The sequence below is a fragment of the Lysinibacillus sp. NPDC095746 genome (genome assembly GCF_044763535.1).
GTDB lineage: Bacteria > Bacillota > Bacilli > Bacillales_A > Planococcaceae > Lysinibacillus.
This window is the reverse complement of record NZ_JBIWGL010000020.1, coordinates 57672-107295: the sequence shown is the minus strand read 5'-3', so window position 1 is coordinate 107295 and position 49624 is coordinate 57672. Positions and strand designations below refer to the sequence as shown.

The 49624-nt window shown below is 38.2% G+C and carries 46 protein-coding genes and 2 rRNA genes (1 of these 48 running past the window's edge); 31 read left to right on the top strand and 17 right to left on the bottom strand.

Annotation, left to right across the window (positions count from 1 at the left end; all coding sequences use genetic code 11):
• Both ACIQ7N_RS15905 and rrf read left to right on the top strand, forming a co-directional pair.
• Positions 1–93: ribosomal RNA gene (locus ACIQ7N_RS15905) — 23S ribosomal RNA — on the top strand; the annotation flags it as partial.
• 66 nt (positions 94–159) lie between these two features.
• Positions 160–275 (top strand): 5S ribosomal RNA (gene rrf, locus ACIQ7N_RS15900).
• A gap of 149 nt (positions 276–424) precedes the next feature.
• Here rrf and ACIQ7N_RS15895 read toward each other — a convergent pair.
• Complete coding sequence (locus ACIQ7N_RS15895) at positions 425–1096, bottom strand: LytTR family DNA-binding domain-containing protein (RefSeq protein WP_402933741.1); 672 nt, start codon at positions 1094–1096, stop codon at positions 425–427.
• Between the two features lie 214 nt (positions 1097–1310).
• Here ACIQ7N_RS15895 and aceA point away from each other — a divergent pair, with 214 nt between their 5' ends.
• The 6 genes from aceA (at position 1311) to ACIQ7N_RS15865 (ending at position 8399) form a co-directional block, all read left to right on the top strand.
• Positions 1311–2594: an isocitrate lyase gene (aceA, locus tag ACIQ7N_RS15890; RefSeq protein ID WP_132363653.1), complete on the top strand. Its 1284-nt coding sequence runs from the start codon at positions 1311–1313 to the stop codon at positions 2592–2594.
• 108 nt (positions 2595–2702) lie between these two features.
• Positions 2703–4301, top strand: coding sequence for a malate synthase A (aceB, locus tag ACIQ7N_RS15885; protein ID WP_402933738.1), 1599 nt, complete (start codon positions 2703–2705; stop codon positions 4299–4301).
• A gap of 430 nt (positions 4302–4731) precedes the next feature.
• On the top strand, positions 4732–5127 hold the full coding sequence (locus ACIQ7N_RS15880; RefSeq protein ID WP_402933735.1) for a GntR family transcriptional regulator: 396 nt from the start codon (positions 4732–4734) through the stop codon (positions 5125–5127).
• Positions 5128–5130: 3 nt separating this feature from the next.
• Complete coding sequence (locus tag ACIQ7N_RS15875; protein ID WP_402933732.1) at positions 5131–6228, top strand: DUF1648 domain-containing protein; 1098 nt, start codon at positions 5131–5133, stop codon at positions 6226–6228.
• A gap of 129 nt (positions 6229–6357) precedes the next feature.
• Positions 6358–7029: a response regulator transcription factor gene (locus ACIQ7N_RS15870; RefSeq protein WP_402933729.1), complete on the top strand. Its 672-nt coding sequence runs from the start codon at positions 6358–6360 to the stop codon at positions 7027–7029.
• Positions 7029–8399, top strand: a complete 1371-nt coding sequence (locus tag ACIQ7N_RS15865; protein ID WP_402933747.1) for a sensor histidine kinase — start codon at positions 7029–7031, stop codon at positions 8397–8399. Before ACIQ7N_RS15870 ends, ACIQ7N_RS15865 begins: the two co-directional genes overlap by 1 nt.
• Before the next feature lie 356 nt (positions 8400–8755).
• On the opposite strand, the gene ACIQ7N_RS15860 is transcribed toward ACIQ7N_RS15865, so the two are convergent.
• Positions 8756–10615: a tetratricopeptide repeat protein gene (locus tag ACIQ7N_RS15860; protein WP_402933744.1), complete on the bottom strand. Its 1860-nt coding sequence runs from the start codon at positions 10613–10615 to the stop codon at positions 8756–8758.
• Between the two features lie 424 nt (positions 10616–11039).
• Here ACIQ7N_RS15860 and ACIQ7N_RS15855 point away from each other — a divergent pair, with 424 nt between their 5' ends.
• The 4 genes from ACIQ7N_RS15855 (at position 11040) to ACIQ7N_RS15840 (ending at position 14898) form a co-directional block, all read left to right on the top strand.
• On the top strand, positions 11040–11759 hold the full coding sequence (locus ACIQ7N_RS15855) for a glycosyltransferase family 2 protein (RefSeq protein WP_402933726.1): 720 nt from the start codon (positions 11040–11042) through the stop codon (positions 11757–11759).
• A 66-nt stretch (positions 11760–11825) separates the two neighbouring features.
• Positions 11826–12086, top strand: a complete 261-nt coding sequence (locus tag ACIQ7N_RS15850; RefSeq protein WP_004233098.1) for a metal-sensitive transcriptional regulator — start codon at positions 11826–11828, stop codon at positions 12084–12086.
• Between the two features lie 247 nt (positions 12087–12333).
• Complete coding sequence (locus ACIQ7N_RS15845) at positions 12334–13491, top strand: transglutaminase domain-containing protein (protein WP_402933723.1); 1158 nt, start codon at positions 12334–12336, stop codon at positions 13489–13491.
• 114 nt (positions 13492–13605) lie between these two features.
• Positions 13606–14898, top strand: a complete 1293-nt coding sequence (locus tag ACIQ7N_RS15840; RefSeq protein ID WP_402933720.1) for a transglutaminase domain-containing protein — start codon at positions 13606–13608, stop codon at positions 14896–14898.
• Between the two features lie 340 nt (positions 14899–15238).
• On the opposite strand, the gene ACIQ7N_RS15835 is transcribed toward ACIQ7N_RS15840, so the two are convergent.
• The 7 genes from ACIQ7N_RS15835 to ACIQ7N_RS15805 all read right to left on the bottom strand — a co-directional run bounded on the left by ACIQ7N_RS15835 (position 15239) and on the right by ACIQ7N_RS15805 (position 23657).
• On the bottom strand, positions 15239–16186 hold the full coding sequence (locus ACIQ7N_RS15835; protein WP_402933718.1) for an N-acetylglucosamine kinase: 948 nt from the start codon (positions 16184–16186) through the stop codon (positions 15239–15241).
• The gene (gene argH, locus ACIQ7N_RS15830; protein WP_402933716.1) at positions 16183–17697 is read right to left on the bottom strand and encodes an argininosuccinate lyase; all 1515 of its coding nucleotides are present in this window, start codon (positions 17695–17697) and stop codon (positions 16183–16185) included. The genes ACIQ7N_RS15835 and argH overlap by 4 nt, the downstream gene beginning before the upstream one ends.
• A 27-nt stretch (positions 17698–17724) precedes the next feature.
• A complete protein-coding gene (locus tag ACIQ7N_RS15825; RefSeq protein WP_402933713.1) occupies positions 17725–19446 on the bottom strand; it encodes an ABC transporter permease in 1722 nt (573 codons plus the stop codon).
• A gap of 12 nt (positions 19447–19458) precedes the next feature.
• On the bottom strand, positions 19459–20529 hold the full coding sequence (locus ACIQ7N_RS15820) for an ABC transporter ATP-binding protein (protein WP_402933710.1): 1071 nt from the start codon (positions 20527–20529) through the stop codon (positions 19459–19461).
• 124 nt (positions 20530–20653) lie between these two features.
• Positions 20654–21745, bottom strand: coding sequence for an extracellular solute-binding protein (locus ACIQ7N_RS15815; protein ID WP_402933707.1), 1092 nt, complete (start codon positions 21743–21745; stop codon positions 20654–20656).
• Between the two features lie 414 nt (positions 21746–22159).
• Positions 22160–23077: an EamA family transporter gene (locus ACIQ7N_RS15810; RefSeq protein WP_402933705.1), complete on the bottom strand. Its 918-nt coding sequence runs from the start codon at positions 23075–23077 to the stop codon at positions 22160–22162.
• 16 nt (positions 23078–23093) lie between these two features.
• The gene (locus tag ACIQ7N_RS15805) at positions 23094–23657 is read right to left on the bottom strand and encodes a GNAT family N-acetyltransferase (protein WP_402933703.1); all 564 of its coding nucleotides are present in this window, start codon (positions 23655–23657) and stop codon (positions 23094–23096) included.
• A gap of 274 nt (positions 23658–23931) precedes the next feature.
• Between ACIQ7N_RS15805 and ACIQ7N_RS15800 the strand changes: the two genes are divergently transcribed.
• The 6 genes from ACIQ7N_RS15800 to ACIQ7N_RS15775 all read left to right on the top strand — a co-directional run bounded on the left by ACIQ7N_RS15800 (position 23932) and on the right by ACIQ7N_RS15775 (position 29292).
• Complete coding sequence (locus ACIQ7N_RS15800; protein WP_132363625.1) at positions 23932–24879, top strand: carbohydrate kinase family protein; 948 nt, start codon at positions 23932–23934, stop codon at positions 24877–24879.
• Positions 24880–24899: 20 nt separating this feature from the next.
• Positions 24900–25358 carry a protein-tyrosine phosphatase family protein gene (locus tag ACIQ7N_RS15795; RefSeq protein WP_402933701.1) on the top strand — a complete coding sequence of 153 codons (459 nt, stop codon included), beginning with the start codon at positions 24900–24902 and terminating at the stop codon, positions 25356–25358.
• Between the two features lie 130 nt (positions 25359–25488).
• Positions 25489–27171 carry a hypothetical protein gene (locus ACIQ7N_RS15790; RefSeq protein WP_402933700.1) on the top strand — a complete coding sequence of 561 codons (1683 nt, stop codon included), beginning with the start codon at positions 25489–25491 and terminating at the stop codon, positions 27169–27171.
• A gap of 248 nt (positions 27172–27419) precedes the next feature.
• On the top strand, positions 27420–27623 hold the full coding sequence (locus ACIQ7N_RS15785) for a PLD nuclease N-terminal domain-containing protein (RefSeq protein WP_132363619.1): 204 nt from the start codon (positions 27420–27422) through the stop codon (positions 27621–27623).
• Positions 27620–28513: an ABC transporter ATP-binding protein gene (locus ACIQ7N_RS15780; RefSeq protein ID WP_402933697.1), complete on the top strand. Its 894-nt coding sequence runs from the start codon at positions 27620–27622 to the stop codon at positions 28511–28513. The genes ACIQ7N_RS15785 and ACIQ7N_RS15780 overlap by 4 nt, the downstream gene beginning before the upstream one ends.
• Positions 28510–29292, top strand: a complete 783-nt coding sequence (locus tag ACIQ7N_RS15775) for an ABC transporter permease (RefSeq protein WP_402933695.1) — start codon at positions 28510–28512, stop codon at positions 29290–29292. Before ACIQ7N_RS15780 ends, ACIQ7N_RS15775 begins: the two co-directional genes overlap by 4 nt.
• Before the next feature lie 109 nt (positions 29293–29401).
• Here ACIQ7N_RS15775 and ACIQ7N_RS15770 read toward each other — a convergent pair whose 3' ends face one another.
• A complete protein-coding gene (locus tag ACIQ7N_RS15770) occupies positions 29402–30055 on the bottom strand; it encodes a GAP family protein (protein WP_402933693.1) in 654 nt (217 codons plus the stop codon).
• A gap of 628 nt (positions 30056–30683) precedes the next feature.
• Here ACIQ7N_RS15770 and ACIQ7N_RS15765 point away from each other — a divergent pair.
• Positions 30684–31388, top strand: a complete 705-nt coding sequence (locus ACIQ7N_RS15765; protein WP_402933691.1) for a CBS domain-containing protein — start codon at positions 30684–30686, stop codon at positions 31386–31388.
• An 18-nt stretch (positions 31389–31406) separates the two neighbouring features.
• Here ACIQ7N_RS15765 and ACIQ7N_RS15760 read toward each other — a convergent pair whose 3' ends face one another.
• Positions 31407–32132 carry a DUF421 domain-containing protein gene (locus ACIQ7N_RS15760; RefSeq protein WP_371873283.1) on the bottom strand — a complete coding sequence of 242 codons (726 nt, stop codon included), beginning with the start codon at positions 32130–32132 and terminating at the stop codon, positions 31407–31409.
• 118 nt (positions 32133–32250) lie between these two features.
• Between ACIQ7N_RS15760 and ACIQ7N_RS15755 the strand changes: the two genes are divergently transcribed.
• Positions 32251–33456 carry an MFS transporter gene (locus ACIQ7N_RS15755; RefSeq protein ID WP_402933688.1) on the top strand — a complete coding sequence of 402 codons (1206 nt, stop codon included), beginning with the start codon at positions 32251–32253 and terminating at the stop codon, positions 33454–33456.
• A 37-nt stretch (positions 33457–33493) separates the two neighbouring features.
• Here the strand turns inward: ACIQ7N_RS15755 and ACIQ7N_RS15750 are convergent, their stop codons facing one another.
• Positions 33494–34180 (bottom strand): adenine nucleotide alpha hydrolase family protein, encoded by a 687-nt coding sequence (locus ACIQ7N_RS15750; RefSeq protein WP_132363607.1) that lies wholly within the window; start codon positions 34178–34180, stop codon positions 33494–33496.
• Between the two features lie 761 nt (positions 34181–34941).
• Here ACIQ7N_RS15750 and ACIQ7N_RS15745 point away from each other — a divergent pair.
• The 11 genes from ACIQ7N_RS15745 to ACIQ7N_RS15695 all read left to right on the top strand — a co-directional run bounded on the left by ACIQ7N_RS15745 (position 34942) and on the right by ACIQ7N_RS15695 (position 44942).
• Positions 34942–37356, top strand: coding sequence for a Na+/H+ antiporter subunit A (locus ACIQ7N_RS15745; protein WP_402933685.1), 2415 nt, complete (start codon positions 34942–34944; stop codon positions 37354–37356).
• Positions 37343–37765, top strand: coding sequence for a Na(+)/H(+) antiporter subunit B (locus tag ACIQ7N_RS15740; protein WP_132363603.1), 423 nt, complete (start codon positions 37343–37345; stop codon positions 37763–37765). The genes ACIQ7N_RS15745 and ACIQ7N_RS15740 overlap by 14 nt, the downstream gene beginning before the upstream one ends.
• A gap of 3 nt (positions 37766–37768) precedes the next feature.
• Entirely contained in the window at positions 37769–38107 is a 339-nt protein-coding gene (locus ACIQ7N_RS15735) for a Na(+)/H(+) antiporter subunit C (protein WP_132363601.1), read from the top strand.
• Positions 38100–39605, top strand: a complete 1506-nt coding sequence (locus tag ACIQ7N_RS15730) for a Na+/H+ antiporter subunit D (protein WP_402933682.1) — start codon at positions 38100–38102, stop codon at positions 39603–39605. Before ACIQ7N_RS15735 ends, ACIQ7N_RS15730 begins: the two co-directional genes overlap by 8 nt.
• The gene (locus tag ACIQ7N_RS15725; protein WP_132363597.1) at positions 39605–40087 is read left to right on the top strand and encodes a Na+/H+ antiporter subunit E; all 483 of its coding nucleotides are present in this window, start codon (positions 39605–39607) and stop codon (positions 40085–40087) included. The genes ACIQ7N_RS15730 and ACIQ7N_RS15725 overlap by 1 nt, the downstream gene beginning before the upstream one ends.
• A complete protein-coding gene (locus ACIQ7N_RS15720; protein WP_049663615.1) occupies positions 40087–40371 on the top strand; it encodes a Na(+)/H(+) antiporter subunit F1 in 285 nt (94 codons plus the stop codon). The genes ACIQ7N_RS15725 and ACIQ7N_RS15720 overlap by 1 nt, the downstream gene beginning before the upstream one ends.
• On the top strand, positions 40349–40708 hold the full coding sequence (locus ACIQ7N_RS15715) for a Na+/H+ antiporter subunit G (RefSeq protein ID WP_248717651.1): 360 nt from the start codon (positions 40349–40351) through the stop codon (positions 40706–40708). Before ACIQ7N_RS15720 ends, ACIQ7N_RS15715 begins: the two co-directional genes overlap by 23 nt.
• 262 nt (positions 40709–40970) lie before the next feature.
• On the top strand, positions 40971–41768 hold the full coding sequence (locus ACIQ7N_RS15710; protein ID WP_402933680.1) for a transporter substrate-binding domain-containing protein: 798 nt from the start codon (positions 40971–40973) through the stop codon (positions 41766–41768).
• Between the two features lie 84 nt (positions 41769–41852).
• A complete protein-coding gene (locus tag ACIQ7N_RS15705) occupies positions 41853–42512 on the top strand; it encodes an amino acid ABC transporter permease (protein WP_132363591.1) in 660 nt (219 codons plus the stop codon).
• Positions 42505–43227: an amino acid ABC transporter ATP-binding protein gene (locus ACIQ7N_RS15700; RefSeq protein ID WP_402933678.1), complete on the top strand. Its 723-nt coding sequence runs from the start codon at positions 42505–42507 to the stop codon at positions 43225–43227. The genes ACIQ7N_RS15705 and ACIQ7N_RS15700 overlap by 8 nt, the downstream gene beginning before the upstream one ends.
• Before the next feature lie 899 nt (positions 43228–44126).
• Positions 44127–44942, top strand: coding sequence for a metallophosphoesterase (locus ACIQ7N_RS15695; RefSeq protein WP_402933676.1), 816 nt, complete (start codon positions 44127–44129; stop codon positions 44940–44942).
• A 14-nt stretch (positions 44943–44956) separates the two neighbouring features.
• On the opposite strand, the gene tatC is transcribed toward ACIQ7N_RS15695, so the two are convergent.
• The 5 genes from tatC to ACIQ7N_RS15670 all read right to left on the bottom strand — a co-directional run.
• Entirely contained in the window at positions 44957–45802 is an 846-nt protein-coding gene (gene tatC, locus ACIQ7N_RS15690; RefSeq protein ID WP_402933674.1) for a twin-arginine translocase subunit TatC, read from the bottom strand.
• Between the two features lie 11 nt (positions 45803–45813).
• On the bottom strand, positions 45814–46017 hold the full coding sequence (gene tatA / locus ACIQ7N_RS15685) for a twin-arginine translocase TatA/TatE family subunit (RefSeq protein ID WP_402933671.1): 204 nt from the start codon (positions 46015–46017) through the stop codon (positions 45814–45816).
• A gap of 434 nt (positions 46018–46451) precedes the next feature.
• The gene (locus tag ACIQ7N_RS15680; protein WP_402933668.1) at positions 46452–48164 is read right to left on the bottom strand and encodes a GMC family oxidoreductase; all 1713 of its coding nucleotides are present in this window, start codon (positions 48162–48164) and stop codon (positions 46452–46454) included.
• Positions 48165–48178: 14 nt separating this feature from the next.
• The gene (locus tag ACIQ7N_RS15675) at positions 48179–48925 is read right to left on the bottom strand and encodes a gluconate 2-dehydrogenase subunit 3 family protein (RefSeq protein ID WP_248717655.1); all 747 of its coding nucleotides are present in this window, start codon (positions 48923–48925) and stop codon (positions 48179–48181) included.
• A 330-nt stretch (positions 48926–49255) separates the two neighbouring features.
• On the bottom strand, positions 49256–49624 hold the end of the coding sequence (locus ACIQ7N_RS15670; protein WP_402933665.1) for an alanyl-tRNA editing protein. 816 nt of this gene lie beyond the right edge of the window; 369 of the gene's 1185 nt are visible here — the last part of the coding sequence; its start codon lies beyond the right edge, outside the window; its stop codon occupies positions 49256–49258.

Genomic DNA, 49624 nt, shown 5'->3' with positions numbered 1-49624 from the left:
GATCCCTCAAAGACGATGAGGTAGATAGGTTCGAGGTGGAAGTGTGGTGACACATGGAGCTGACGAATACTAATCGATCGAGGACTTAACCAAAAACGTTTGAAACAATCAATGCACCGTTTATCCAGTTTTGAAAGAATAATCTTTCAATTAAATAAGTCTAGTGATGATGGCAAAGAGGTCACACCCGTTCCCATACCGAACACGGAAGTTAAGCTCTTTAGCGCCGATGGTAGTTGGGGGCTTCCCCCTGTGAGAGTAGGTCGTCGCTAGGCAATGTAAAGTCTGAGATTTTTTTCTCAGGCTTTTTTATTTTTTAGGCTGTCTTATACAATAAATGTATAGGACAGCCTTTTTTCTTCAATCAGCAATGTTCTCTGTGCGAAAGCGAAGCGACAGCAACAACAATTACGCAAGGCAAAATCTAAAATTCAAGGGCGTTTCGAAGATTATTTAAATAAGATTGGCTAACGGGTAGTTCACTGCCATCCTTTAGAGTGACAACAAAATTAGAAGTAAGATCACGAGCTATTTTTTTTATGAAATGAATATTAACAATATAAGACCTGTGAATGCGAATAAAAGATGACGGTAGACGCATTTGAAGTTCTTTAAGAGTAATACTTGTTTTAAATTGTTCCCCCTCTACATAAAACCACGTTTTTTTCTGCAGGCTTTCAATATGAGAGATTTTTTCTATTGCAACAGGATTCCATTCCTCTTCTTGCTTTCCAGTTAAAAATTGAAAGGGCTCCAATTTCTTTTCGGTAAAGGTTGAAGGTAAAACTACAACAAGTGCAGCAGGCACATCTAATATGTTTATAGGATAACCTATTCCATAATAGGGTGTTTCGAATAAGGAATTATCTAAAACGGCATCTGTTCGTTTCCTTGTGCGTAGTACTTGCTCGGCAATGCTACCAGATTGTACTTGTTGACCTATTTCCAAGTTAATGTTTTGATGTCCAGAATGAAAATAGATATAGGAGTTTTCAGCAGCAATTGCAATGGATGAATTGGCTGGTACCCAGTCTTTTAACATTGAAATAAACTGTTGCGATATATCTTTTGACAAAGAATTAAACTCATTTTTCATTGTGAATATCCCCCTTGTTTGTAAACAGTTTACCAAATTTCGTCGCCCAAAAAAGCGGTTTTATCATTAAAATTTGGTATTTTATCTAAAAATAATGAAAATTCAGATGTACTGTTATATATTAATTTATAACAAATAAACCTGTTATGGAACAGCTGATTAAAAGTTTTTTAACAGAGTATATTGTATACAAAGGGGAAGGTGGAATTTCAATATGTCAACACGTCAAGAAAAAATCCAAGCATTAGAAAAACAATGGGCAGAGAACCCTCGTTGGGCTGGTATTGAACGCACATATTCAGCTGAAGAGGTTATTAAGCTACAGGGCTCTGTAGTACTTGAACAAACTTTAGCAACTAAAGGTGCGGCTCGACTTTGGAAGTCTTTACAAGAAGAACCGTTCATTAATGCATTAGGTGCATTGACTGGTAATCAAGCTGTACAGCAAGTAAAAGCAGGATTAAAAGCAATCTACTTATCGGGCTGGCAAGTCGCTGCTGATGCTAACCTTTCTGGTCAAATGTACCCTGATCAATCCTTATATCCAGCAAACTCTGTTCCAGCAGTAGTGAAGCGTATTAATCAAGCTTTACAACGTGCAGACCAAATTGATCATGCTGAAGGACGTGTAGATCAATTTGATTGGTTCGCTCCGATCGTAGCAGATGCTGAAGCTGGCTTCGGTGGTCCTCTAAACGTATTTGAGCTTGTAAAAGGAATGATTGAAGCTGGAGCCGCTGGTGTTCACTTAGAAGACCAATTAGCTTCTGAGAAAAAGTGCGGTCACTTAGGTGGTAAAGTGTTACTTCCAACACAAAATGCTGTTCGTAACTTAATCGCTGCTCGTCTTGCAACAGACGTAATGGGTGTTGATACGATTTTAATCGCTCGTACAGATGCTGATGCTGCTGATATGGTAACATCTGATATTGATCCGCGTGATGCTGAGTTTATTACGGGTGAACGTACTCCAGAAGGCTTCTTCCGTACAAAACCAGGCATTAAACAAGCGATTGCTCGTGGTTTAGCTTACGCGCCATATGCAGACTTGATTTGGTGTGAAACGTCTAAACCATCTCTTGAGGAAGCTCGTGAATTTGCGGCAGCTATTCATGCTGAATTCCCAGGTAAATTACTAGCATACAACTGCTCACCTTCTTTCAACTGGAAAGCAAATTTATCAGAAGAAGAAATTGCAGAATATCAACGCGAGCTAGGCAAATTGGGTTATAAATTCCAATTCGTAACATTAGCTGGTTTCCATGCATTAAACCACTCTATGTTTGAGCTTGCACATGATTATAAGGATAATGGTATGGCTGCATACTCTAAGCTACAACAAGCTGAGTTTGCATCAGAATCAAAAGGCTATACAGCTACACGTCACCAACGTGAAGTAGGTACTGGTTACTTTGATGATGTATCTCAAGTTATCTCTGGCGGTACTTCTTCTACGACGGCAATGGCGGGTTCTACAGAGACAGAACAATTCGTTTAAGTCACAAAGTACGCGTATTCCTAAATTCATAATCATAGATTAGTCTCCTCCGCTCCTCCTAAAGCGGGGGATGACTACTTAAATTCGCAAAGGTGGGGGAAATAACTGATGGAACAAGCAACAACAGGTAAGCTTAAAATTGTTGGGGAACAAAACGAGCAGACAAAAGAAATTTTAACACCAGAAGCCATTGAGTTTGTTCTTGCCCTGCACGAAAAATTTGATGCTCGTCGAAAAGAGCTGTTAGAGGCTCGTCAAGAACGTCAAAAGCGTCTTGATGCAGGTGAGAAACTCGACTTCTTACCAGAAACAAAGAAGATCCGTGAGGGAGATTGGACAATTGCACCACTTCCAGCAGATTTGCAAGACCGTCGTGTAGAAATTACAGGTCCTGTTGACCGTAAGATGGTTATTAATGCATTAAACTCTGGTGCAAGAATGTTTATGGCTTGCTTCGAGGATGCATCTGCACCGACATGGGAAAACATGATTGGCGGTCAAATTAATATGCGTGATGCTATTAATAAGACAATTGAATTTACACAAGCATCTAATGGTAAAACGTATAAATTAAACGAAAACACAGCTGTGTTATTAGTTCGTCCACGTGGTCTTCATTTACTTGAAAAGCATGTACTAGTAGATGGTGAACCGATCTCTGGTAGCTTCTTTGATTTCGGTCTGTATTTATTCCATAATGCTAAAAATGCATTGGCACTAGGTACAGGACCTTATTTCTACTTGCCTAAGCTTGAAAGCCATTTGGAGGCTCGCTTATGGAATGATGTCTTTGTGTTTGCACAAGACTATATCGGAATTCCACAAGGGACAATTAAGGCTACTGTATTAATTGAAACAATTTTAGCAGCATTTGAAATGGATGAAATTTTATATGAATTACGCGAACATTCAGCTGGTCTGAATTGTGGGCGTTGGGATTACATTTTCAGTTATATCAAACGTCTGCGCAATCAGCCTGATGTAATTTTACCGGACCGTGGGCAAGTGACAATGACTGTACCATTCATGAAGGCCTATACGTCATTATGTATTCAAACATGTCATAAACGTAATGCTCCTGCGATGGGCGGTATGGCAGCGCAAATCCCTGTTAAAGGAGATGACGACGCGAATGCTGTAGCGTTTGCAAAGGTTGCAGAAGATAAACGTCGTGAGGCAACAGATGGCCATGATGGAACTTGGGTAGCGCATCCGGGTATGGTTGCAACAGCAATGGAACAGTTTGATGCGATTATGACGACACCAAACCAAATCCATAAAAAGCGTGAGGATGTAAATGTTACAGCGGAAGATTTAGTAGCTGTGCCAGAAGGTACAATTACACTTGAAGGTCTTCGTATTAACTGTAGTGTAGGGGTTCAGTACATTGCTTCTTGGCTACGAGGCAACGGAGCTGCACCGATTAACAACTTAATGGAGGATGCTGCAACTGCAGAAATTTCTCGTACACAAGTATGGCAATGGATTCGTCATCCAAAAGGTGTTTTAGATGATGGCCGTGGTATTACATTGGCCTTTGTACTAGATATCTTGGAGGAAGAGCTTGTGAAAATTAAAGAGGCTGTTGGGGAACAAGCCTATAACAGCGGACGCTATGAAGAAGCTGCTGAGCTGTTTAAATCTTTAATTGAACAAGACGAATTTGTGGAATTCTTGACGCTTCCAGGCTACGAAAAATTAGCTTAACTTGCTTTTAGCATATTTGATTTGAGATACGAATCTACGAAACGAACATATCCAAACTTTCCTAAATTGTTGTGGACTAAACTCGAATGTAGTTCACCTTATTCCACTAGTGTAACGGACGGGGTCTGTCCCCTCGTTCCTTACTAAAAAATGAACACGGTTACAAAAAAAGGGGTCTATTATAAAAAGAGATTTAAATGGGTGAAGGATGTCTTACGAGCTTAGATGGGGAGCTTGTAAGGCATTTTTTGTTGATGAAATTTATGATGCATTAGCAATCGTTGAAAGGGGATGTCCCGAATTAATCATGGGACATCTCCTTTTTTTCGATCGTTCATATTAACTATAAAATCCAACTGGTCTCACTTTTTATGCACAAAAAATGATTATTTGTTATATTAGCTATATAACAACTTTGGAGATGATATGAATGTTTATTCAAATAGAGCCACAATCTGATGTACCAATCTATGAACAGGTAACACGGCAAATTATTGAAGGTATTGCAAGAGGGGAAATGAAGCCCGGAGATACCCTACCATCTGTACGTAGTTTAGCGGCTGATCTGGGCGTCAATATGCACACAGTTAATAAAAGCTATCATGAGCTGGAGGAAAAGGGGATCATTACTATAAGAGCCAAATCAGGTGCTATTATTCGTTCAACAGAGGAGCGAGCATTAACTGCTGAACAATTTCAACAAATTGAAAAAAGCCTAAAGCCTGTTGTAGTAGAAGGGATGGTGCTCGGCGCAACAGCTGAACAAATCGAGCACATGATAAAAAAGGTATTTTCTGATTTGCAAATACCTGCAGAAGGGGTGTAGCACATGCTACTTTTCGTTTTCTTAACCGTCTACCTCTTTACATTAGCTCTACAAGTATTTGTTCCATATATAGTACGAGAGACAATCATTTTTGGCGTTACTGTACCTGAACAAAACGTAAAGCATCCCGCTTTATGTAATATGAAAAAGCATTATGCTCAAATCGTTGGAATTTCTGGTGTTCTATTATTAATGATAATGATTTTTAGCTATTATTACTTTGCACAATTTGAGGCTATGCAAAGTATGTTACTGCTTGGCTGCTTATTTGCAATGCTTGCAGTCAGTATGACATTATATTGGATAAACCATCAAAAAATTTTAAAACTTAAAAAGGAAGGGCAATGGGGCTTAACTATAAAACAAGTTCGTGCTGTTGACTTAACGGCACGTAGTCGTGATGAAATGCTTCCGTGGCCATTTTATGTAATCCCTTTTGGCGTTACAGCGCTTCTAATTATCTTTACATTCCGCTATTATGATCAAATACCAGATCACATTGCTGTACACTGGGGACCTAGCGGTGAAGCGGATTCTTGGAGAAGCAAAACATATTTTACTGCTATTTCACTGCCACTTGTTATGTTGATGATGCAATGTATGATGTGGGGAATTGTAGATTCTATAAAGCGTTCAGCAATCAAGTTGGCTGTTAATCGTAAGGAAGAATCATTGGAAGAGCAGTTAAAAAGCCGAAAGTATATGAGTTGGAGCATTATGTTATTAAGCTATGCCTTTACAATATTATTTACAGTATTACAGCTAAGCAACATCTACCCTTCAATGGCTACAGCAAAAAGTCTACTACCGGTATTTATTTTGTTCTTATTGCTTGTTCTTGGCTTAGTCCTCGTTTATGTCTGGAAGAAACGCAAGCTGAGGGTGAGCTATGGAGACAATGTCGTTTCAGAAGTAATGGATGTTGATGAGGATCGCTATTGGAAGGGTGGATTAATTTATGCGAATCGTCAAGATCCTTCCGTTTTTGTAGAGAAACGCTTTGGTGTCGGTTGGACGATGAATTTTGCAAATCCACGTGGCTATATCGTAATTGGTTTGCCATTACTTATATTGCTGTTTATTTCTTTCTTTTCGTTATAATATGAAAAATGAAGTTATCAATTATGCCTCTGCATAATTTTGTGACATCCGCCGGAGACTTTAACTTTTTTCGGCGGATTTTTTGTTAAAATAGTGTACCTGAAACAAGTTGGATGGAGGTTGACCTGAATGAAAATTCTTGTTGTAGATGATGATGGACATATTTTACAGCTAGTAAATATTTATCTAACAAGAGAGGGCTATCAGGTGATACAGGCGGAAAACGGACACCAGGCTCTTAAACTACTTGAAGGAAAATTGCCTGATTTGGCAGTTGTAGATGTTATGATGCCAGGAATGGATGGTTTTACATTAACCGAGACATTGAGCCAGGAGTACGATATCCCCGTATTGTTATTAACAGCAAAAGGCGAGCTTGAGGACAAAGAGCGAGGGTTTTTGGCAGGCTCAGACGACTATGTTGTAAAGCCTTTTGAACCTAAAGAATTGCTGTTTCGCATAGCCGCGATATTGCGTAGATTCGATAAGAAAAATCAGGTGACCATTCAGGTGGGTAGACTCGTTATTGATCGTCGAAGCTTTGAGGTTGTCATTGGGGAAGATACACTTGTTCTACCTTTAAAGGAATTTGAACTATTGGCATTACTAGCATCTCGCCCGAATCAGGTGTTTACACGTAGCTTTATAATGGAGCAGGTGTGGGGCTATGATTACGATGGAGATGAGCAGACTTTAAATACACATGTGAAGCGGATTCGTGAACGTCTTCATCGTTATAAATCAGATGTTGAAATTACAACAGTGCGTGGTGTTGGCTATAAGCTTGAGGTTAGTACATGATAAAAACGTTATATAGTAGATTTGTTGTCACGACGATGCTCGTTATGATTGGCAGCTTATGTATCGGCTTTTTAGCGACAAATACGTATTATCATCAAGTTGTGAAGGAAAAAAACGATGCTAAAAATGTGAAAATCGCGCAGGATATTGCAAAATACATTGAGTCTTCAAAGCCTAATGATTTAGATAATTATTTAACGACTCTTGGTGAAATAGGCTATCAAATTTATGTAACAACTGATGGCGAAGGGCATTTCTTCGGCGGTGAGTATCGTGATAAAACATTACCATCAAATACAGTCAAGCGTGTTTTAAACGGGGAAATTTATCATGGTATGCGCGATTTTCCAAAAGAGACTTTTGTGACAGGCTTTTTTGCGAATGAGTTAATTAATACGATAGGTGTGCCGTTTAGTTATGAAAATAAGCAGTATGCACTGTTCATTAGACCTGATATTCGCTTGTTGTTCTCTGAAGTGCATACGATACTTGGTGGACTTATGCTTACGATGACAGTACTTAGTCTATTGGCAATGCTACTTTTTGCGAAGGCTCTAATTCGCCCTATTACAAAACTAACAGAGGCAACACATCAGCTTGCACATGAAAAATTCGATACGCTACTAGATATAGATCGAGCAGATGAGATTGGACAATTAGCGGTTAGCTTTAATGTTATGACAGAAAAATTACAGGAAAATGATCGAATACGTAAAGAGTTTATCAGTAATGTATCACATGATTTTCAGTCACCATTGTTGAATATTCAAGGCTATGTAGATTTACTAAAGAATCCCTTGCTGACCGACAAGGAGAGGCAGGAATATACAACGATTATTGAGCTAGAAACGAAGCGTATGTCGACATTAACGAAGCAATTACTATTACTAACATCACTCGATCAATCTACAAGGCTGTTAAAGTGTGAGCCTTATCGTTTAGATGAGCAATTAAAGGAAACCGTAAGAAAATATCGCTGGCAGCTTGAAGACGCTAATGTACAATTATCGTATCAGCTTGAACCAGTAACATATGATGGCGATGCGGGGTTATTACAAAATGTGTGGGATAATTTATTGACAAATGCCATTAAATACAATGTCGAAGGTGGAGAAATTCATATTCACATACAACAATCTTCAACCTCAGTTGAAGTGCTTATTGAGGATAGCGGCATAGGAATGACTGCCGAGCAGCTACAAAAGGTATTTGATCGCTTTTATCGAGTAGATGCGTCCAGAACAAAGCAAGGTACTGGGCTTGGACTAGCCATCGTGAAGCAAATTGCTGAGCTACATGGAGGAACGGTTCATATGGACAGTGTTATAAATTCCGGTACGAAGGTGCGTGTCCACTTACCTAAACTGTAATGAGTAGTTCCTGTAAAGTTTATGTTTACAAGATAAACTGCTAAATAAGTTGAACAGCTTAGGGTATCGTTTGGATCAAAAATGGAGTATACGCCTTATTCGTCTTGCTGCAATTTTTGCCTTAACGCTAGGCATGTGGTTCTAAATTTACAATGATTTTCTTTATCGTAGGTGGGACAACTGCTTTGCTTTATTCAACGTTGTAACATTTATGGTAGATTAAAAAGAAGAAAAGAAGAACTAAATAATATACCGCGTCATCATCTTTAATAAGAGTGACACGGTATTTTTTATGAAGAACAGCTTTGTTTGGCTCGTTATACGGAAATTAACCCTACGTTAAGCTAATGAGTCCTTTATTTAATATTTTCAAGGGACTTCTTAAGCCATTTTGTTGCCTCCGTATAATCCTGTGCAACACCGTGTCCTTTTTTGTAAAGCATACCAAGCTGGAATTGTGCTTTTTGATGCCCTTGATTGGCAGCGAGTCGATACAGCTGGGCGGCCTTCGCAAAATCCTTTGGTACCCCTTGCCCATGACTGTGCATTTGAGCCAATTGATATTGTGCTTTGGCATGTCCCTTAGCGGCAGCTTGTTCAACCCATTTCGCAGCCTCAGTATAATCCTGTTCGACACCTTTACCCTTATCAAATAAATTACCGAGCTGATATTGAGCACCGGCATGTCCTTGGGTTGCAGCGAGTCGATAGCAGCGTCGTGCCTCCTCTAGGTCCTGCTCGACCCCTAATCCGTGCTCATATAATAACCCTAATTGATATTCAGACTGAATATGGGATTGATCAGTAGCGGCCCTCCACCATTTTACTGCTTCATCATAATTCAATTCAGCTTCATATACTAATCCGAGCTCGTACTGAGCATCAGCATAACCCTTTTCAGCAGCCGCTTTGAAGTAAGGGAGAGCTTCCTCTGGTTGCTGAAGGTGGTATATATATATACGTCCAAGCTCAAAGCCCGCACTTATATGTCCGTTGCTTGCGGCTAGCTGTAACCACTTTTTAGCTAAAGTTATATCGTTTTCTTTAACATAGAGCACACCGAGACAGTATTGGGCATTCAAGTGTCCTTTATGTGCTGCAAGCTTAAACCATTTTATAGCCTCTAGGCGATCATAAGGAATACCTTGTCCAGTGTTATATAGCATAGCCAATTGAAATTCTGCATTTGTATGGTCTTGAAGTGCAGCTAAATGGAACCATTGCGCAGCTTCTTCAAAATTTTGCGAGATGCCACGACCTTTAAGGTACATATAGCCAAGATTATATTGAGCACTAGCATCACCTGCTAATGCAGCCATTTCAAAATAGGTTATAGCTTCCTCATAGCTTTGCTCAACACCAGTCCCATTGTGATAAAGGAATCCAAGATTATTTTGAGCGCTTGTATTTCCTGAATTGGCTGCTAGCATGTACCATTTTGCTGCCTCGGAAAAGTTTAGTGGCATACCGAGTCCTTGATTGTATAGGACTCCTAGATTGTACTGCGCATCTGCGTTATCTAAATCTGCAGCCGCTTTATAATAGTGAGCGGCTTCTTCATAATTTTGGATAACACCGTGACCTAAATGATAGAACACGCCTAAGCTATAAAGTGCGTTTGCATCATTTTGCGCAGCGGCCCGTTCATACCACATTTTTGCTACTGCATAATCTTTCTTTACACCACGCCCTTGATTATAAAGAGCGCCTAGATTATATTGAGCACTTGCATTCCCTTGTTTTGCGGCAAGCTCAAACCAGTCTGCAGCTGTTTTATAAGCCTCGGTTGATTGGTCATCTTGAAGTAGCGTATTTATATCAAAAGCTGAAGTTATATCTTCAAAACGGGAGCTTTGCCGCATCAACTTTGTTTTGAAGGTACGGTCATAGCGTTCGATAAACCATTCGACAATATCACTTATATAATCTAAAACAATTTTTGCTGCCTTTGCCTCCACAACTTCACTTCTATTACTAGTAGTCATTTTGCTTACAAGATTCATTAATAAATAAATGCGACGTGGATGAATTTTGGTAACAAAGCTACGATTATTGAGTAATGATCGTCTATTTTTTAGCTTCGGTTCGGTATGCATTTCCAGCTTATAAAGTTCATATAAAACTTCCTCCAGTACTAGGAGTGATTTTTGAAGAGATAGAGCTGGCTTTGCAATGGCGAGCGAGCTAGCCTCCTGTAAATTTTTAGCCAATTTCACTAAGCACAAAGCTTTTAACTTCTTACATTGATCTTGGAGGATTTCATATTGTACAACGATAGCAATCACCTCTTTCGTAATATTCTTCTTTGTATGCTCTTCACTAAAAATCTGGATATTTAATTTGTTATTAGTTGATTTCTGTTCCGACTGGTTGAACTTTTGAGGATTAGCGATAGAGGAACAAAGGCTACATCACATCCTAGATAACGCCCTCGTGACCAATACCGTGCTGTTGCTGTCGGGACGGAAATCAACAATACATTACGATGATAGCCTCTTTTTTCATATATCGGGAAAATACCGTTATTGTTGAATTGTCGTCGATACATGATACTATTTGTTATAAGGAGATTTGTTGAAATTCAATAACGATTATTAGAGAGTGCATATGCCTAAGTTTCATATTATCCGGGGGATAGAAATGATGAAAAATATTGCAGCCATTATACCAGCCTATAATCCACAACAGTCACTTATAACCTATGTCCACCAATTATTAGCCACTACTATTAGTCAAGTTATTATTGTCAATGATGGTAGCGACCAAAAATATGCAAATGTATTTGAAGAATTACAAAAGATTGACGGCTGTCAAGTACTAGAGCATGACCACAATATTGGTAAGGGAGGCGCACTAAAAACAGCCTTTGCCTATGTAATGGAGCAAAGGGGGATGTTTCAAGGTGTTATAACAGTAGGTGCTCATAGCCAACATACTTTACAGGATGTGAAGCTAGTTTTAACAATGACAAAGGTATTTTCTGAAGGAATTGTGTTAGGCGTACGCAATTTCCATTCCTCGGACAGTACGTTTTTATCATATTGGGCTAATCGAACAACAAGTTTGTTTTTTGAAATCCTTTATCATAGAAAACTGATGGATACACAAACTGGTTTACGCTTTATTTCTAAAAAAGAGCTTCCGTGGCTGATGAAAGTAAAAGGTGAACGATATGACTACGACACTAATATGTTGGTTGCAGCAATTAAAAGAAAGTGTCCAATTTTCGAAGTAGAGATTGGTCAGTTACGAATAAAGAAAAATACAGTGATCCAGTATGATGAAATAACAAATGCAAGATCAATTATTGCTAAAATGCTTATGAATTATTTAAATCCAAGAGAAAATCACTATAGGTAAAGTAATATGCTAGGATAAAAATTACTCAAGAACGTAGCAAGTATAGAAAGAAGGAGAGCTATGATGATGGAATATTCAGATCAAGTGAAAAATCGTGTGAAACGGATGGAAGGTCAGCTACGTGGAATTTTAAAAATGATGGAAGAAGAAAAGGACTGTAAGGCAGTCATTACTCAATTATCGGCAGTACGCTCAGCAGTAGATCGTACAGTTGGTGTTATTGTTAGTACGAATCTTTTAGAATGTGTACAAAATGCTGAAGGTGATGGCGAGAAAATGAATGAAGCTATTCAAGAAGCAGTTAATTTAGTGGTGAAAAGCCGTTAAATAAAGGGAAGCCTATCTTATAAAAAAGATCATCATAAAACTCACTTTAAAACAGGTGAGTTTTTATTTTGTTACAAAAATATAGTTCAATTCGATACTTATATTTTATTTCAAGGTATTTATACCTAATGATTACGAGTTGCGCATTTAGTTAAAAGTCATGGATAGTGAACTTGGCCGATAGATTTGTAGTTCCTTTCTCTGTTATTCTAATTACAAGAATATAACAAATGGAAGGTGATTTATTGTGAAGAAATGGTTGATAAGCGGAGCAGCATTACTGATGTTAAGTCCAACAGCAGCCTATGCTCAACATGCAGACGCTCGCTCAGTAAATACTTCCTCTGTGTTTGCTTATAATGTAGTAGCTGATAATAAAGTAACAACTTGGGATCAATTCACAACAGAAATCGTAAAGCAATTAAATAATTTCGCTCCTGAAATTAAAATTACATATAGTGGATCAATGACTGATTTCAAAAAGAATTTTATGAAGTCCTTTGAAAAAGCACAGGAACAAGCAGTCTATGCGAGTGGTCATATGGAGAGTACGGCTATTTCAGCAGACTCAATGGGTAATGTGACATTTAAAGTGAAATATTTGACAAACCAAACGCAAGAAGCGGCTGTACAAAAAAAGGTTGATCAACTATTAAAAACGATTATTAAGCCTTCAATGAAAACAGAATTCGAAAAAGTAAAAGCGATTAATGATTATATTGTGTCAAATACTACATATGGTACTAAAACAAAGGCTAGTCCTCATAGTGCTTATGCATTGTTAATGGAAGGACAAGCTGTATGTCAGGGCTACGCGTTAACAGCTTACAAAATGTTAGAACAAGCTGGATTCGATGTAAAATATGTTGTTGGTACTGTTAATAATAACGAGGCACATGCATGGAATTTAGTGAAGATTGATGGTAACTGGTATCATTTAGATACAACATGGAATGATCCATTACCAAATCGTTTCGGTGCTTCTTCGTATGATTATTTTTTAGTAACGGATGCACAGCTAAAGAAAGATCATAAATGGATAGCATCAAATTATCCTGCTGCAACAAGTACAAAATATAACTATATGCAAAATGTTCATTTTGCATATCAGGTTAATAATACGCTGTACTTTAGCAATACGGCAGACAAAGATAAATTGTATACGCTGGATTTAGCAAGTGGTAACAAAACAAAGGTCATTGATAAACGTGCTTTGTATATTACAGGAGCGGATAACTTTTTATATTTCAGTGATTACAGTAACAGTGGCTATTTAACAAAATTAAATCTTAAAACATTAAAAACTGAGGTGCTCGTGAAGCAAGTAGTTTCTGATTTAAGAATTAATGATAATTATTTAGTTTATAATGTTAATGGCAAAGAACAGAAGCTTAAAATAAAATAAACTTCAAATATTCTTTTCTATTTATAAAATGACAGCACAAAAGGACTTCCGAGTGAGTCCTTTGTGCTTTTTTTGTATATAATGAAAACAGGAAAACGGTTGGAGGTGAGGATTTTGTGGAAAAAATTAGCCATTATTGTAATTTTAATTATTTTTATTGACCCCATTTATACGGCTGGTAAAGCAGTTGTACAACAAGTAATAACGTGGGCAAATAATGATGAAATAGAAACGGTGCTTCTTTCAACAAAGGACAAAATCATAGATGTTACTGCTAAACTTTCAGAGAATACCTCCATTGAAACGGCCACACCTATAGAAGAAAAGCCAGAAGGAGGAGCCGTTACAGCTCCTGTAGCTAAAAAACCTGAGGCAAAGTTAGTTGTAACAAATGCAAAGGAAATGGCTGATGCGATGTATGCGTACTATAGTAGTTTTTCACCTACGTTTGAGATTCAATATAAAGGCGATACACAACGAATTGAACAGTTAGTGGAAGAAGCCTATGAAAATGCTATAAAACGAGATGATTATGTATATGGACATATTAGTAAGCATTCAATTCGTTTTGAATATGGAAGAAAAACAGCCAAAATCTTTGGAGAGCAAAGTTATTTAATGACACCAGAACAGGCATCATTTGTTGAAATGAATGTGCAAGAGATTGTAGCCTCAATCAATAAGAAATCATTAAGTGATGTAGAGAAGGTTAGGGCTGTCAATGATTATATCGTCGCTAACACCGCTTATACGGATCAAACGAATTCTAGTCCACATAGCGCATATACAGTGCTTGCAGAGCATGGTGGCGTTTGTCAGGGCTATGCGTTGTTGGCTCATTCGATGTTACAAAAGCTAGGTATAGAAACGAAATATATCATAGGCTATGTCGGACAGGAAGGACATGCTTGGAATTTAGTAAAGCTGGATGGTCGATGGTATCACCTTGATACAACATGGAATGACCCGGTGCCTGATCGTAAAGGGGCGGTTCGCTATCAATACTTTTTAGTGGATGATCGCACGATGGCAAAGGATCATACATGGATTGCTAAAGACTACCCGAAAGCAACGAGTACAATGTATAGCTACTTTCATAATGTAGATTTCGCTGCACAAGTAGGGCAACAAATATTTTATAGTAATGTTGCTGATGATAATAAGTTGTACGTGCTTGATTTACAAACTGGTAAATCGAAACGTGTCACTAAATCACGTGCACAGTACATCGTTTATGCAGATGGCTGGCTATATTTTAGTAATTATTCACAAGGAGCGTATTTAACAAAGATTCGCCCGGATGGAAGCGGCGAAAAAGTATTAAATAGGGAAGAAACGAAGGATTTATTTGTGCAGGACAACTATTTATATTTCACGACAAATGAACTGAAAAAAATGGCGCTTTAACTTGATCAATAAAAAGATATGAGTGTCATGCCAGAAGATACACGGTATGTGAAGTGGTTGATTGGACGACTCCTTGGGGATTAGCGTCACAGATGATATGCTAGAGCGAGAACGCGAGTGAAAAGGCTCATCGGACGCGCCCAGGAAGCTTTGCTCTGTAGCAAAAGCGAAGCGGCAGCTACAAATGTTTTTTCTGTGCGAAAGCGAAGCGGCAGCTACAAAGCGTCCAGTCGGAACGGAAATTAACCCCTCGTTTTGCAGAAGAGTAGTACTTTGTTTAAATAGACACCTTGTTGTCATTGAATATAATAGTTTTCAACAACATGAAGAGCCTATGACATTACAAACTGTCATAGGCTTTTTTTGTTCGCTCTATAAGATAATGGATAGGTTGATGCTGACATAAAGAAATCTCAATTTCAGGATACATCGATTTCATTTCCTGTGAAAAAGTTTTAAAAATTAATGGATTATGCTTTATGGCACCACCATTACAATAAAGGTTGAATGCTTCGCCCTTATAATCAATTTTTTTCACCACAGCGCATGCAAGGAGTACTAATTCATGAGCAGCACGCATTGATATTTGAATAGCGCATGAATCCTTTTTGGTCACAGCCCCTGCCAAAAATGCACTCATTTTTGCAAGCTGCGCGTTTGTGTAGGATGGACGGAATAGCCAAGAAGCTAGCTCTGTAACATCTTGAATCCGTAAGTAATCATAGACGGCACTTTTCAATATGGTCGGCTCACCACGCCCGTCTTCCATGCGGAAAATGGCGCGTATAATTTCTTGTCCTAACCAATAGCCACTGCCTTCATCTCCTGCACGATGCCCCCAACCACCTGCACGTACGATTTGTGTACCATCATATGCGTACGCAATAGCTCCGGTTCCAGCAATAAGTAATGCGCCTGCCTGTCCAGCAGTAACGCCAAGTAAAGTAGCTTGTGCATCATTTTCTATAATAAGCGTATCTATCTTTAGCTGTAATGTAGATAGTGCACTATGAACGATTGCTGATACGGCTTCATGATCTTTGGCAGAATCAATCCCAGCCATTGCAAAGGTAGCAACAGCAATAGTTAAGTCATCTTGCTGTTGTAAAAAACCTTGCACATTTGCTAATAATGCTTGCAATATTTCTGTAGCAGCTGTAGCACCGATCGCTTGATAATTCGAGCCACTGCTTGATGTTGTATATTTTATTTCACCTGACTCGGCATGTACGAGCGCACATGCCGTTTTTGTAGCACCACCGTCAATAATAAGTAGCCATTCCATCATTGATTCCATTCCTCGAAAATTAATGTTAATTGTTTTTCTGCCTCAACAATTTTAGACTCTTTCAAACTAACCCACTCTTTAAGGTTATGAGTATTGGCCTTGGAGCGTTCAAGAGATTCTTTCATCGTTGCGGGCGCTGGACCACCAAGTAATGTACGTACACCAACGAAAGTTTCTGGTTTTAACGTGTTATAAAAATCTTCCTCAGAAATTTTTAATGGCTTACCAGTAATTAATTTAGATTGTGTATTGGCAAGACCCCATGTAAGACTTGCTAGAGATTCCTCCCCATGAGAGAGCAATACTTTAATACATTTACTAACAATACTATGTGCTTGGCGAAAGGAAATCCCTTCAGAGCGTACAAACGTATCTGCGAGCTCTGTCACATTGGCAAAGCTATTTTCTGCTCGATTTCTTAGTTTTTTCTTGTTTACATCCATCGTGACAACAAGTGAACCAAATAGTTTGTAAATACCTATTAAACGGTCGATCGCGCGCCATAAATAAGGTTGCATATCATCCTCTGTGTCTACGATATCTCCAAAAGGTGTATTATGTACCATTTGTAATACTGTACTAGCATCACCAACAACCGCTGATAGCAATGAACGTGTATGCTCTATCGAAACAGGATTGCGCTTTTGTGGCATGATAGAGCTAACTTGCACGTACGGGCTTGCTAGCGTAAACGCATTGAATTCCTGTGTAGCCCAAAGTAAGAAATCTTGGGATGTGCGGCCAAGATTAAGTGCCGCAAGTTGCACGATACTTGCTGCCTCCGCAATATAATCTGCTCCAGCAACAGCATCCCACGCATTTTCGATAATATCATCGAATGCCAATAACTCACACATGCGCTCTCGACTAATATTGAAACCTGTTGTCGTTAATGCCGCGGCCCCCATACTACTGCGATTCACCGTTTTATAGACATGCTGTAAACGTTCAAAATCTCGTTCAAGTTGATCGATGACAGCTTTCAAATAATGCGCAAAGGTTGTTGGCTGTGCTTGCTGCGTATGTGTATAGCCAATCATAATCGTATCAACGTGCTCCTCAGCCGCTGCGATTAAATCATCTCGTAATGTCAGTAATTCTTGCATAAGCAATAACAATTTTTTTCTTAAAGTCATGCGATAGATGGCAATGCCCATATCATTACGACTTCTACCAATGTGAAGATTCCCTGCAACATCACCAGCAAGCTCTATTAATTTATTTTCGATGCGGAAAAACAAATCCTCATATCGCGGGCTGTAATCCTCTATACGATAATAGTTCAAGTCTAGTTTTTTTAAAGCAGTACCAATTTCTTTAGCTTCTTCTTGTTTAACTAGACCCTGTTCTTCTAACATTTTTAAGTGTGCAATATTGATTTGCAACATAATTGTTAAAAAGTTTTTCTTGGCTTCATCGTAAGCCGGTTGCAAGACAATTTTACGATAAATATTGGAAGGGAAGATCATCCCATCTTCTCGCTGGGTCTTGTTGCGGAAATCTTCAAACATAGTTATTGCCTCCTAGTAGATTAGCAGTTATATGGCCGAACCAGCACTGCCTTTAGATAACTTCTCGGAAATAATCAATACAATTAAAATTAAACAAATTTGTAAGACACCGTATGCACAAGCAGTACCAAATTTAAAAGAATACAATTTTTGAAATATCGCCACTGATAATGGGATCGTTGACGTACTGTAAAGAAGAATAGACGCTACGAATTCGCCGAAGCTTTGAACAAGTGCTAGTAATGTACCCGCCAAAATGCCCGTAAATGTAAGTGGTAGTACAATACGTCTAAATGAATACCACCATGTTGCACCTAAACTTCGTGATGCTTCTTCGATAGATTGATCTAATTGCACAAGTGATGCAGATGTCGATCGGAAAACAAGGGGTAAATGTCTAATAAAATAAGCTAACGGCAAAATCCAAAATGTCCCGATAAGAACTTGATTAAAAGAGAATATATTTTCCGTACTAAAGGCTGCGATCAAATTGACAGCTACAACCGTACCCGGCAATGCCCAAGGAACCATGATTAAAATATCGAGTAATGTTTTACCTTTAAAATTTAAGCGCACCATAGCATAGGCTGCAGCAACACCGAAAATGATATTGCCGAGCGTGGCAACAATCCCCATTTGAACAGAATTCCAAATCGGCCGCCACGTCCGTTCATCTGTAAAAAGAGCATAATAATGATCTAATGTATAATCTGTTGGGAGAATTTGCGTTTTCCATGCACCATCAACGGAAAATGAAATTAATATAAGCACTAAAATCGGCAAAATTAAAATTAATGTACCTATGAAAGACGCAATAGTCGCCATAACTTTCATGCCTCTTGAAGACACTTCGGATCGATGAACACTAATACCTTTGCTAAGATTTTGGTAATTTCTGCGGTTTTGATACCAGCGCATAATAATTAAAAAGGTAATGGACACAAAGGATAAAATCATAGATTGTGTCGCTGCCATATTTAAATTCCCATTCGTGCGTGATAAATAGATTTGCATGGTCATCGTACGTTCAACACCGAACATTAAAGGTGCAGTATAGGATGCCATAGAAATCATAAATACGAGTAGGGATGAGGCAACAATCGAGGGTGTTAACATGGGCAGAATAACCTTTGTCCATATTCGTACACGCCCAGCACCTAAACCAGTTGCGGCTTCTTCTAAAGCTGGATCAAGACCTTTTATAGCTGCCGAGGCGGTTAAGTAGAAGTAAGTGTACATAGTGAATGTATGTACGACGATAACCCCCCATATGCCTTTTAATGAAAATGGAACTTGCTGTAAACCGAATAGGTGCTGAAACGCACGTGGGAAAATCCCACTCTCTCCATACAAAAATGTAAAGGACAGCACACCTACTAGCGGCGGTAGAGCCATGGGTACCAATACTAAAACAGAGAGTATCCGTCTGCCTGGGAAATCATAGCGTTCCAGTAAAAATGCCATAGTTACACCGACGATTGCACAGCAAATAACACTGATAACGGATATATAAATACTAGTCCATAATGCTTCTATATTTGCTGGGCTAGCTATATTAAAAAAATTTTTATAATTAGATAGTGCATCATCACCAGAAAAGCTTTCTGTAAAAGTTTGATAGAACGGGTATACTACATAGGCAAACAACACTAAAAATAAAGGTGCAACTAAAATATAGACAAACCAATTTGAGCTAGATAGTCGTGTCCATGCATTTCCTTCAGAAGGATTGAGGTGTGTTTTCTCCATGTTGTTACCCTCCTATTCTCCCAAAAAATACAGTGAATCTTGGGCTATATTTAAGGTGATGTCTTCACCAATTTTTTTAAGTTGACCGTTCATATTGATAATCATTACTTTTAGTGAAAAATCTAGACATTCTACAATGTAGTTCACACTTATTCCTGTAAATTCAACAAAAGTGATTTTACCTGTTAATGTGTTTTCACCAGTACCTTGATTAATGGATTCAGGGCGAATAGAAATAAATACTTTGTCTCCAATCATATGCGTTAAAGTGGGGGAGCTCTGTTGCTTTCGCCCAGTCAAAACAAGTCCACTTGCCGTTTTTACTTGTATATCGTCACCATTAACAGCATCAATTGTCGCCTCAATTAAGTTTGTCTCACCAATAAAATCTGCGACGAAGCGGTTAGAAGGTCGATTATAAATTTCTTGAGGAGTACCGATTTGTCTGACGTTCCCATTTTCCATGACCATGATCCGATCTGACATGGACATAGCCTCCATTTGATCATGCGTAACATAGATGGTTGTAACACCAAGCTCGGATTGAATACGTTTTATTTCTACGCGCGTTTCTTCGCGTAATTTAGCATCTAAATTCGACAATGGCTCGTCTAACAATAAAATATCGGGCTCTATTACAAGTGCTCTTGCCAATGCAACCCGTTGCTGCTGACCACCAGATAATTCATTAATTTTCCGATTCCCATATTGCGATAAATGAACAAGCCCTCTAATACGGTCGACCTTTTGTTTGATTTCCGACTTCGAAAATTTTCTTACTTGTAATCCAAAGGCGATATTTTCATCTACCGTCATATGTGGAAAGAGGGCATAATTTTGAAACACCATACCGATATTCCGTTTATTAGGTTGAAGCCTTGTCACATCAAAATCATCAAAAAGAATTTTCCCTTCTGTTGGGTAATAAAAGCCGGCTATCATTCTTAGTGTAGTCGTTTTCCCACAACCACTTGGGCCGAGGAAGGTGAAAAATTCACCAGCTTTAATATGAAGATCTAAATTTTTTACGCCATGAATGTGACCGAATTTCTTAGAGACATTTTTTATTTTGACACTTTTCAACTGAAATGCTCCTTTCTCGTTAAAAAATTAGTTACATGAAGCCTCGAGCAAACATATACTCGAGGCTTAAAAATATGCGCAATATTCGTAGGTGTTTTTGAGGTCAAAAATCTTTAATAATCGGTCACTTTTTTCCGCGTCCTTTAATATTGTTATCCCAATACTCCATCCATTCTGCTTCTTTATCAGACATGAGTGTCCAGTCTATATCAAAAGTTTTTAAGTCTAATTCTTTATACCACTCAGGCATTGAAGCTTTATCGATATCTGAGCGAGTAGGAATTTGATAGTAATCGTTTGCTAGTTGAGTCACCATTTCTTTTTCAAATAAGAACTCTACGAAGAGCTTTGCATTTTCTAAGTTTTTAGCATTGTTAACAACAGCAACACCATCAACTAAAATCGGTGCACCACTTTTCGGATAAATATAATCAAACGGATAATCAGTCGTATATTTCTTTAATAAAATATCTTGCAAATTCCATAAAGAAACACTGCCTTCTTGTCTTGTCATCTTTAAATAAAGTGCATTCGGATCTTGTGTATATTCCTTCGTGTTGGCATCTAATTTTAATAACCAATCATAGCCTTTCTCAGGTGTATCTGCACCTTGACGTAAAATCATAGATGAATAAATAGTACGCATCGTCCCAGATGCTAACACACCACGAATTAAAATTTTATCTTTCCACTTTGGATCTAATAATTCATCCCAATCTTGTGGACCTGTTTCTTTCTTTAACACATCGCTATTAATCATAATAACTTCTGGCAGTAACATTTCACCAAACCAACGACCATCCGCATCTTTATAAGCTGCATCAATGGAGTCGTTAAAACTAGGCTTCCAAGCTTGAAGTAAACCTTCATTGGCACCGACAGTTAGTGCAGATTGCGTACCGCCCCACCAAAAATCAGCCTGAGGATTTGCTTTTTCGCCACGTAGGCGTTCTAAAATTTGCTGTGCGCCCATCGTTAAAAATTCCACTTCAATGTCCGGGTACTTTTCATTAAACTGATCGATTACTTTTTGCACCATTTCTTCATCGCGCCCTGTATAAATAACAAGCTTTCCAGATGGCTTAGCTGCTACATCGGTCTTTTCAGAACTGGACGTTTTGTCGCTATCTTTTGTAGTAGCCTTGTCACTACTACAAGCAGCTAAGACAAGAAGCATCAGCACAAGTAAAAAACCGAAAATACGTGTTTTCTGCATAATCTTCCCCCTCCCCAATAGTGAAAAACTTACATACTATTAGTATAATCCATAGACCGCACATTAATGTTAGAATAATTAAAAAATTATAATTATATTATCTTAGCTAAGATTTCAAGTATAAGAGTTTTGAGGATAGAATATCGAAAATGTAAGTGAACAATTGATTTTGAAAGGGATCCCTAAATCATGATTCTAGGGGTTCAGTTGTGATCCGCTCTCTATCAAGGAGAGAATAGGAATCCTCAAAATTTTTTAAGCGAGTCGGTGCATCACACTGGGCGAGTAGATATATTGCTGCACTACTCGCTGTAATTAAATTTGCCGTTTTCATTACCTAGTAGTTCATACAGAAATTAAAGGAGATGGATCAAAAAAATGATCCATCTCCCTAACTAATGTAGATTAAAGTATTTACTTACTGACAGGCTCTAAAGATTTTCCCTTTTGTCGTCGCTGCGAAAGTATTGTCGGTAACATCATACCTAAAATAACTAAAATAATACCCGCTATTTGTAAAGAAGTTAATGGCTCATGGAGAACAATAACAGAAACGGTTACGGCAACGGGCAACTCCATAGCACTTAAAATAGAGGCAAGAGCTCCGCCCACTTTCGGAACAGCTATAGAGAATAAATAAATTGGCAAAATAATACCAAAGAGACCTAGTGCTAGTCCGAATTTCCATAACCCCCCGGCGAATAATTTGCCGTTCCAAAGAACTTCAGGGTTTAGGAAAATACTAATCATGATAAGAGCGACAAAGGAAACAATCAACACGCGTGAGGTCGTTGTAATACCTTCCACGTGACGAGAGTTAAATTGAATAAAGCAAGCAAAAGTAAAGGCAGCAGCAAAACCTAATAGCCAACCTTGAATAGGAATATCGCTCAAATCTACATTTAGTACGCCAGCGGCTAAAATCGTTCCAGCAAATAATACAATGATGGAAATCACTTCAGTCCGACTTGGTAAGCGTTTATGAAGGGCACAATCTATTAATAAGCCAATCCACGTGAATTGGAAGAGCATTACTACTGCAAGAGAGGCTGGTAGATACTTTAATGATTCGCCGTATATAATTCCTGTAGTTCCGGTAAATATCCCGGCGCACACCAAAATAAGCAGTCCCTTTTTAGAGAGCTTCGGTAATTGTCTTTGTGTTACTATAAAAATTGTTGCAACAAGCATAAAGCCAATAATATATTGACTCGATACTGCCTCTCCTGTTGTAAAGCCATGCTGCATAGCTACTTTGACAATTGTCGATAGTACACCGTAGCTACTAGAAGCGATGACAATTAAAAGAGGATAAAATAAATTTTTCTTCATGTTTTTTTTTCACTTCCTAAAATTGCTTCACCATATGATGAAATGGTTCATCGATTATGGACCATGGCTCTGTAATGACAAAGCCCATGCGTTCATAAAGGCGACGAGCGTCCTCTTTTTCCGTTTCAACATTTAATGATAATTTTGAATAGCCTCGTTTTTCTGTTTCCTCTATGGCAAATTGCAGTAATAATGTTCCTATTCCTTTACCACGAGCTTCTGGTGCTACACAAATAGTATCAATATAATATTCATCTTCATGAGCCTCTTTATCGATGATGATGGATGGCGCATTTTTTTCTTCAAGCCATTTTACGAGATTTGCATCCATATGAATGGCTTCGACACCATTATAAAAAACAAGAATTCCTAATACTTGTTCATTCAGGGCAGCAACAAAAGTATTTAAATAGGAATGTCGATTGTCCTCACGCTTAAATAGTACAGTAAGTTCTTGTTCAACGGCTTTCGCTGTTTGTTCACCTGTTAAACGGTTGGCAATATCACCAATCGCATCAATAATTAATGGTACAACGGCATGGGCATCCTGTGGTTGCGCTTGTCGAATTGTAATACTCATTGTCAAAATCCCTACCTTTCTATAGGCAAGTATAACAAAGATAGGGGATGACTCAAGTTTTTGAGTAAATGGGGATATTTTGATGGCATCATTAACTTCTTTCGGGGTGCCAAATACTTGCCGTAAGAAGTTAAAGTCTCCGGCGAATGTCTTGGAATCGGAAGGGAGTGCTTTGTGCCAAGGCATAATTGATTATTTTTCCGAAAGTTTAAAACTTTATACGACATCAATTTTCATGTTAATCTATAATGACTAGAGTTTCGGGAGGACAACAATGACAAAGGAAGATAAGGATTATATTTTAGTTTATGGGGATGCTTTTATTGACTATATCGCTGATGATGTAACAAATACATCTTTTACTAAATATATGGGTGGTGCAACAGTAAATGTTGCTGCGGGAATTAGCCGTATCGGTGCTCCATCTGCGTTAATTACAATCACAGGAGATGACGAAGGATCTCAGTTTGTTCGAGATGGCCTTGCACAAGAAGGGGTCAGCCTGGATTATGCGGTATTTAACCCTGCGAAGCGTGTTAGCGGTGTCTATGTACATTTAACGGAAGCATGTGAGCGAATTTTTAAGGATTATGTCGATGAGACGCCAGATTTACAAGTAGAAGCAACACAATTAAATGAAGCAGCTTTTAAACATGCATCTGCTTTAACTGTGTGCTCAGGTACAATGTTCCATCCTACAGCCCTTGATACTACACGTGCTGCTGTAGAGATGGCAAAGGAAAAAGGGGCAATTATCGCAATGGACGCGAATATTCGCCCTCTACGCTGGAGCAGTGAGCAGGTTTGCCGTGAAACGATCACGTCATTTTTTGAGCACGTAGATATTTTAAAGGTTACTGATGAAGAATTATTTTTCCTTACAGAAACAACTAGCTTGGAAGAGGGCATTGAGCAATTAAACAGCTATTTAGTGCCCATTATTTTAGTAACAGTAGGGGAAAATGGCACATTTGCGGTATTAAATGGTGAGGTTATCCATGTACCGACAGAAAAGGTTGTGCCAGTAGATACTACAGGTGCTGGAGATGCATTTATGGCTGGTGTATTACGCGATGTTCATTACAATGGTTTACCTACAACAGAAGAGGAACTTGTTCGTTGTGTAAGCTTTGGCAATAAGCTGGGTGCTTTAGCAGCTACTAAAGCAGGGGCATTAACAGCTCTTCCATTTTATGATGATATTAAACATTTACTTAAATAGTCGTTTGGAGCGTGCATACAATGGAGAAAAATTACGATGTATTAGTGAAGGATCGATTATTCTTTGGCGGTGCAAAAGATGCAGATTTAGCTTTTGAACAAGAAACGGTTGATATCGTGATTGATGTTCGAGTAAATGGCTTATCTAAAGAGGAGCAAGAAGCGGCTTCATATGCGTACAAGCATATGCCAATTGCAGATGAGTACAAGCATATGCCAATTGCAGATGAGTACATAGAAGTTGCACCATCAATTGAAAAAGTTGCGAAAGAAATTGTTTCTGCCTATGAGAATGGACAAAAAGTGTACTTCCATTGCGGAAGCGGGGGAGGTCGCGCAGGAGTGGCTGCCACTGCTGTATTAATGGAGCTTGGCATGGCCAATTCTCTAGAGGAAGCGGAAGGGGCGGTAAAGAAAGCCCGTCCACAAGTAACAATTCGTCCAAAAATGGCAGATGCTTTGCAGAAGCTATACAAATAAAAGAGAAGATGTACCAATAGTTTTTTCAACTTTGGTACATCTTCTTTTTTATAATAAATTGGTTTATTTTTGAAAATATCATTCACTTTTATGTTTGTAAGTTAAAAATACAAAATTAGGAGTGAATCAATTGACTACATTTACACCCTTACAAGAGGCTCAAGCCTTTACTGAAGCTTTTTTACTGTCTAACGAGCAGGTATCTGTAAACCATCCTTATAAGAAGGATAAAGGTCGATATCCACGAGTGCGGAAATTTTTCCAAAATCATTTATTAAATGGTACAAATGATGCGTCAACCTATCAACAAGGTGTTGGGCAATTAATGATGTTCTGTGCCCAGTTCGCTCAACAAAAGGCATTGGTTGGAGAGCGTGATGCAGTTTACAAAGAAGTGGTTAATGCTGTTATTCCTAAACTTTTGAAAAGAACTTATAATTTCCCGTCAATCAATCCATTAGCAGGCTTTATTTATCTTGGTGTAGCGATGCTTAAAAAGTTAGATGAGTCTCAAAGCGATGTATCACTTTCTAATGTGGATGAGTTGTTAGATCGATACCGAGACTATTTTGCTAATGAAGTATTAAGTTCTAAAGAAAACTATTCTTTAATGTATCATCGGACTCCGTCTGCTTGGACATATAATGACTCAGAAAAAGCGTACCGTTTTGCTACTGGACCATATTCGGGTCAAATAGGATACTGGATAACTACAGCAGATATATCCACAGATCCTCAAAAAAAATACTTAGAGATGCCAACAGTTCTTGATAGCTCAGGACAAGTTTCTTTTGCTGGTATTCAACCAGGAACAAGTGATAGAGATTATATAGATCACCATTCCTATTTCAACACTAAAAACGAGCGATTTATTCTTAACGAATCGCTAAATACAATTGCATTATGGATGGCGGCACATGTTTATGATGTAAAAGTGAATAAAACTGGGGCTTCATTAAATCCTGCATATAACTTGAAAAATGCAATCAGAGATGTTCTTAGCTATACTCATTGGGGTTCCAATACGTTAGTTGCTAATGATGCTAAAGGGTGCTTCCAACAAGAGCCATTTAACGATGCATTAACTGCTAAAAGAGTTCTGCCGGTTCATGGATATTCCGAAGTAAACTTAACGAATAATATGCTGCGATCTCGATTTGATTCTCCGGCATATAATACATTTGCAATAACATTCTTACAAATCTTTGCAAGCTTGATTGAAAATCCAACAGTATCATCATGGTACAATCTTGTTCCAAATTCTGATTCAGATTCTGGAATTATGGTAGTTCAGATGATTAATACTTACCAAGATATATTTACAAACTATTCAATTATTAAAAATACTTTAATAAATAATTCGTTTAGCCAAGCTAAATATTGGGGTATGTACATTCCAGAAAACGCAATGTTAGGTTCATCCGAGTTGATTAAAAATCCATGGCAAATACCTAATAAGGGTGAGGGGATCAATCAAGCCATGGTCGGATTGTTCAATGTTTATCCTGGATTCGCAGGTCAAGGATTTACAAGTATTAATAAAATCGGGGAAGCAATTAAACTCCAGCTTGAAGTTGGTCGAGCATTACATGGTCAAAATGCCTTCCCATCACACGGTCGTTCAGGTCTTTGGGATTTAGCTCGCTTAGATATATTAGCAGATGCTTCAAATACAGATGGAACTGTTAGCTCGGCTACAGACCTAACTACTACTGATAAAGAATCTCCAAACTGTGCTGGAGCACGTCGCACATTCTACACTTTAGCAATGGCGTTAGCAGTCGATGGTTGTAAAGGTTTTGAGTCGAATTAATGCATACCCGATTTAAGTGGAAGAAACATATGGATGATATTTGTTGAATTGATTAGAGTGAAGGCTAAGTGAATTCTTGGAGATCAGCGTCTCGGATGAGATCTTGTAGCGCAAGCGATGCGACTCATTGGACGCCCCAAGAAAGTGCTTAGCCGGATTATTTTTAACAGCCGATACATAAATTTGTGCTATACACATTAGAACAGATTTTGTTATAGTGATAATATAACAAAGATGAGGTGAATTATATGATGGAGGAATTAGCGAAAGTTCCATGGGCAGTCATCGCACCACTAATAGTCGTTCAATTTATTTTAATGATTGTAGCTTTAGTTGATTTACGTAAAGTCCATGCAACAAATGGCCCTAAAGTTTTATGGGCGCTTCTTATTATTTTTACAAATATTATTGGATCGATTGCGTACTTTATAGTTGGGAGAAAACAATCATGACGATATTACTTCAGGTAGCAGGACTTACAAAGCAATTTGCAGAAAAGGTAGTTGTGGATGGGATTGAGTTCGCTTTAGAAAAAAATACATCGACAGCTTTAATTGGACCTAATGGCGCTGGCAAAACAACGACATTATCGATGCTAACAGGTTTATTAAAACCAACCTCCGGAAGTGTAAAAATGCTAGATGGTCATTTAAGAGCTAATATTGGTTTCTTGCCACAATATCCGCAATTCTATCCTTGGTTAAGTGCGTTAGAGTTTACTGAAATGGCGGCAAAGTTAAATGGTGTGCCAGCAAAAAAAGCACAAGCAGAAGCCAAAAAAACACTTGAGTTTGTAGGTCTTGGTAATGATTTAAATAAGAAAATTTCTACGTTTTCTGGTGGCATGAAGCAACGGCTTGGCATTTCCCAGGCAATTGTTCATAAGCCTAAATTACTGTTATTAGATGAACCTGTGTCTGCATTGGATCCAGTAGGTCGTAGGGAAGTTCTTGATTTATTGAAGGGCTTACAGCAGGAAACGACGATTTTATATTCGACACATATTTTAAATGATGCTGAGGAGATGACAGATCAATTACTGTTTTTACGTGATGGAAAGCTAGTAGAGCAGGGGACATTACGTGAAGTTCGACAATGTTTCGAAGAATCAAATTATGTTGTAGAATTTAGCACTGAAAAAGAGGCACAACTTTTTGCCAGTCAATCTGAACTTAGAGGAAAAGCTAAGGGCAGTTATGTATATATAGAGATTATTGATGAACAACCAAGTATGCAGGGCCTGCTTCAACATTTGAGTAGTTGTCCTTATGAAATACGAAAAGTAGAGCGTCAAACAGCATCGCTTGAAGAGATTTTCATGAAGGTGGCGAGAAAGATATGAGAGGATTTACTGTACTACTTCAAAAGGAATTCAGAGAAGCTTGGCGAAGCTGGAAGTTTTTATGGATACCTCTTGTATTTGCTTTGCTCGGTATGAGCGATCCACTGACGAACTATTATATGATGGATATTTTAAATGCTGTTGGTAACGTACCAGAAGGCTTTGAAATGTTGATGCCAGAATTAATGCCAGTGGATTTATTACAAGCTTCCATTGGACAGTTTCAAACGATAGGTTTACTCGTATTAATGGCAACTTTCGTAGGCACCATAAGTAAAGAAAGAGCGAGTGGAATGGCTACTTTATTGTATGTCCGTCCAATATCGTTCGGCGCTTATTTTATGAGTAAATTTATCGTCATGAGTACTGTTGGCCTTGTTAGTGTTTTAGCTGGTTTTACCGCGAGCGTATACTATACGGTCGTGCTTTATGGGACATTTGAGATAGGGACACTTATGGCAAGCTTTTTTACGTATTTTTCTTGGCTGCTCTTTGTGATAGCCGTGACATTAATGATGAGTGCAACTTTTAAAACAGTGGTAGCAACAGCATGTGCATTTGCTATCATATTTATTGGGCAAATATTGGATGCTTTAGTTGGGGCATTTTGGACAATATCACCATGGAAATTACCGGTATATGGTGTTCAATTAATGAGGGGCACGATGGAGATGTCGGATTATTGGTGGAGCCTATCTATTACATTAGTTATCACCATAATTTGTATGGGTATAGGAATTTTGACAATGAAGAAAAACGCATCGATGACGAAAATTTAAAGGAAGTATGGAGGTAAAAATCCGCGTAAACTTTTAACATAGGGCACGAGCATTAAAACCAGCGGCGCTATCGATGAAAAACTGTAGCGGATTTTTACTATATTATTTTTTAAAGCATACGAGCATTCATCAGCAAAATAAGACCGACGAAAAACATTGCCCATGAAAGAGCAGAACTTGTGCTTTTATCAAAAAGCGCTTGTATTTTTCTTAACAGCTTATTCATAAAGCGTTTGAACAGTATGTGTAAGCAGAGTAATAGGATCGCTGGCGTAATCATTATTAGGTTATATCCCGCTATGATGGGCAACCATTCGTAAAAGGCTAAATGATTGCTCGTTAAAATACCTATTGCTGCAAAATAGGGTAAAGCTGTTGCCACTTCTAAAAGAGAAGTCGTAAATCCTAAAGCAATCATTGCTCCTATACTAAACGATTTCGGCTTAGGAGATCCCGATGTTTTTTTCTTTGGTACTAACCAACTTCCGACAAATAATATTGCCCCTACAATTATCATTACTAATCTAGCAGAGTGATTATTTAATGCATTTGCAATTGGATCAAAAATAACATCTAAGCCAAGCATCAAAAAAATACCGGTACTAAAATAAAATAAAACTACTGTCGTTAAATAAGTTAATAGCAGTCGACTTTGTTGTTTTTTTGCCACAAGCAATACATATACAGTCACACCGATTATAGCAGGGCTCAACGTATCTAATATAGCTAAGACACCAATTACCGATAACGTCTCTATACTCATTGTTGGAGATCACCTTCTAGCTATTTTTAACTTCATATATCGTAAAAGCATGTTCAATTAAATGTAAGAAAACTTCCTCTAACGGATACAATTCAACTTGTTCAGACTGTAAAGAAAATTTCTTTATTCACGTTTAATAATGCGTTGCACTGATTCTGATCCGCATTATAATTTCTTCTCAATTCCTTCAATCGACCTAATAGATTCTATTCTAAAGATTGTGGATCCTTCTGTTTTGGCTGTCGGCAATAAGAGACCAATTTATTCATCATAACATTTCTAGTTGTTTAGAAGCTTCATGAATGACAAGAAAAAGAAAATCCCCCTTTTTGGTTATTACCAATATTATACATACCAATCCGATAATATTCAAAAAAACGTTGCATAACGTTCAAGTCTTTTAGCAGGTGTTTGGACACTGTCAAAAAGTAGCATAAATAAATGGCCCAACGCCTCCAGGAAAGCACCCAATTAAAACGAAAATCAACCCCACGTTAAGCAACAAGGCTATATGATGTAATTACTTATCTTGGAATATCCATAACTTAGGAATATAATGGAGTTATGAAACAGAATTTGTCTAATAACTCGGAAAATATGAAAATATAAGTAGGAGGAAGTGGAAAAATTGGCTACAGAAAATTCCGATCGCTTTCTTACAGCGTTTAATCGGATAGATCATAGGTTAAGAGATATTGTTGGCGCAAAGGACTTTATGCCCTTTTATCGTCTTATCGATCAAGCGAAAAAAAAGGAAGTACTAATTCGTAAATACGAAGACGATTTGCGCTCGTATGCAGATTTACGAAATGCAATTGTTCATCATCGCACATCATTAGAGTATGTCATCGCTGAACCACATATAGATGTTGTGGAAAGAATTGAATATATAGATGCAACACTTGCAAAGCCAACACTTGTTGGCCAAATGTTTCATAAAAAAGTATTAGTTTTTCAGGAAAGAGATTCATTAAAACATGTCTTAAAAGTTATACGTCATCGTAAATTTACACAGTTTCCCGTATATTATAAAGATCAATTTAAAGGGCTTGTAACGACAGTAGGAATTACAAATTGGCTAGCTACGATGATGGGAGGCGATCAAATACCTAAGAAGATTCCGTCTTTACATGATATTTTGTTGCATGAAAAAAATAAGGTGAATTATAAATTTGTGAGTAGATACATAACGATTTACGAGGCCGAAGAAATTTTTAAACAAGGTGTGGAGCGGGGACGTCGCTTTGAAGCTTTATTAATAACGGAGCATGGTAAACCACATCAAAAACTAATCGGCATTGTTACGCCATTAGATATTGTAAAAATAGATTAAGCAAGACGAGACAAGCTGTTAAGAGCTTGATCGTCTTGCTTTATCTTTCATGCTTATATAGAGGGAGCCGTTTGTTTGAACCTGAGCAAAATAAACATCCTCAACGGCTTGGACATTTTGCTTTTTCAGCTTTTTCATAAGCCAATCTTCAGTCAATTCAAGTTCAACTAAATTTTCATAAATAACCTTACCGTCAGAAAGCACTTCTGTTGGTATATAGGTTGGTGGCGTAACATCAGCTTTAACATCTTGCTTTGTAGCCGGTTGCTCAGCGGGTCTTGGTAACACACTTAATTTACCCGTCGTTTCAAGTAATGCATATTGGACATCTTGTATTGAGAATATGGCCTGTTCCCGTAGCATCATCGCTAACTCATCCATATGCAGACGATTTTTCTTTAAGGCTGACTCTAAAATAATTCCGTTTTGAATTAGGATTGTTGGCTTGTCATCAACAATTACACGAGCTTTTTTAGATTTAATAGTAATGATAGTCATAATATAAGTTAAGATGCTCCACCAAATGAGGGCAATAAGACCATCTAAAAAGGGTGTTTCAGCCTGTGCTGCTATTTCAGAAGCAATGGAACCGAATGTGATACCTGTTGTATAGTGGAAGAAGGTTAGTTGCCCAAGCTGTTTTTTTCCTAGTAATCGGGTGACGATGAGTAAAGCAAAGAAGGAAAGTGTTGCCCTAAGTATCATTTCCCAAAAATCAGCTTTAAAAAATTCGTCTATATTCATACATAAATCACTCCCTTAAAACTGCTATTTTCAATGAATAGCTTGTGCAAAAAGGACAATTGTATGCGACGATCTCTTATAATGAAAATTTACAAAGATTAGAAAGGGAGGTGGCGGCATGAATAAACAAAATGGGAATTTAAACAATCCTGTCTATCCAATTATGATTGCAATAGCTGTTGCGCATCTTATCAATGATACAATGCAAGCTGTTATTCCAGCGATGTTCCCGATATTGAAGAGTGATTTAGGGCTAACTTTCACGCAAATAGGTCTTATTTCGTTCGCATTAAATATGTTTGCTTCTGCTCTGCAGCCTGTTGTTGGTTTTGCTAGCGATAAAAAGCCGATGCCATACGCACTACCGATTGGGATGGCAAGCTCATTTATAGGCATTGCTATTATAGCGTTCACATCACAATATTGGATAATTATTATCGCAGTATTATTTTTAGGGTTTGGCTCAGCTATTTTCCATCCTGAGGGTTCCCGTGTTTCATTTATGGCAGCAGGCTCGAAAAGAGGACTTGCTCAATCAGTTTATCAGGTTGGAGGGAACTCTGGGCAAGCACTCGCACCACTGATTAGTGCTTATATTTTTGATATTTTTGGGCAACGTGGTGCAGCAATTGTCTTAGTAGTGGCAGCTATAGGTATTGTTATATTGAGCAAAATTGCAGCGTGGTATAGAAAGCAGCTAGAGCAAGAACGTATAGCAAAGAAAAAACGAGTATTAGTTTCGAACTTGCCTCCATTAACAAAGAAACAAGTAGGCATTGCGTTGACGTTACTATTTACGATTATTTTTGCGAGATCATTTTATACAACTAATATTACAAGTTTTTATGTGTTTTATTTAATGGATCATTATGATGTTAGTCTTCGTCTTGGGCAAATATTAATTTTCACCTTTATGGCCTTTGGCGTCGTTGGCACATTTTTCGGAGGTTCATTATCCGATCGAATTGGTAGAAAAAACGTAATTTTACTGTCCGTTGTTGTGCCAATGCCATTTTGTTTGGCATTGCCTTATGTACCGTTATGGGCAGCAATGATATTTTTAGTGATTATCGGTACACTCATTATGATTAGCTTCTCAGTAACAGTTGTCTATGCACAGGAGCTTGTTCCAAAAAAAATTGGAACAATGGCTGGTTTAACAACTGGTTTTGCTTTCGGAATGGGCGCAATCGGTGCGATGGTAATTGGTGTATTAATGGATCATAGGGGTATTGATTTTACGATGATGGTTGTATCTTTGCTACCTTTATTATTACTAGTAGCATTTTTCTTACCTAAGGATAAACCAGCTTCGGCGGCGTAAAATAAACGCGTTCTCAAGTTTGAGAAACGCGTTTTTATTATTGGCGTAATGGAGATAAAAATTCAGCAGGAAGTTTTTCTTTATCTAGTACATAGCCCTCTGATATGTGAACTTCATGCATTTTATCGTTGTAAGTGAATTTAAAAATACCATTATCAAAGTCAGTGCCAATCTCTTTGAAAAAAATACCTTCAATTGATACATATTTAGGACATGTAAATGCTACTTTAAAATCTTCGTGTTCTTGGATTAAATAAGCACGTACACCTTTTTCGTATGTATCGTTCGCATCGTCGTCAGTTGGACGTTGGACAGCTACAATGTGAAAATCAACAAAAGGAACCTCTTTTAGTAAGACGTTTAAGAAGGAACCCTTTGTAATCTCTTCCCAGCGACTTTGTGCACTTTGGCCTACAATAATTTGGGAGATTCCGTAATTTTTTGCCACTTCTGCAATAACCTTTTGGATGGGGCGCTTCTCATTATCTTGTAATATGAACTTTTCAATTTCAAGCTCATCAGATAACTTTTTCCATTGCTCAATGTAGCTAGATTTCTCTGCATCAAATGCATCAAGGGGTTGCGAATCGACCGAAAGAATATAGAGCGGACAATCTAACATTGTAGCCATTTTATGACCACGTCGTATTAATCGCTCACCGTTAAGTCCATAGTAGACACAAACTAATATACTTTCGTCTAAACGCCCTTTTACATGCTTCATAAAAATTAACACCTCTTATCTTGTCGTTATTTTGTCATTTTTACAGTCGATTTTGAAAAAAATAGCCTAAAACAGCAAAAATCGATACTGATACAGTGCATTATGCTCATTTATATTGTATACTAAAAAACGTATAAAAGTTAATGATAATATATTGGGAAAACCTTGAGGAAACTGGGTTATCTCTATACTTTACAGTTATTTGAATTATGCATTCCGTACATTTAAGCCAATTGCCTCTATATGCCACACTATTATGCAGTTAGTTAATTAGTTAGTCAAGTGACTTGGTAAAACTATAGTGACATGGATAGTGTGTACATATTATCTCTCAAAAAGTCGTGCCATTTTCTAAAGGCTTTAAGGCAATACGTTATCGGTATTTAGGCTTCTCAGTAGATAAAGTTCATAGCCTGAAAGATTCCCCTTGTTTTATGCAGTGTAATCACCAGAAACTTTTTCCCTGTATAAATTGAGCTAGATCTTTACCATTTGTTTTCCGATTCAAGGAGTACACACTTTATTACATGAATCAAATTTCAAAAGAATTTCTAATATGTTAGTTAGCTTTATTCATTTTTAGTGAGTTTTTTTAGGATCTCCAGCAATTGTTAAATTTTTGTGCGTGAAGCAAAGTATAAAACAGTAGTAACTTCAGTAGATTTGGGAATACTTTATTATCGGTTATTTTCTCATATACACAGTTTTTTCGCACCATATCATACAGTTGCTGAACGAAATTGTTAGTAGGAGGTTTTCACTTGGTTACAGTTCTCTTTGCGATTCTTTTACCAATTATCTGTGCTGCACTTATTCCACTACTTTATAGGCGACTAAGGCGTGTTGCACATCTAGGCTGGTTTGTGTTATCCGTTCCATTCATCTTGTTTCTTTTACTCGCGCGCTACATTCCTCAAATTGCCGAGGGTAAAACGTTTATGCATACATATGAGTGGATTCCCTCTTTTAATATAAATTTCACAACTTATCTCGACGGACTCAGTATGATTTTTGGTTTACTGATTACGGGTGTAGGTAGTTTAGTTATTTTATATTCTATTTTTTATTTATCAACGAAAGAATCTCTTCACCATTTTTACTGCTATTTATTACTATTCATGGGCGCTATGCTTGGCGTCGTCTTTTCAGATAATTTAATGGTCTTATACACATTTTGGGAGCTAACAAGTGTGTCATCTTTCCTGTTAATTGCATTTTGGCATCATCGAAAAGCATCTCGTGCTGGTGCAAGGAAAGCTATGACAATTACCGTTTTTGGTGGCCTTTCAATGTTAGCAGGCTTTTTGATGCTCTATGTAGCTTCAGGTACATTTAGTATTCGCGAAATCGTAGCCAATGTAGGCATTATACGAGATCATACACTGTTTAGCCCAGCATTAATCCTTATTCTAATTGGTGCATTTACAAAATCCGCACAGTTTCCTTTCCATATTTGGTTACCAGATGCGATGGAGGCGCCAACACCGGTTAGTGCTTATTTACACTCGGCAACGATGGTAAAAGCCGGTATATATTTAGTTGCACGTTTTTCCCCAGTATTTGGAGGAGAGGCTGTTTGGTTCTGGCTAGTAAGTGTGATTGGCCTTCTAACATTGTTCTGGGGTTCATTTAATGCTGTGCGTCAGACGGATTTAAAGGCGTTACTGGCCTTTTCAACGATTAGTCAGCTTGGATTGATTATGAGCTTATTTGGGCTAGGATCGGTAGGTCATTATTACGGTTATGCTCCAGATACTGTTCTTTATACGCAGGCAAGCTTTGCAGCGTTGTTCCATCTTATTAATCACTCCACGTTTAAAGGTGCACTATTCATGATGGTTGGTATTGTCGATCATGAAGCAGGCACACGCGATATTCGCCGTCTCGGAGGGCTAATGGCCATAATGCCGATAACTTTCACAATTGCAGTCATTGGTGGATTTTCTATGGCAGGCTTACCTCCCTTTAATGGCTTCTTAAGTAAAGAAATGTTTTTCGCAGCGGTACTAGCGATTCGCAACGTAGAGGCATTTTCAATTGCTGATTTGGGACTACTCTTTCCAATAGTGGCATGGGTGGCAAGTATCTTTACATTTGTTTACTGTATGATTTTGATCAGCCGAACATTTTTCGGAAAACTACGGCTAGATAAGTTGGATAAAAAACCGCATGAAGCTCCGTTAGGGATGCTATTTTCGCCAATCATTCTGTGCCTTTTTGTAGTTGGGATTTTCTTTTTCCCGAACGTGCTAGGGCATTATATTTTAGAGCCTGCTATGGCGAGCATTTATCCAACATTCCCATCAACGAGTGAATTAACGCCACATATTCATGCTTGGCATGGCATAAATGCAGAATTGTTAATGACGCTCGGTGTAATTATTATTGGGGTCATCTTATTTAAAACGTTAAAAAGCTGGAAGCCTTTGTATCGGATATTCCCGCAAAGATATACGTTTAATATGTATTACAACCGTATGATTGAGTTTAGTGAAAATAGTTCTGCGAAGCTTACTAATCGTTATATGACAGGCAATTTAACGCATTATTTTGTTTATATTTATGTATTTTTTGTTGCGCTAATTGCAGGATATTTTATTTGGTCGGATGCTAGTGCATTTAATTTTGCAAAGGATTCCACAATTGAGTCTTATGAGCTCATTTTAGTATTTGTGATGATGTTCGCCGCAGTATGGATAATTTTCGCTAAAGGACGTGTAACAGCCATGTTATTAAATGGCGTACTCGGCTATTCAATTGCATTTTTCTTTGTTATTTTCCGTGCCCCTGATTTAGCATTAACCCAATTAGTCGTTGAATCTGTAACAACTGCATTATTCCTTCTATGCTTTAAATATTTACCCGATTTAATGCCTGAAGCTTCGCGGAAAAAAAAGCAATGGTCTAAGGCGATTATATCCATTTTCGTTGGCGCCACAGTTACATTAATCGGCTTAGCGGTTGTCCATTTTGATCACTTTAAGCCAGTGGCTACTTACTTCAATGATTCCTACGAACTAGCGGGTGGTTCAAATATTGTCAACACAATATTAGGCGATTTCCGTGCATTTGATACGATGCTAGAAGTGGTCGTTCTTCTGATTGCAGGCTTAGGGGTGTATACATTAACAAAGCTAAAGCCACGAAAGGAGGAAACGGATCATGAAAATCAATGACGTCATTTTACGTACTATTACAAAGACGGTCGTCTTCATTATTTTAACCCTTGGTATTTATCTATTCTTTGCAGGGCATCATGCTCCTGGTGGAGGTTTTATAGGTGGTCTCGTGCTGGCCTCTGGCATTGTTCTGTTGTATTTAGCATATGACATTGAAACGGTGCATAAAGGAATGCCATTGGATTTTAAAAAAGTTGCGGCGCTTGGCGTATTACTTGCGACAGGCACAGCAATCGGCTCATTATTTTTCGATGTTCCGTTTTTAACGCAGACACATAGTTATATAAATGTACCGATATTTGGGAAAATGGGCTTTTCGACTGTAACAATTTTCGAGGCTGGCGTAGCTTTAACGGTAGTAGGTGTTGTAGTCACAATAATTTTAAGTATAAGTGAGGATGAGTAGCCAATGGAGTCTTTAATACTAGTGTTAGTTGGTGTATTAGTAGCTGTTGCGACGTACTTAATCCTCTCGAAACAGTTATTACGTGTGATTTTAGGAACTGCAGTCTTATCGCATGCGGCACATTTACTGATATTAACGATGGGTGGACTGAAAAAGGGGGATGTACCACTCTTAGAAGAATCAGAAGGTCCTTATACAGATGCTTTGCCGCAAGCATTAATTTTAACTGCAATCGTCATTAGCTTTGCAGTAACTGCGTTCGTACTCGTTCTTGGTTACCGAGCGTATAAAACGAACGATTCGGCGAATTTTGATGAATTGAGAGGTACGCCGGATGAGTAATATGATTGTCTTACCATTAATTGTGCCGGTTATTACGGCCATTTTACTTGTATTTTTACGTGAAAATGTTTTTTTGCAGCGCATTATTAGTTTATTGACATTAAGCTTTGTTGTTCTTATTAGTGTCATATTATTGCTAGAGATTCAAAAACAAGGTGTGATGCGTATTGATTTTAGTGGCTGGGCACCACCGTTCGGCATTTTATTTGTTGCAGATTCATTCGCAATGCTTCTTGTTTTAGTAGCGAATATTGTCGCAGCCATTTGTTTGCTGTATGCCATTTTTTCAATAAGTAAGAGCTTTGAAAAGATGTACTTTTATCCGTTTGTCCTACTTATGGTAGCGGGAGTTAACGGTTCGTTTCTAACAGGGGATATTTTTAACTTGTTTGTGTGCTTTGAGGTTATGTTACTTGCTTCTTATGCACTTATTAGTTTAGGTGGCGATAAAGTTCAACTGCGCGAGGCGTTAAAATATGTCCTGATTAATATTGTTGCATCTTGGATTTTCCTAGTGGCATTAGCTTTTTTATATGGAACAGTTGGAACGTTGAATATGGCACATATTTCTGTCCGTGTTATGGAGGCAGGAGCTAATCCATTAATAACGACTGTGGCTCTTATTTTCTTAATTGTTTTTAGCTTGAAAGCTGGCCTACTATTATTTTTCTGGCTTCCGGGCTCATACAGTGTACCTCCAACAGCTATAGCTGCACTTTTTGCAGCATTATTAACGAAGGTTGGCATTTATGCACTCGTCCGCACCTTTACATTACTTTTCCCAACGAATACTGAAGTGACTCATATGGTGCTAGGGATTATGGCGGGAGTTACGATTATTGCTGGATGTATGGGAGCATTAGCAGGGCGAGATGTAAGAACAATTGCCTCTTATAATGTCCTAATTGGTGTCGGCTTTATAGTAGCTGGTCTAGCGATCGGTACGGAGTCAGCTTTACAGGGTGTAACCTATTACTTGATGCATGATATGGTAGCTAAGGCCATGCTGTTTTTAGCAGTTGGAATGATGATGTACGTTACTGGCGAAACGGTTATTGATAAAATGAGTGGGCTTATTCGAAATTACCCTCTTTTTGGTTGGTTATTCTTTATTGTCATGTGTTCCCTTGCTGGAATACCACCATTAAGTGGTTTTTTAGGGAAGGTTTTAATTGGACAAGGAGCTATTGAGGGCGGAAATTTTGTTCTACTAGGATTAGGATTTTTATCTAGTTTAATTGTTTTGTATTCACTATTACGAATATTCCTCTCCTCATTCTTTGGAGAAACCATTATTAGTCTAGAGGATGAAAAGCCGTTACCAAAGCGTATGGTCTTGCCACTAACATTATTGGCAGCTTGTACAATTGGCTTAGGAATTGGGGCTGAATGGCTGGCTCCGTATGTAACAGATGCAGCAAAAACGCTTTACACACCATCCATCTATATTGATGCAGTCCTGGATGGTACGACATGGCAAGGTGAGGTGAATAAATAATGGCGATGCAATTTATCTTAAATTTATTTATCGCAACACTTTGGCTCTTGTTACAAGATGAAGTTATCCCGCAGTTTTCGACATTTTTAATGGGGTTTATCGTCGGAATAGGAATTTTATATGCTATGCATCGCTTTTACGGCACGCAATTTTATTTACGACGTGTATTTTCAATCATTAAATTATTATGGCTCTTTAATTGGGAGCTACTATTATCGAGTTATAGCGTAATAAGACAAATTACTACGCCGAAGCTCAAGATTACGCCTGGTATATTTACGTATAAAACAGTGCTTAAAGGAGATTGGGAAATAACAGCACTTGCGTTGTTGCTCACTCTTACGCCGGGCTCAGTAGTGATGGAAGTTTGTGAAGAGGGAGACATGTTTTATATTCATGCAATGGATATTGAACAATCAAAAGAAGCTGTCATTCGTTCTATAGGGAAATTTGAACAAGCAATCATGGAGGTGACACGTTAATGACTGAAAAAATTTTGTTATTGGCTCTGGCGTTATTCAGTGTATCGATTGCGTTGTCGCTGTTTCGCGTGATTCGAGGTCCTTCGTTGCCCGACCGTGCCATAGCACTGGATACAATAGGTGTTAATTTACTTTCAGCAATCGCTATCGTCTCCATTATATTGAAAACAAAGGCGTATTTAGAAGCTATTTTAATATTGGGTATTTTGGCTTTTATTGGCACGATTGCGTTTACGAAATATATTGAAAGAGGTGTGATTGTTGAACGTAAATCAAATGATTGAATGGGCAGCAGTTATCCTTATATTGATTGGCTCCATTGTAAGTGTTATTAGTGCATTAGGGATGATTCGTTTGCCGGACGTTTACACACGCTCACATGCTGCAACGAAAAGTTCTACATTGTCGGTCTTAACATGTCTACTGGGTGCATTTATTTACTTTTGGGTGCATGATGGATATGTGAGTGTACGTTTAATTTTAGGAATTATCTTCGTTTTCGTAACAGCTCCTGTAGCAGGGCATTTAATATGTCGTGCAGCGTATCGCTCTCGAGTACCTTTAGCAGAAGGGTCTGGGGAGGATGAGTTGAAGGAAAAGCTATTTCCAGATGAAAAATAACATTAGTGGCGGACCTCCATTTTTGGGGGTCCTTTGTTGAATATAACTGCTACATTTGTCTGAGTAGATTGATTTATCAGAAAATCAAGTGTAAAATGTTTTATCGGAAAATTTTTAGTTTTGCTTGATTATTACTTCAAAAGGGTATATCTTATTAGCAGATAGATTTTTTATTCTCTAAAGTGAATAAATATCCATTTGATTAATTTCGAGAACGTAGATTTTTATAGACAAAAAATATAATTAAAAGGGGATCATGAATATGAAAAATAAAATTTTTATGCTAATGCTTGTGCTAGTAATTGGTGTATTAGCAGCATGTGGCGCAAAAGATGATAAGGCAAGCGATAAAAAAACAAATGCAAGCGAAGGCACAGAAGAAAAGCAAGTATTAAAAGTAGGTACATCATCTGATTATGCACCATTTGAGTATGTTGACGCTGCAAAAGGTGAAGACATTATTGGTTTTGATATCGATTTAATTAAATTAGTTGGTGACAAGATTGGTGCAGAAATGCAAGTTCAAGATATTGACTTCAATAGTCTAGTACCAGCTCTACAAGCAGGTAAAGTGGATGTTGTTATTTCTGGTATGTCTCCTGATAAAGAACGTGAAAAAGTTGTAGATTTCTCTGATAAATACAATCAAACAGAGCAAGTGTTTATCGTGAAAAAGGATAGTGGAATTAAAAAAGAAGCTGATTTAGCTGGTAAAAAAATTGGTGTTCAAAACGCTTCAATCCAAGAAAAATTAGGCAACAAAATTGCTACAGAAGTAGATGCAACAGTTGAAGGACGTACACGAATTCCTGAAATTATTCAAGACATGATGTCTAAACGTTTAGATGCTGGAATTGTAGAAAGTGGTGTAGCAAAAGGTTATCTTGATACGAATGATAAACTTGAGGCGTTCCTTGTTAAAGAGCAACCTGAAGACTACAAAGCAATCGCTGTTCAAAAAGGTAGCGATCTTAAAGATAAAATTAACAAAGCATTAAAAGAATTAGCTGCTGAAGGCAAAATTAAAGAGCTAGAAGAAAAATGGTTAAAAGTTAAATAAGCAAGTTGGACTGCGATAGCTCTATTTCGAGCTATCGCTTATACTTTCATTTCCTTAAAAGAACATAAGAAAGGAGGGGGCACTGTGAATTTAGATTTTACAGCTATCATTCCCTCTATTCCTTACATATTAAAAGGGATAGGTGTTACACTTCAAATTGCAATCGGTGCTTCAATCATCGGTTTTATAATTGGTATATTACTAGCGTTATGTAAAATTGGTAAAGTGAATGTTTTGCGTTGGTTTGCAGATTTTTATACATCGATTTTCCGTGGCACACCGCTCGTATTACAATTAATGATTATTTACTATGCAGTGCCACAGTTATTAGATATTCAAATTGACCCAGTTCCAACGGCTATTATTGCATTTGGGTTAAACTCAGGTGCTTATATTTCTGAAATCATTCGCGCTGGTATTAATGCGGTAGATAAAGGACAGATGGAAGCGGCACAAGCACTTGGTATTCCGTATGCAAAAATGATGAAGGATATTATTATCCCGCAAGCAATAAAAAATATTTTGCCATCTTTAGTCAATGAGTTTATTACATTAAATAAAGAAACAGCTGTTGTCACAGTTATTAGTGCACTTGATATTATGCGCCGTGCTTACATTGTTGGTGGTGCAACATATCGCTATCTAGAACCTTTACTATTTGCAGGTGTAATCTACTACATTATGACACTTGTATTAACGTTCCTTGGCAAACGAATCGAGAAAGGAATGAGAAAAAGTGATTAAAATTGAAGATTTACACAAATCATATGGAAAAAATGAAGTACTAAAAGGTATTTCAACAGAAATTAAAGAAAAAGAAGTAATTGCTATTATTGGACCATCAGGATCTGGTAAATCAACATTCCTGCGCTGCTTAAATTTATTAGAAGAGCCAACGAGCGGAAAGATTACAATTGCTGGCGACGTTCTAACGGCCAAAGGGACAAACATTATGAAGATCCGTGAAGAAGTCGGTATGGTATTTCAACATTTTCATCTTTTCCCTCATAAAACGGTACTTGAAAATTTAACATATGCACCGATTAATGTGAAGGGAATGGATAAGGCAGCTGCGATTAAAAAGGCTGAAGATTTATTAATGAAGGTAGGCCTATTTGATAAGCGCAATGAATATCCAAACCGTCTATCAGGAGGGCAGAAGCAACGTGTTGCCATTGCCCGAGCACTTGCAATGGATCCAAAAGTAATGTTATTTGATGAGCCTACTTCTGCTCTTGATCCTGAAATGGTAAAAGAGGTATTAGCGGTTATGAAAAATCTTGCTGATACTGGGATGACGATGTTAATCGTAACGCATGAGATGGGCTTTGCACGTGAAGTGGCTGACCGTATACTATTCCTTGACGGCGGAAAGTTAATTGAGGATACATCACCAGAACAGTTTTTCGCCGCACCATCTACTCAGCGTGCAAAGGATTTCTTAGAAAAAGTATTATAAACGACATAACGCATTTAGACTTTCTAAAAGGAGTGTCTAAATGCGCTTTTTGCTTTTGTTGAGGTATTCATTTTATTTTATCTCTTCAGGACCCCGTAACTTTCGACGGCAATGTTTGCTTATCAATTGGTATTTCTTTTTATTGTATGACTGATGTGTGGATATTAGCTGCCGTAGTCGCCTTAGCAACCTTTTTCAAGTTCGCTAGTCTAATCATGTATCTTTCGCTGATTAACTTACGTTTCTATCCAAGTGCGTGAATAATTACAACTTGACACGGAGCCTCTACTCGCATGCTGTAAAGTTGTAATATACAAAGGGAATCAAAAATGTACTTGGTTAAACAAGTATTTTTGTACATATTTATTTCAACGTTTATATCTAGTTTAAATTTCTTGCCTACTTTAGAGGGATCTCTTTAAATGTAGCACTTTTGGGTTACTCTTTTGTTCAATCTAATGATTTTATGTGTATGTGCTTACAATTATTTTGTTTTATGCTTATAATAGGGGGGTCAGATTTTTATCTTCATTCAGTAGAATCTCCCACCTCTAAAGGTGATGAGATGAATGTGCATGTGTTCCTTTTCAGTGGGTATCTACTGAAATAGAGGAACTCAAGCTAAGAACGCCACGTCCTGTGGCAAGTTAACTGTGCGAAAGCGAAGCGACAGCAACACGGTTTTATCTGTGCGAAAGCGAAGCGACAGCAACAACAACACACGACTGAGTGACCAACATCATGTTGGCCAAAGCCTCCGGCGGATGTCACGGATTTTTGGATTTAATTGTGCAAAATCCGGACGCATTGTTTATCTGCGCGAAAGCAAAGCGTCAGCGGCAATTACGCCAAGGCGAAATGGATCTGATGAAATAGTAGCCTAGGGTGAGCGATTGCGATTGAAAAAATTATTATATGTAGCTTTTTTTGTTGTTTTTATAGTCATTTTTTTGTACGTAAACAATCACTGGCTGGTTGTAAGCAAGTATGAATTCGAGTCAGAAAAAGTGCCTGCCAGCTTCGATGGGCTACGCATTACACAAATATCAGATTTACAGGATGCTCTCTTTGGCGAACAGCAAGAGAAGCTCATAGCAAAGGTGAAGGCAACAAATCCTGACCTAATTTTTATTACAGGTGATTTAGTTGATAGTAATCGTTATGATTTGGAGCGAAGCTTGCAAGCTGCTAGAGGATTAGTTAAATTAGCGGATGTCTATTATGTACTAGGAAACCATGAAGTAGCGACGAATAAAGTGAATGAAATTTATGAGGAGCTATCATCGTTAGGTGTACATGTGTTGTCCAATGAATCGACCTTAATTGAGCGCGACGGGGAGCGCTTGGCGATTGTTGGCATAGAAGATCCGTTATCAGGTAGAACAACGAAAGAAATGCTAGAGATAGCAACAAAAAATGTTCCACCAAATGTATTAACGATATTACTAGCACATCGACCAGAAGTGTTTAATACGTATGTAGAGTTTGGAATTGATTTAGTATTTGCAGGACATGCGCATGGTGGACAAGTTCGAATTCCTGGTATTGGCGGTCTTTTCGCACGAGGACAGGGAATATTCCCGAAATATACGGCTGGTCTTTCTAAAGAAGGCACAACAACTATGGCCGTTAGTCGAGGATTAGGCAACAGTACAGTACCTATGCGGATTTTTAATCCACCAGAGATTGTTGTCATGGAATTAAAGAAAAAATAAGCACTGCGTCTTTGCTACGCAGTGCTTTCTATTTGTTTACGCTCTATACGTTTAACAAGGTAGATACTTATTTCATATAAAATAATCATCGGAATTAAGACGAGTAGCTGACTAATAAAATCGGGTGGTGTAATTACAGCAGAACCAACGCCCATCCCGATATAAGACCAGCCTCGTATTTTTTTCATGGATTCAGCCGTTAGTACACCAAGGGACGATAAAAAGAGGGCTACAACTGGTAATTCAAAGAGTAGTCCGAGTGGTACAGTTGTCATCACTAAAAAATGCATGTATTCATTTGCGGATACCATCACATCAAAATTAGCTGCTCCAACACTTACTAAAAATGAATAGCTAAGTGGATTCACAATAAAGTAACCGAAAGCTACGCCTATTAAAAAGAGTAAAAGCATGACAGGTGCATAAAGACCGAGGAAACGGCTTTCTTCTTCTTTTAAACCTGGCTTTACGAAACTCCACAAAAAATGAACTAAAAATGGCATTGATAGTCCAAATGCTAGTGTTGTGGAAATCGTCATATAAAATTTGACAACCTCTAACGGCCCTAAAATAATTAGTGAATGTCCTCGAGTTACATAAGGGAACCAACTATTAATAGTAGAGAATACGATAATAAAAAATAAAATAAATACGATAAGCCCTTTAATAATTTGTTTTCGTAGTTCCGTAAGATGTTCAAGCAATGTGGCTATTGGAAAGAGTGGCCCATCGGCTTCCGTATCCGGTTCAATTGTCTCTACTGGAACTTCAACAAAAGCCTCCACTGGTGTGAGAGGCTCAGCTTCTTTCTTATCAAGTGGACTTAAATATTTTCTTTTTCCTTCTTCATATGGATCCATAGGACAACCTCCTACGAAGCGTCAGCTTTTTTTTCTTCTTTTTTTGCTGAATCATCCTCATCATCGATAAGCCCCTTCGTGGACTTTTTGAACTCCGCAAATGTTTTACCGACTGCACCGCCGATTTCCGGTAATTTTTTTGGACCAAACACGATTAAAACAATGACTAAAATGATGATTAACCCAGGTACACCAATTGCTCCGAGACCTCCCATAGTCTTACCTCCTTTTTAATAAAATTAGATTATCAATCATGCCCCGGCATAATTGCGTCTGGAATCGGCTTTAGTGCAAGCACCAAGAACTCCTTTTTCGATTCTGTGACATTCGCCGGAGACTTTGGGCCAACAGATGTTTTTTGCGCGAAAGCGTAGTGCTAACGCAGCGTCAGCAGCATGATGTTTTTTGCGCGAAAGCGTAGTGCTAACGCAGCGTCAGCAGCATGATGTTGGTCACTCAGTCGTGTGTTGTTGTTGCTGTCGCTTCGCTTTCGCACAGACAAAACCGTGTTGCTGTCGCTTCGCTTTCGCACAGACAAAACCGTGTTGCTGTCGCTTCGCTTTCGCACAGATAACTTGCCACAGGACGTGACGTTCTTAGACTGAGTTCCTCTATTTTAGCGGGTGTCCAAACATCCGCTAAAAAGAAGTTATACTAAGGAACCGCCTGATTTGCTATATTTCACAACACCCTCTGCACAGCGGTAGGCTAGTGCCCCTAAAGTACCTGTTGGGTTATAGCCACTATTGTGTGCAAAGTTTCCGGCACTTACAGCAAAAAGATTTTCTGCATTCCAATGTTGCAAGTAGTTATTCACAACGCCATCCTCTGGCTTTAAGCTCATAACTGTTCCGCCTGTATTATGGGTTGTTTGATACGGTACAATATTGTAATCAGTGATTTCAGCATTTGGGACAACAATTTTAGCGCCCATTTCTTTCATAATGTCAGCTGCACGTGCTGAAATATACTTATGAAGTGCGCGATCCTGATCCGTAAAGTTGTAGGTTAACTGTACAAGAGGTAAGCCGTAAGCATCCTTATACGTAGAATCTAGAGATAAATAATTTTCTTTATGTGGCATTGAAGCACCCTGTGCACCAATCCCGAATGAGCGTGTATAGTAATGAATAGATTGTTTTTTAAATTCTGATCCCCATGTTGGCGTATCAGGAGGTGTTGGGTTTGAGCCGATAGGACGCGCACCTGTTTGTGTCAGAGCTATATTTCCACCGTGAATAAAATCTAAATCACTATGATCGAAATTATCTCCATTATAATCATCTAAGCTCATACCAAGGGCACCTGCACCCATAAAAGTGTTATACTGCTCATCGAAAAACCCTGCAGCTCCAGGGAGTATTTGATAGCAATAGTTTCTTCCAAGTGTCCCTCTTCCAGTAGCTGGATCATATCTTTCCCCAATGTTAGAGACCATCAATAACTTGGCATTATTAAAGACATAACTAGTAAGTACAACAGCGTTTGCTGGTTGAATAAATTCTTCACCAGATATCGTATCGATGTATCGGACACCAGTTACTTTATTGCCTTTCTTTAAAATTTCAACAACATTGGAATTATAGCGTAAGTCAAAGTTACCTGTTTTTAATGCAGTAGGAACAACAGTAACCTCCGCAGATGATTTGGCGCCATATTCACAACCAAAGCGTTCACAGAAGCCGCAGTATTGACAAGCATTAATCGTTTCACCGTCAGGGTTCTTATAAACTTCTGATAAATTTGCAGAAGGTACCATGTAAGGCGATAGTTTTAATTTTTTTGCAGCTGTTTCAAATTGCGTAAGCATCGGTGTCATTTTCATTGGCCCCGTCGGATAAGGATTTGAACGTTTCCCGCTAAAAGGATTTTTATCATCACCGGAAATACCGGACGTTTTTTCGAATTTGTCGAAATAGGGCTCAAGTTCATCGTATGTTAATGCCCAATCCTGTAATAAATAATCAGGTCCAAGCTTATTCGCACCATAACGTTTGTCTGTCATTGTTTTAATTTGAAAATCATACGGTAAGAAGCGATACGACATACCGTTCCAATGTGTACCAGAGCCGCCAAGCCCTTCACCAAGTAAAAAGGAACCGAGCTGACGCATAGGCAATGCCTTCATATTCCGATTATTACGGAAGCTGATCGTTTCCTTTGAGAGATTTTGCATTAAATCATAACGAATTGCATAACGATACTCGTCGTGGATTGTCAAATAATCTTCTGTGCCGCGCTTTTGTCCACGCTCTAAGCCAACGACCTTTAAGCCTGCCTTCGAGCACTCTGCAGCGACAATGCCGCCGGTCCAACCTACCCCGACTGTTACAACGTCTACACCTGGTAATGTTTTTGCCATTTACTAACCCCCTATTAGTGGCTACCTAATGAATTAGGCTCAATTTTTTGGAATTTCGGTTCTTCGATTTGCGTAATATACGCCATTTGATGACCGGGGAAGCCTTTCATTCGCCAGCCATCCATATTACGATTACCGCCATATATAGGGTCAGAGTAAGCACCTTCTAATGTTGCTGCACGTAATAAAGTAAAGAAGAAAGCAGATGTGACGCCACTCATTTGTACGTCGCCTTTCTGGAAGGCAGTTAAAATTTCATCCATTTGCTTAGCCTCTATATCATTGAAGCTCTTTTTATAGCGATTCTGTGCTTCCGACTCCAACCTTTGGACACCTTGCTTAAAAATTTCCGCTCGCGTTAAACGACTCTGATAACCTTGTGTTGGCGCACCCTCACCGAATGGTCCATGCATGTATTCTTTAGAATTACTACCATATTGGCCTGCTAGCTGATGGTCGATAAAGTAAGGCACATCTAAGCCCTTTGCCCCTGGACCTAAATCGTCCTCAGGGAAAATACGTTCAGTCGCATTTGCCAAAATATTGAAATCTCTTTGATTCATAAAAAACATTTTAGCTTTTGGCGAGCCAGTCTCTTCAGTAGCAGTTCCATGCTGACCATGCTCTAGCGTAGCAGTTCCTTTACCAGGCATGTTATAGCCTACAAGGCCTCCTATTAATCCACCGCCGACTAATGTACCTGCTGCGATCCCTGTCGTTTTTAAAAAATCACGACGTGAAATATCTTTTTCCGAACTCATAGAAATCCTCCCCTCAAAATGTATAGAAACTATTCTATTTTTTATAATCAGCAAAAAAAGTAAATTATAATCAGGTATCCCTGGTAAAATTTATAATTTAATCCAACCGAGGATTCAATTTAATGTAATCGGGATAGATTGTGGATAAGTTGTGCATTGCATGTGGATAATGTGTGGGGAAATAAGATAACGATTACTGCAGCTAAGGAAATGTCTGTGGATAATTATCAATTGGGGAGATAGCGGCAATAGGATGTTCAGTAAATGATGCCATGAATGAGTAAAGGAGCTACCCCAGTAATGGGGAGCTCCTATCATCGAAATGATTTGTTATTGAACTACTTCTTGTATAGCTTCAAAAAGTTGCTCGGTAGAAATAATACGCTCGCCACCGCCTTGTACCATCTGCTCACTGCCGCCACCTTTTCCGTTAATGAGTGGCAATGCTTTTGCAGCAATGTCCTTCATACTTTTCTCAACTTTTGCACCACGTGCTGCGACAAACTGGAGCTTGTCTTCATTTTCTGAAATAAGTAATACGATCGCTTCAGTCTGCTCAGCGACAATAGTTCTAGCTAATTTTTGCAGCTCTTGCATAGTACGCTGAGTAAAGGCTGCGGTAATAATACGTTCTTTACTAGAAACTAGCGCCTTTGCTTCATAATTCAGTAGGTCCTCTTTTGCTGCTACGAGTGCTTT

What these genes read in the sequence shown, in the direction of transcription:
- ACIQ7N_RS15895 (WP_402933741.1), bottom strand. Translation starts at nt 1,096, where the DNA reads ATGAAAAATGAGTTTAATTCTTTGTCAAAAGATATATCGCAACAGTTT.
- aceA (WP_132363653.1), top strand. Translation starts at nt 1,311, where the DNA reads ATGTCAACACGTCAAGAAAAAATCCAAGCATTAGAAAAACAATGGGCA.
- aceB (WP_402933738.1), top strand. Translation starts at nt 2,703, where the DNA reads ATGGAACAAGCAACAACAGGTAAGCTTAAAATTGTTGGGGAACAAAAC.
- ACIQ7N_RS15880 (WP_402933735.1), top strand. Translation starts at nt 4,732, where the DNA reads ATGTTTATTCAAATAGAGCCACAATCTGATGTACCAATCTATGAACAG.
- ACIQ7N_RS15875 (WP_402933732.1), top strand. Translation starts at nt 5,131, where the DNA reads ATGCTACTTTTCGTTTTCTTAACCGTCTACCTCTTTACATTAGCTCTA.
- ACIQ7N_RS15870 (WP_402933729.1), top strand. Translation starts at nt 6,358, where the DNA reads ATGAAAATTCTTGTTGTAGATGATGATGGACATATTTTACAGCTAGTA.
- ACIQ7N_RS15855 (WP_402933726.1), top strand. Translation starts at nt 11,040, where the DNA reads ATGATGAAAAATATTGCAGCCATTATACCAGCCTATAATCCACAACAG.
- ACIQ7N_RS15850 (WP_004233098.1), top strand. Translation starts at nt 11,826, where the DNA reads ATGGAATATTCAGATCAAGTGAAAAATCGTGTGAAACGGATGGAAGGT.
- ACIQ7N_RS15835 (WP_402933718.1), bottom strand. Translation starts at nt 16,186, where the DNA reads ATGATGGAATGGCTACTTATTATTGACGGTGGTGCTACAAAAACGGCA.
- argH (WP_402933716.1), bottom strand. Translation starts at nt 17,697, where the DNA reads ATGTTTGAAGATTTCCGCAACAAGACCCAGCGAGAAGATGGGATGATC.
- ACIQ7N_RS15825 (WP_402933713.1), bottom strand. Translation starts at nt 19,446, where the DNA reads ATGGAGAAAACACACCTCAATCCTTCTGAAGGAAATGCATGGACACGA.
- ACIQ7N_RS15815 (WP_402933707.1), bottom strand. Translation starts at nt 21,745, where the DNA reads ATGCAGAAAACACGTATTTTCGGTTTTTTACTTGTGCTGATGCTTCTT.
- ACIQ7N_RS15810 (WP_402933705.1), bottom strand. Translation starts at nt 23,077, where the DNA reads ATGAAGAAAAATTTATTTTATCCTCTTTTAATTGTCATCGCTTCTAGT.
- ACIQ7N_RS15805 (WP_402933703.1), bottom strand. Translation starts at nt 23,657, where the DNA reads ATGAGTATTACAATTCGACAAGCGCAACCACAGGATGCCCATGCCGTT.
- ACIQ7N_RS15800 (WP_132363625.1), top strand. Translation starts at nt 23,932, where the DNA reads ATGACAAAGGAAGATAAGGATTATATTTTAGTTTATGGGGATGCTTTT.
- ACIQ7N_RS15795 (WP_402933701.1), top strand. Translation starts at nt 24,900, where the DNA reads ATGGAGAAAAATTACGATGTATTAGTGAAGGATCGATTATTCTTTGGC.
- ACIQ7N_RS15785 (WP_132363619.1), top strand. Translation starts at nt 27,420, where the DNA reads ATGATGGAGGAATTAGCGAAAGTTCCATGGGCAGTCATCGCACCACTA.
- ACIQ7N_RS15780 (WP_402933697.1), top strand. Translation starts at nt 27,620, where the DNA reads ATGACGATATTACTTCAGGTAGCAGGACTTACAAAGCAATTTGCAGAA.
- ACIQ7N_RS15775 (WP_402933695.1), top strand. Translation starts at nt 28,510, where the DNA reads ATGAGAGGATTTACTGTACTACTTCAAAAGGAATTCAGAGAAGCTTGG.
- ACIQ7N_RS15770 (WP_402933693.1), bottom strand. Translation starts at nt 30,055, where the DNA reads ATGAGTATAGAGACGTTATCGGTAATTGGTGTCTTAGCTATATTAGAT.
- ACIQ7N_RS15760 (WP_371873283.1), bottom strand. Translation starts at nt 32,132, where the DNA reads ATGAATATAGACGAATTTTTTAAAGCTGATTTTTGGGAAATGATACTT.
- ACIQ7N_RS15755 (WP_402933688.1), top strand. Translation starts at nt 32,251, where the DNA reads ATGAATAAACAAAATGGGAATTTAAACAATCCTGTCTATCCAATTATG.
- ACIQ7N_RS15750 (WP_132363607.1), bottom strand. Translation starts at nt 34,180, where the DNA reads ATGAAGCATGTAAAAGGGCGTTTAGACGAAAGTATATTAGTTTGTGTC.
- ACIQ7N_RS15740 (WP_132363603.1), top strand. Translation starts at nt 37,343, where the DNA reads ATGAAAATCAATGACGTCATTTTACGTACTATTACAAAGACGGTCGTC.
- ACIQ7N_RS15735 (WP_132363601.1), top strand. Translation starts at nt 37,769, where the DNA reads ATGGAGTCTTTAATACTAGTGTTAGTTGGTGTATTAGTAGCTGTTGCG.
- ACIQ7N_RS15730 (WP_402933682.1), top strand. Translation starts at nt 38,100, where the DNA reads ATGAGTAATATGATTGTCTTACCATTAATTGTGCCGGTTATTACGGCC.
- ACIQ7N_RS15725 (WP_132363597.1), top strand. Translation starts at nt 39,605, where the DNA reads ATGGCGATGCAATTTATCTTAAATTTATTTATCGCAACACTTTGGCTC.
- ACIQ7N_RS15720 (WP_049663615.1), top strand. Translation starts at nt 40,087, where the DNA reads ATGACTGAAAAAATTTTGTTATTGGCTCTGGCGTTATTCAGTGTATCG.
- ACIQ7N_RS15710 (WP_402933680.1), top strand. Translation starts at nt 40,971, where the DNA reads ATGAAAAATAAAATTTTTATGCTAATGCTTGTGCTAGTAATTGGTGTA.
- tatC (WP_402933674.1), bottom strand. Translation starts at nt 45,802, where the DNA reads ATGGATCCATATGAAGAAGGAAAAAGAAAATATTTAAGTCCACTTGAT.
- tatA (WP_402933671.1), bottom strand. Translation starts at nt 46,017, where the DNA reads ATGGGAGGTCTCGGAGCAATTGGTGTACCTGGGTTAATCATCATTTTA.
- ACIQ7N_RS15680 (WP_402933668.1), bottom strand. Translation starts at nt 48,164, where the DNA reads ATGGCAAAAACATTACCAGGTGTAGACGTTGTAACAGTCGGGGTAGGT.
- ACIQ7N_RS15675 (WP_248717655.1), bottom strand. Translation starts at nt 48,925, where the DNA reads ATGAGTTCGGAAAAAGATATTTCACGTCGTGATTTTTTAAAAACGACA.